The following is a 56581-nucleotide window of genomic DNA, read 5'->3' as shown; positions in this document are numbered from 1 at the left end:
TCCACGGAAACTGCTCGATCTCGTCGACATGCGCGACCACCGACGCGGTGCCAGGCGGCTTCTCACTTTGCATCGCGCAAGGGTCGGCCTTCAACGGCAATGGATGACCGTCGCGCGAGAGCAACTCGTATTTGTAGCGCGTGCCCGGCCCGACTCGCGGCACGAACAATTCCCACACGCCCGCCTGATGACGCAAGCGCATCGGATGACGACGGCCGTCCCAAGCGTTGAAGTCGCCGACTACCGAGACGCGGCGCGCATTCGGCGCCCAGACCGCGAAGCGCACGCCGGGCACGCCGTCCACTTCCATCGGACGCGAGCCGAGACATTCGAGCACTGCATACGGATCGCCGCGCGCGAGACGGCCGAGCGGTTCATCGCCGAGAACGGGGCCGAACGAATACGTGTCCTCGATTTCCTGCACGGCGCCATGCCAGTCGATACGCAGACGATACGGCGCCGCCAAAGTCACGCGGCCCGCGAACAGGCCTGGACGCAACTGCTGAAGCTCACCGAGCAAGGAGCCGTCGGCACGCGAAATCACGCTGACGCGCGCGGCATTCGGCAGTAGCGCACGTACCACGGGACCGCCATCCGTGTGATGCAGTCCGAGCTGCGAGAAAGCATCGGGGTGGCGCGCTTCCACAAGCGCGTCAATGTCGAGCGGCTGGAGGCCTGCGGCCGGATCATGTTCACTCATAGTCGCCCTCGGCCGGATGAGGCGGTGTGGCGGCGTCTGGCGCCGGGGTTGACGAATCGTGCGGCGCACCGGTATCGCCCAGCAAACGGCTTGTGAGCGCGGCGAGGCCGCGCACGGGCAAGCTAAGCCATGTCGGACGGTTGGCCGCTTCATAGCGGATTTCATACGCGGCCTTCTCGATCAGGAACAGATCGAGCAGCGCCTGCTCGGCCTCGGGCGCGACGAGCGGCGTCGGCGCTTCGGCGGTGGCCGCGCGGTATTCCTTCAGGAACGCGTCGGTGGCTTGCGCGCGGAAGCGGTCGAACAAGGCGCGCTTGCGATCCGCGGTCTGCTGCGGCGCGGCTTCCGTCGTGGACTGCGCCGCTGCGCTGGCATAGGACAGCGAACGCATCAGGCCGGCCACGTCACGCAGCGGGCTCGATTTCTGGCGGCGCTCCTCGAGCGAGCGCGCCGGCTCGCCTTCGAAGTCGATCAGATACGCGTCGCCCTGCGCGACGAGAACCTGGCCCAGATGGAAGTCGCCATGAATGCGAATGCGCAGCGCCTGGGTATCGGCGGAAACCAGTTTGTCGACGGCTTCGACGAGCGCGGCGCGGCGGTCGATCAAACTTTGCGCGAGCGCCTTCGTCTCCGGATCGAGCATCTGTTCAATGCGCGGCGCGAGCAGATCGAGCGCGCTCGCGAGCATCGACTGCGTGCCGTCGACCCACGCCTTCACCTGGTCGGCGCTCGCGGGTTCGGGTGCGAACGCGAGGTCGTCGGTGGGCGAAGCAAGGGCCACGTGCAATTCGCCAAGCCGTCTGCCGATGATGCCGGCCAACGACGCGTAGCCTTCCAGCAGAAGCGCTTCGTTGTCGCGGTCGGGCGCCGATGACGCGTCCGTATCGACGGCGATCGCGAGTTCGTCCACGGAGCGGCGCAGATGGTCGAGCGACCAGTTCCATGCATCGCCCTGGTTGTCGACGAAGCCTTGCAGAATCGCGAGCGTATGCGGCACGCCCTCGGGATCGACGCGCACCACTTCGCCGAATAGCGGCGCCGTGTTCGCATAGCCAAGCTGCGTCAGATAGCGGCTGATTTCCGCTTCCGGATGAATGCCGCTCACGAGACGCCGCACCAGCTTGAGCACCGCGGCGTCCGCGACGATCAGAGAACTGTTGCTCTGCTCGGCCGCGAGCCAGCGCACTTCCGGCCGTTCGCCGAGATTGTCGAGTTCCGCGAAACGCTCGGTCGGAATGAACTTGATCTCGCTCTTCTGCACGGTCGGCACGACAGCGCGTTCGCGCAATTTGCGCAGCACGCCGTGCGCGAAGATCGGCAGCGCGAATGCGTCGGTCAGATGCCCGACATTGCGGCCGCGGCGCACGCGCGCCAACGCAAGCTGGAGAAAGAGGGGCGTCGTGGTCTCGCCGCCCCACGTGATCGCGATAGGCACCACGTAACGCTCGGTGTGATTGCCGACATCGGCTTCGATTTCGGTGAAGGCGAAGCCTCCGTTCGGAATCGTGGTCAACGCGGCGAGCCGCACGGCATGCATCTTCTGATCCTTCGATGCAAACCAGCGGCGACGGCTCAACCACGAAGGCAGCACTTCCGATTCGAGCAGCCGCACGTTTTCCGGCGTCGGCCCAACCTGGCCTTCGCGTATCACGATGGTGACGAATTCCGGCAGCGGCTCGGGATGCGCCTGCGACCATGTCGGACGCTGACCGCCCGGACACAGCATGAACCACAGGAAGCCATACGGCGGGAAGGTCAGCAGATAAGTCAATTGACCGATGGCGGGGAACACGGAATCGGCGGTCATTTCGATCGGCACCGAGCCGTTGAATTCCGACAGATCGAGCTCCACCGCTTGCGGCGCACGCGACAGATTCGCCACGCAAAGAATCGGCGGCTCGTCGGGCATCTCACGCAGATACGCGAGAATCTTGCGGTTTTCCGGCTTCAGGAAGCGAATCGTGCCGCGCCCAAAGGTCTGTTTCGCGCGACGCGTGGCGAGCATGCGCCGCGTCCAGTTCAGCAGCGAATGCGGATCGCGGCTTTGCGCTTCGACGTTGACCGCGTCGAAGCCGTAGAGCGCGCCCATTACGGGCGGCAGCACCAGCTGTTCAGGATCGGCGCGCGAGAAGCCGCCGTTCCGATCCGACGACCACTGCATCGGCGTACGCACGCCGTCGCGGTCGCCGAGGTGGATGTTGTCGCCCATGCCGAGCTCATCGCCGTAGTAGATCACGGGCGTGCCGGGCATCGACAGCAGCAGCGAATTGATCAGCTCGATGCGGCGGCGGTCGCGCTCCATCAGCGGCGCGAGCCGGCGGCGAATGCCGAGATTCAGACGCGCGCGGCGATCGCTCGCGTAGGTATTCCACAAGTAGTCGCGCTCGGAATCAGTGACCATTTCAAGCGTGAGCTCATCGTGATTGCGCAGAAAAATCGCCCACTGATTCGACTCGGCGAGATCCGGCGTTTGCCGCATGATGTCGGTGATCGGAAAGCGGTCCTCGCTCGCAATCGACATGTAGATGCGCGGCATTAGCGGGAAGTGGAATGCCATATGGCATTCGTCTTCTTCGCCGAAGTATTCCTTCACGTCTTCCGGCCACTGGTTCGCTTCGGCGAGTAGCATCCGGTTCGGATATTCCGCGTCGATAGTGGCGCGAATCTTCTTCAACACCGCGTGCGTTTCCGGCAGGTTCTCGTTGTTGGTGCCTTCACGTTCGACGAGATACGGCACCGCGTCGAGCCGCAGCCCGTCGATGCCCATGTCGAGCCAGAAGCGCATGACCTGCAACACCTCCCGCAGCACGGCCGGATTGTCGAAATTCAGATCGGGCTGATGCGAATAAAAGCGATGCCAGAAATAAGCGCCCGCGACCGGATCGTGCGTCCAGTTCGACGGTTCTGAATCGATAAAGATGATCCGCGTTTCAGCGTACTTCTGATCAGTGTCGGACCACACATAGAAGTTGCGATGATTCGAACCCGGCTTCGCGCGGCGCGCGCGCTGGAACCATGGGTGCTGATCCGACGTGTGGTTGATCACCAGCTCCGTGATCACGCGGATGCCGCGCGCGTGCGCTTCCTGAATGAAGCGTTTGACATCGGAGAGCTGGCCGTAATCGGGATGCACGTTGCGATAATCGGCGATGTCATAACCGTCGTCGCGGCGCGGCGACGGATAGAACGGCAGCAGCCAGATCGCGTTCACACCCAGTTCGGCGATGTAGTCGAGCTTGGCGATGAGGCCTGGAAAATCGCCGACGCCGTCGTTATTCGCATCGAAGAACGACTTGATGTGCACCTGATAAATGATCGCGTCTTTGTACCAGAGCGGGTCGTCGCTCAATGCCGCCGGCTTGCCGCGGCGGCGTGTGCGCGCTTTGGTTGCGCTGGCGGTTGCCGTGCTTGCATGCGCCTGCGACGTGGTCTGGGAGGGATCGTCACGCTTCATATCGCACCTTCCGTCGGGGTAGGGTTGCCAGCGTTTGCGTGAAGGGCGCTGGTCGAGTCGCTGTCGGCTTCGTCGGGGCGCTCGGCGGGCAGCCCGCCAAGCGGCGCAATGCGCCAGATCGAAAAAGGCTGGCCCGGTCCGAGCCGCACATGCTGCCAGCGGCCGTGCCATTCGAAACGCGCGCCGGTCATCTGATCGGTCACTTCGAGTCCGCCGTGGTCATGCAGATTCCATTTCTGGAATGTCTCCCACGACAGCTCGATATCCGCGCCCTGTTCGTTGAACGGATCGAGATTGATCGCGACGACGATCACGTTGTCGCGCACTTCCGTTGCCTTCTCGAAGAACAGAATGTTGTCGTTGTGCGCGGGCAGAAACGTGAGACCGAGATGCGTTTGCAACGCGGGATTCGCACGCCGAATCCGGTTTAGCGCGGTGATTTCTGCTGTGATGTTGCCGGGCCGGTGCCAGTCCCACGCACGCAACTGATACTTCTCGGAGTCGAGATATTCCTCGCTGTTCGGCAACGCGGCCGCCTCGCACAGTTCAAAGCCGCTATACACGCCCCACAAACCGGCGAGCGTCGAAGCGAGCGCCGCGCGAATCAGAAATCCCGTGCGTCCCTGCGATTGCAGATGACGCGGATTGATGTCCGGCGTATTCACGAAGAAATTCGGCCGGTAGAAGTCACGCGCGTTGGTTTGCGTAAGCTCGGTCAGGTACTCGATAAAGTCACGCTTCGACTCGCGCCACGTGAAATACGTGTACGACTGCGAGAAGCCGATCTTGCCGAGGCGGCTCATCATGCGTGGCCGTGTGAATGCTTCGGCGAGGAAGATCGCGTCCGGATAGCGCGAGCGCACGTCGTTGATCATCCATTCCCAGAACGGCAAGGGCTTGGTGTGCGGATTGTCGACGCGGAAAATGCGCACGCCCGCTTCGATCCAGAACAGGATCACGTCGCGCAGCGCGAGCCACAAGTCGGGCTTGGCGTCGTGCGCATAGAAGTCGGGATTGACGATGTCCTGATACTTCTTCGGCGGATTCTCCGCGTAACGCAGCGTGCCGTCGGGGCGCCATGCGAACCACGTCGGATGTTCCTTCAGCCACGGATGATCCGGCGAACACTGGATCGCGAAATCGAGTGCGATTTCGAGGCCATGCGCATGCGCGGCGGCGAGCATCTTTTTGAAGTCATCGAGCGTGCCGAGTTGCGGATGCACGGCCGTATGCCCGCCTTCGGCCGCGCCGATCGCATACGGACTGCCCACGTCGCCGGGCTGTGCGTTCAGCGTGTTGTTACGGCCCTTGCGATTCGACACGCCGATCGGATGAATCGGCGGGAAGTACAGCACGTCGAAGCCCATGTCGCGAATGCGCGGCAGCTTCGTGGTGACGTCGGCGAAGGTGCCGTGGCGCGATTCGTCGTCGCTCATCGAACGCGGGAAGATCTCGTACCAGCTCGCGAAGCGCGCGGCGGTGCGTTCAGCGTCGATCTTGTACGTCACCGGATCGCGGCTCAGGAAAGGGCGATGCCGCGCGGCGATCATCGCCTTGGCGGTGGCCGGATCGAGCAGCAGCTTGAGCTTCGCTTCGTCGTCGGCCTTGGCGAATTGCTCGACGATATGTTTAAGCGGCTCAGTGACCGCGCCTTCGGTTGTTTCGACTTCGGCCAGCACAAGCGCGAAGAGATGAGCGGCTTCATCGAGTTCGATCTCGACCGTTTGACCCGCCTTCAACTTCTTCTCGACATGTTCGACGAGCGAAGCAAAGTCGTCGCGCCAGGCGATCACCGTGAACTCGTGACGGCCCATGCGTTCGAGCGGAATGCGCGCCTTCCAGATGTCGAGGCCCGCCGGTTGCGCCGGAGCCATCAGCACTTCGTGCCAGGTGTTTTCGTCGGCGGCGCGCCACAGCACGGCGGCAGCGATCTTGTCGTGACCTTCGGCGAAGATCGCAGCGCTGATTTCAGCGCGTTCGCCGACGCTGCGCTTGGCGGCGAAGCGGCCATTGTCGACGGAAGGCATCACGCTTTCGATCGCCACGCGCGGCGCGTTGATCGCTTCGAGCACAGTCTTGCGGCCGCTGCGCTTGCTGTTCGCTTTGTCTATCGGCGGCGCGAGACAGATCGGCTTTTCTGTCACCGCCTGGAAGAGACGCACGGCGCCGGGTGCCAGGGTGAACGGGCTTAAGGTAGTGGGCAGGGCGGAGTTGGCGCGGCCTGGTTCATCGAGAGGAACGAAGCGCGTGAAATTGCCGGGAACGCCGGCGAGGAAACGCGCCGGATCGACGCGCACCGGCGCACCGAGTTCGGGATTGATTGCGATCAGCACCGCCTCGTGGGCATCGCGCAGGTCGGGCTCGTCGGCGCGCAGCAATACCGCTGCGGGTGAGCCGGGCCCGCTCAACGGGCGCAATTCCCCGTTCGCATGCAGCGCTTTCGCATTGCGCGCGAGTTCGTTCGCATGCGTGACCGGTTGCGAGAGGTCGAATTTTTTGGCCTGGCAAGCGAGCGCGAATTGCGACGCGTCGCCGCGCGTTTGCGACATCGGTTCGCTCACGCCGTATTCGAAACCCATCGGCATCATCCAGCCGGTGCCGACCGCGGATGCCGTGAATAGCGCGCGCCGATAAGCCCGTTCGACGATGCTCGAATCGTGCGGATCGCTCAACTCGGCGGCAAGCCGCGCGCCGTAAGGCGCTTCGGGAAAAGCGATCGGCCCGCCGATGCGCGCGAGCACGGCATGCTCTTCGGCCATCCAGCTCGCCCGGTAGTCCCACCAGCGCACGGACGAGAACACGCTGTCGAAGCCCGCGCCTTCTAGGCTTGGCAGGTCGCTGCGGGCCAAGCCGGGCGTCGCGGCGAGAAAGCGTACCTCGGGATGCGCGGCGCGCACGGCGTCGCGCAACTGCCGCCAGACCTCGCCCGGTACGCGATGCGGCGAATCGAACCTGAATCCGCCGATGCCCGCCTCGGCCAGCGCAAGCAATTGTTGCGTCCACCAGTCGGCAAGCGCAACACGCGTGCCGGCGTCGCTGAGGTTTGCATACGCGACGTTGTCCTCGCGATGCACATGGCGTGGATCGAGGCGCGCCTCTTCGGACTCCAGCGGATGAAACCAGTCCGCATGCTCGGCATAGAGGGCGCCGTCGGCGGCCATCCGGTCGATCACCAGATCGGCCAGCAAGCTCAGGCCATGCTGACGGGCTTCGCCTGCCAGCGCGCGAATGGCGTCGGCGGCGGGCTGCCTGGCTTCGAAGACTGGATGCAGCCGCGCGTGGTTGCCCACCACCTGCCCATGACTCGCCTGACCCGGCTCGAACAGGCTACCGACCAGCGCGTGATCGAAGCCCAGCGCGGCCGCATGCGCGAATTGCGCAGGCCATGCGTCAAGAGGTCCAACGAGGAGTGAATGAAAAAAATAGATCCGCGGCGCGTACCCGTTTGGAGGTTCCATCGGTCGTTTCCAGATTTGTCCTGCTGCGGTGTGGATGCAATTGGCATGCGATCACAGCGCTCATTGGGCTTCCAGAGCCGGATGTCGCGCGATCGTGGACTGAGGGCGCGTACTGGTCAATGTAGTGCAAAGATCGTCACGCCGCTGGCCAGTTAACGGGTGCCTGGACGCCAGGTGCCGAGGCATAAGCCGGCCAGAACTGTCTGCGGAAGTCAGCAAAGGCTGTGCCAGTGCGGTCGGGCGGACCCTAATCGAAGGGGACCGTGGGTCTTTATGGCGAGGCTTGCGGTTAAGGGCTGTGCGAGGGCCGGCCCGGTGGCATGCGCGCGTGTAAAACGGGCGGGCCCGGTCCGCGTTTTACATGGGGCTTACCGGGAGGCAGCAGCAGGAGTTACCGCGTGAATTCGAGCCATGGCGAGGAGGCGGCTAGCCTCGCGTGAGGTGACCTCACGCGACGTGGCAGATCCGCCGAAGTCACGAACCGAGCAGGCCAGCCGCGATGTTCACGCACAAGCCGAGCACGGCGACGTTGAAGTAGAACGACAAAACCGATTGGGCGAGCGCGGCGCGACGAATCGTACGTGAGCGCAGAACAACATCGGACGTCTGCGAGGCAACGGCGATCGTGAAAGAGAAGTACAGAAAGTCCCAATAGTCCGGCATCAGCGACTGATCGGGGAACAAAAGCGGCGTCTCCTGCGCGCCGGTATCGTAGTAAAGCCGCGCGTAGTGCAGCGTGAAGATGGTGGGAATCATGAACCACGCGCCCATCAGCGTGAGCCCGGTCAGCGCGTAGTGCCATACCGTCGACGCACCCGCTGTGCCCTTCGCGGAGGCAAGTTCGAGCACGATTGCGGCAATGCTCGCGACGGTGGCCACGCAGATCACGATCAGCACGACACCTGCGTTCTCGTCGTCGCGGCGGGCGGAGTCGCGCACGCGGCTTTCGCCGGCGGCGGCCATGTGCGCCCAGATCAGCAACAGGTAACTCCACACCGTGCTGTCCCAGCCGGCCAGTACGCGGACCATGGGGCGCGGGTGTTCCGGCATTAGCGCTGCGACGACGATGCCGATCGCCAAAGCGATCCACAGGCGCGGACGATTACGAAGCGTTTTCGGATAGTGCTTGATGAACATGGATAGAGAGCTGAGCGCTTGGGTGTCGCGGATTCTACTCGTGCATTGCGCATCATTTGGCGAATCAGCGACACGCACGCTATAGTCTTTCGCAACCGACTGCGTGCCCTTTCAGTTGAAAGCCGATTGACAGTACAACGCAATGCAGTACCAGGTGCTTGCGCTTTCTCGCGCGATTCCATCACGAGACCGCTTCAGCGGCGCCAGACCGGGTTTGGGGTAGAAAGACCGACGCGCCGCGCGGCATCGCATCGTCGCGGTGTCGCGTCGGACAATGACTCATGATCGACCCATCATCTGGAGCCCCCCATGACAGATGTTCCTGAGAACAACAATGTGTGCCGCGAGCCTTCGCATCCGTCCGCATTGTCTTCGTCAGATTCGTCCCGGTTCTCACAGGCAGCTTCGTTTTCCGCTTCGTCTTCTTTGTCTTCTTCGCGCAGGGCACGGGTGCCCGACGCATGCGCTATCGGATCGCGGCCTTGTCGCTGAAACTTGCTGGCAAGCTCAAGCGTGAAATCTGAGCACGAACGGATAGCCACCATGACGAAGAACATCGCTCGCGCGCGGTCGCTTCATGCGCCCGTCGACAGAAGCGACGCGCGTCGACGCGTCCGGTTCGCGACGCTTGCGGCGCTCTTTTCGCTGTTCGCGTTGTATGTCGCGTGGTACGAGTCGCACCGACCCAAGGTGCAGCGTAACGACGAGCTGCCGATCGCCCAGGCCCATGCCGACGACGCATCTCAATCCGCCGATGCGACAGCCTCGCCAGCCGCAAGCGATCTCGTCAAGCGCGGTGAATATCTCGCGCGCGTCGGCGATTGCGCGGCTTGTCACACGGCGGACAAGACGCGTCCTTTCGCGGGCGGGCTCGCAATCGATACGCGGTTCGGCACGATCGTGACGCCGAACATCACGCCCGATCCGGACACCGGCATCGGCCAATGGACCGACGAAGATTTCTTGCGCGCGATGCATGAAGGCATCGGCAAAAGCGGCGAGCGCCTTTACCCGACGTTTCCCTACGTTGAGTACACCAAGGTCGCGGAGCATGACGTGCTGGCGATTCGCGCTTATCTGAACACGCTGGCTCCGATTCACTACACACCGCGTCCCAACAGCCTGAAGTTCCCTTTCAACCAGCGCTGGCTGATGGTGTTCTGGAACATGTTCAATTTCACCGAAGAGCGCTTCGTTCCCGATCCCAGGCAAAGCGCCGAGTGGAACCGCGGCGCATATCTCGTCGAAGGGCTTGCGCATTGCGAGGAATGTCATACGCCGCGCAATTTCACGCGGGGCCTGAAGTCGGATTCACGTTTGTCGGGCGCCGTGCAGGCCGGCTGGCATGCGTACAACATCACGCCGGACAAGAAGAGCGGCGTGGGCACCTGGAGCGACGACGAACTGCAGACCTATCTGTCGACGGGCGCCGTGCCCGGCCGCGCCAAGGCCGCCGGTCCAATGGCGGCGGTGGTTGCCAGTAGCACGCGATATCTGACGCGTGAAGACCTTCGCTCGATCGTGCAGTATTTGCGGTCGGTGCCGCCGGTCAGCGGCGGCGAAACGCGTGCGCGCCACCAGCGTGGGCTGGCCGCCCAACCGGTCGCCGCCGTCACGAACCACGTGACGAGATCGTTCGGCAAGCCGCAGTCGACCGTGTCTGCGGACCAGCTTGCCAGACTGCGAACCCAGCAATAGCGCACCGAAAACAGCCTGTTTCCCAGTAAGCTTTGCCGCGAATACGCCGTTTTCGCGTGGTTTCGTGTCAATTTTTCGCTCGCGACTGCCACGATACGAGAGGCAGCGCGCATACGCCTCGGTGATTGCGCATTATCATGAGCGTATGGCTTCCGTACTCGACACCTCTGTTCAGCACCATTCGGCCAACCGGAGCGGCCGCGACTTCGTGGTCGGCGATTTGCACGGTTGTGTCGATGCATTGCGCTATCTGCTGCGCCTCGTTTCGTTCGACCCCGCGCGCGACCGGCTGTTTTCGGTCGGCGATCTGGTGGATCGCGGCGAGCATTCGGAGCAGGCTTTGGCGCTGCTCGACAAGCCGTGGTTCTTCGCCGTACTCGGCAATCATGAAGACGCACTGTGCGCGGTCGCCGATGGCCGGTTGCGGCGTCAATGGTGGTATGGCATTGGCGGAGCGTGGGCCGCCAATCTGCCCGACGAGAGTTTGCGGCGCTACGCAGAACGGCTACGCACGCTGCCGCTTGCGCGCGTGGTCGGCAGCGGCCAGGAGCGTTTCAATGTTCTGCACGCCGAATTCTTCGGCACCGACGCCGAGCTCGACGCAGGCAACTTTTCCGCCGAAATGCGCCAGCAATTGCTGTGGGGACGCGAACTCGCGGTGGGCAACGGCGACCCGCAACGGCAGCGCGGTCTGTCGCTCACTTACTGCGGTCATACGCCGATGCGCGACATCAAGCAGATCGGCTCGCAGGTGTTCATCGACACAGGCGCGTTCGGGCCTGGCGGCAGGCTGACTATCGTCGAACCGATGGCGTTGCGGCGCTGGTCCATTTCAGTGGAAGAAGCGCGCGCTGAAGGCGCGGCGGCGCTGGCGCTGCCCTGATTCCGCGGCTGTCGAAACACTCTCAGCCGACCTGGCTGAGTTCGAACACCATATCGACGCTCGTGCCGTTCCAGTTGTATTCCAGATACGCCGCGTGACGACAGTCGCGCAGCAGCGTTGTCTTGAACGCGGCGAGACACTCGCCTTCGGCGTCCCGCACCGACGGATATACGGTGCCCGGCGCGCCGGCCTCGCGCACCGAGCGCCCGAGCGACTGGCCGGCGAGATAGTCGTCCGGCGAGAGCACCGCGAGATCGAGCGTCGGGTCGCCACGAAGGTCGACCACCTCGCCTTGCGCCAGGACGGTGTAGAGACGCATCTGCTGACGCATCGGCGGCTCGGCGGTGGCTTCCAGAAATTTGCCAGTGTGATAACGCGTTTCGGCGATGGCCGTGGCGCGCGAGCGGCCGCAGTAGAACACGCCATAAGTGCCGTCGGAAAAACGGCTGCCTAGCGGATTCAGATGGGTGAGCGCGGCCATGATCGGTCCATAGCCCGGCCCGAAGCGGCGTTCTTCGCGCGGCACGAGATCGAGATCGCCGACTTCGGTGCGCAGGCGGTCGTTGGTCATTGCTTCGAGCGCATACAGCGCGTCGAAATCTTCCGGCGATGCCACCCGGTCGAACAGATTGACGGCCGGAAAGCGCGTGGGAATCACGCGATATGCGGGCGACCAATCCAGTGGCGCGCTGCGCCAGCGGTCCTGCCAATGCGGTTCTGTCACGCCCAGCCGCCTCGCATTGCGTCGAGATACTGGCGCACGGCCACGAGGTCGCTGATATTTCCGGCCAGCATGCGATCCAGCGCGCGGCGGCCGCCGAACGGCGGCGCGCTGTTGGGGCGCTTGATCCAGGTGTCGGCGGCACTGGCTTGCGGCAGCAGAATTTGCAGCGCCTTGTAGATGCCCAGCAGCAGCGACAGGCGTTCGAGCGTGTCGCGGCCGAGGCGGGCCGTTTCGGGCGCCGCTTTCCATTTGAAGTAAGTGGAACGGCCTGGCGCGCCCAGGAGGACGATCTGCTCATCGGCGCTTAGGTCCCAGTCTCGTGCGATGTTGAAGAATGCGCGCAAGCCCGCTGCGGACATTTCCGTAAACGAGGGTTCTGAAATTGCCCGACGGATCGGCGCTTCAGGATGGGTGGCGCGGGCGGCGTGTGCCATGAGCGGGAAAGTCCTTATATGTACTTATCGATAATGTTAGTCCAATTCGGGATTTTTGCAAGGGAATATAATGCCGGCTCGTCATGAGAGTCGAAGATTGAGGAGAAGCGGGAGATGGGGTTTCGAGCGTTAGCAACGGCGATTGCGGTGTGGTGCGTGTCCGGCGCGGCAATGGCTGGCGGTTACACCGAGGTGTGGAATCCGCCTGAGATTAGCGGGCATGCTGCGAAACACGGAGTGGCCAAGGCGCCGTCCGGCAGTGGGTCGAAAGGCGTTTCGAAGACCGTTAGTAAGCACGCGACGCCGCCGATTGCGTCGGCGTCGGATCGCAGCGACAAGTCAGGTACGCGCGGCGGCGCGAAGCAGGTGGCGAGCAAGAGCGCTCATCAAGCCCCGGACGCGGGGGGCGCGAAGCCGAGGCCAAAGGCAGCGATCGTCGCGCAGAGCAAGAAGCCCCATGCCCAACTTATCCACACGAAGCCCGGTCAGGCGAAGCCCATGCATGCCAACTTCATGCAAGGTAAGGCAACGCACGCTGGGCCGATCAAGGCCGCCGTGGCCGCGAAAGGGAGAAGTGAAGGCGCAAAGCCGGCGGTAGTCGAGACGAAGGCGCCGGCTCCGTTCGCGAATGCTGCCGTTGAGCATACGGAAGCAACGGCGAACCCGGCGATGGCCCGCAGCGGCTCACTTCCGCCTATCCTGCACTGACCGCGAAAGCCGAAAGCCGAAAGCCGAAAGCCCAAAGCCCAAAGCCCAAAGCCCAAAGCCCAAAGCCCAAAGCCGGAAGCCGGAAGCCGGAAGCCGGACAGCCCAACAGGTGCACAGTCGCACAGTCGCACAGTCGCACATGCAGTGTTTTGCGGACCACCGCCGCTCGAAGCAGTTCAACCGCTCGCCAACCCGTTCGTCACCAGCCGCAACGTTTCCTTCGAGCGCTCGTCCCTTACGCGGGAGTGCAACGTCACGCGCGACTCCGGCAGCGGCGGCAAACCGAGCCGTGCGCCGACATCGATCAAACCGCGCGGCGCTACCCTGCGCGCCAACGGCGACACCGCCAGCCCCGCCGCGACCGCCGCGCCGACAGCCGCAACGCCGCCGCCGACGAACACCTCCTGCCATGCCACCGCCGCGTCCGTCAGCGTACGAAGCGCCACGTCGCGCACGTTGCACGGCGGGCTCAACAGCGCGAGCGCCAACGGCTCGCCGACCCGCGGCAGCCACGCTGGCGTCGCCAGCCAGCCGAGCGGTTCGCTGAACAGCACCTGAGCGTCGTCGCGCGGCGGTTCGTCGGCGCCATAGCGGACGATCACCGCGTCGAGACGCCGCTCGGCGAATTGCGCGAGCAAAGCGGCGGATGTGCCCAGGTGGAGTTCGACCACCAGCCCCGGATCGTGCGCGTTGAGCCGCGCCAGCAATTGCGGCAAATCCGGTCCCGCAACATGCTCGCTGAGCCCCAGCGAAAGCCGCCGACGTTCCACCGAGAGCGACCCCAGCGCCCGTTCATGCGCGTTCAACAGGTCACGCGCGGCGCTGAGAAACGCCTTGCCGTCGACGGAAAGGCGCACCACGCGCGGCGTGCGCTCCAGCAACTGCTTGCCGAGATGCGCTTCCAGCCGCTTCAGCTTGAGACTGACGGCGGATTGCGTGGTGTCGAGCGCGTCGGCGGCGCGCGTGAAGCTGCACAGATCGGCGACCAGCACGAACGCTCTGACGGCATCCAGATCGAGGACTTTCATTTCAATCCAACATAGATGAAATAGCGGGTGATGTCTGTTTATTATGACTGCGGCGGCCTAAGCTGGGTTCACGTATCCACCACATCGAAGGAGTTCGTCATGCCTTTTACCCGAATCGCTTTGCGCGGCGGCAAGCCCGCCGAATATCGGAAGGCGCTCACCGACAGCATCCAGCGCTCGCTGGTTGCAACCTTCAACGTGCCGAAGGACGACATCTTCATGTTGATCACCGAGCACGACGCCAGCAATTTTGTGTATGACAACCAGTACCTGAACGTCCAGCGAACCGACGACCTCGTGATGATCCAGATCACAGTTAGCAACACACGCACGCTCGAACAGAAAAAGGCGCTCTACAAGCGCATGGTCGATGAGCTTGCGGAGTCGCCGGGGTTGCGTCGAGAGGACGTGCTGATCAATCTCGTCGAAGTGCTGAAGGAGAACTGGTCGTTTGGCAACGGGATTGCGCAGTACGCGGTTTGAGCCGAGTCGGTACGGTACGGCCAGGCAAAGCGGCTATACCCGCTTAGCCGTTGCAGCCCGTGGCCGCAGCGCCGGTCGCTATAATGATTTGCTGTCCTTCATCATTTATCGACCGCCCTCGCCATGGCCTCCGACCGCAACGATCCGTCCCACGAACCGCTGGAACTCGGCGGTTCCGTCTGGTTCCAGGCGGGTGCCAACACGCTCGGCGGCGCGTCGCGAATCGCGCTGCTCGCGGCGATCGGCGAAACCGGCTCGATCACCAGCGCCGCGAAGGCCGTCGGCATCAGCTACAAGGGCGCGTGGGACGCCGTCGACGCCATGAACAACCTCGCCGGCGAGCCGCTCGTCGTGCGCTTGACCGGCGGCAAGGGCGGCGGCGGCACCACGCTGACGCCGCGCGCGCTGAAGCTCATCGAGACGTTTCGGGCAGTGGAGCGCGAGCACCGGCGCTTTCTGGAGCGCGCGGGTGCGGCGATCGAAGGTTTCGCGACAGACTGGGATCTGATCGGCCGGATCGCCGTAAAGACGAGCGCGCGCAATCAGCTGTACGGCACGGTATCGCACATCACGCGCGGCACGATCAACGACGAAGTCTCGCTGACGCTGCCCGGTGGCCATACGATCGTCGCCGTCCTCACGCACGAGAGCACCGAAGCGCTCGGTCTGGCCGTCGGATCGGCGGCGTTCGCGCTCATCAAGGCGTCGTGGGTCGTACTGTTGGTCGAAGACGAAAGCGGCGCGCCGCTGAAACTGTCCGCCCGCAATCAGTTGCGCGGCACGGTGCAGAGCGTGAAGCTTGGAGCGGTCAATGCGGAGGTGTCGCTGGTCCTCGGAGGCGGCGCGGTCATCACCGCAGTGGTCACCAACCAGAGCGCTGAAGCGCTCCGTCTCGCGGAAGGCGCGAGCGCCGTCGCGGCGTTCAAGGCATCGAGCGTGATACTTGGCGTGAAAGACTAGGGGGCGAAGGGGGCGGAGGGCGAAAGCGGCGATCGCGCCGCGCTTCAAGCGCTCAGTATCACGGTGTTGCGTGCCGATGATTGCAACCAACTCCGCGAAAGCGGCAGCGGCGGTTTGCTTGCAGCGTTTCTAGCCAGTGTGCAGGCGCCGTATCGTTGCCTCGAACCTTACCGAGACCCGGTCTCGCTGCGCGCATAGCGGCTGAATGCCTGATTCTCGCGAACGCGACCGTCGCTGATCTGCACGACCTGATCGCCGAAGGCGGCGACGTCGTCGGGATCGTGCGTGATCAACACCATCGGAATATCCAGCCGCGTTTGCAGTTCCGACAGTTCGAGCCGCATACGCTGACGCAATGCGCTGTCCAACGCCGAAAACGGCTCGTCCAGTAACAGCAGTTGAGGTTGCGCGACCAGCGCGCGCGCGAGCGCCACCCGCTGTTTCTGTCCGCCCGAAAGCTGCGCCGGATAACTGCCCGCGACACTGCGCAAGTCCAGCGCATCGAGCCAGTAGTCGACCTGCGCAAGCACGCTGCGCGCGCGCGGATTGAGCCAGCCCTGCTGCAAGCCAAACCCGATGTTTTGCCGCGCGTTCAGATGCGGAAACAGCGCGTAGTCCTGAAAGAGATACGCGACCTTGCGCGCCTGCGGCTTCTGATCGACGCCGCGCGCGCTGTCGAAGAGCGCCTTGCCGTGCAGTGTGATCGCGCCTTCGTCGGGGCGCAGCAGACCGGCGATCGCCTGCAGCGTCAGACTCTTGCCCGCCCCGGACGGGCCGAACAGCACGACGCGCTGCGTGGTCGCGGCAAAGGCGACGTCGAGCGTGAAGCGGCGCTCAGCGCTCGCGAAAGTCTTGCGGATGTCGACGGTAAGCGGCATGTCAGCGGGAAGCCAGAAGCGTGTGCTGCGGCACCAGACGGCCAGCGAGCAGCAGAATGACGACGCAAGCTGCCGACGTCACGAGCACCAGAAAATTCGCGGTGACGTCGTCGCCGGCTTGCACGGCTGAATAGACCGCAACGGAAAGCGTCTGCGTGCGGCCCGGTAAGTTCCCCGCGATCATCAGCGTAGCGCCGAATTCGCCGAGCGCCCGCGCGAACGCCAGCAAACCGCCGGCGAGAATGCCGCGCGCGGCAAGCGGCAGGCTCACCCGAAAGAAGACCGCCGTCTCGCTGACGCCGAGCGTGCGCGCGGCGCGCTCGAGTTGTGGATCCACGGCTTCGAAGGCGGCGCGCGCGGACTTCAGCACGAGCGGGAAAGCGACCACCGTCGACGCGATCACCGCGCCTTGCCAGGTGAACACCAGTTGAATGTCGAAGCGGTCGAGCCAGGCGCCGATCACGCCGCGTCGTCCGAGCAAGACGAGCAGGTAGTAACCGAGCACCGTGGGCGGCATGACGAGCGGCAGCATCAGCAATGAATCGACGACGTCACGCGCGCCCGAGCGCCAGCGCGATAAAGCGAAACCCGTCGCGACGCCGAATATCAGATTGAGCGCAGTCGCCCAGCCCGCCACTTTGAGCGACAGCATTAGCGGAATCCAGGCCTGTTGCATGATCGTGCGCGGTCCGTGTCGGCGTGATTGCTTAGTGGATTAGCGGGATTAACGAGCTTGGTGGGCGGGCTTGAAGCCGTACTTCGCGAGCACCGCCTGACCGGCCGGCGACAGCACGAAGTTCACGAAGGCTTGGGCGTTCGCCGCATGACGGCTGCCTTCGACTTGCGCGATGGGGTAGGTGATCGGCGTTTGCGTCGGCACGGTCAGCGCGACCTTGACTTTGCCGGGGATGATCGCGGCGTCGGTGCCGAACACGAATCCGGCGTCGACTTCCCCACGCGACACATAGTCGAGGCTTTGACGCACGTTCGCCGCGAGCACGGCCTTCGCGCTCACGGCGTCCCAGACGCCGGCGGCCTGCAGCGCGCCCTGCGTGTATCGGCCCACCGGCACGGAAGCCGGATCGCCATACGCGACCCGTTTCACATTCGACGATGTCAGCTCGTTCACGCCGGCCGGCGCAAAACGGCTGTCCGCCGGCACGATGAGCACCAGCGAATTGGCGGCGAAGTTCTTGCGCGTAGCCGGCACGATGACTTTTTCGGCTGCAGCCTTGTCCATCGCCTTCTGATCCGCGGATGCGAACACGTCGGCGGGCGCGCCTTTGGCAATTTGCTGCATCAATACGTCCGACGCGCCGAAGTTCAACAGCACTTTCGTGCCGGCGTGCTGCTGTTCGAACGCCTCGCTCACCGCTTTGAACGCATTGGTCAGGCTGGCGGCGGCCGAGACAATGAGTTCGTCGGCGCGCGCGTTCGCGCTAAAGGCAACGGAGATGGCGCTGGCAATTAACAGCGCTCGTTTCAGCAGGCGGCGGGACAGTGTCATGAAAGTTTGAAGGCCCGGCGTGTGCCGGCGCGGTGGTTAAAACGCACATCGTAATATACATGAGGTTATAGCGCTGGCATGAAGAGCATTCAACTGCTTACATGAAGTGGTCCGCAAACGAGGAGGGGAATTCAGACGTTCAACGAGCGTGGCGGCGCGAGCGTGTTGAGGGTCTGCGAGAGGGGCGCCACGGCAGAGCGGACATTGCGCACGGCCTTCCATTTGGCGCGGATGAACGGCCGGTCGTGGCCGGACACCTTCAGCGCGATGTGGGTCACCCAGCGCTGGGTCGGCACATGAACGCCATGCATCAGCACCGCGAGCACCATCAGACTCGCGGCGACGGGAAGCGCGGAAAGCCGCTCCGGTTCGGCGTTCCAGGCCATGCGCACAAACAGCAGGGCGGCTAGCGCGCCGACGAGACATCCGGTAATCGCTTCGGAAGGCGAGTGGGCGCTCAATACGACGCGCGACAAACCCACGGCCATTCCCGCGGCAAGCCCAACGAGTACGCCCAGCACGCGAATGGACGGCCGCGTGCGCAAAAGCATCAGAAACAGGCTGACTGGATAAACGGCCGTGGACAGCATCGCGTGGCCGCTGACACCCGTGAAATCCAGTTCGCGCACCCCGACGCCCCAGCCGAGGAACGCGAGTTTTGTCGCCGTGACCACGCCGATCGCCGCGCCGAGCAACAACAGCCAGCCGGCCGCCATGCGCCACGTGTAGCCGACCGCCAGCCACAGCGCGATGGCGAGCGCCAGCGGCAGCGTCATGCCGGCGGCGCCAAGGCTGGTGATCGAGTACCACAGATGGGCTGATAGGTCGGGCATCGAAAAAAGGCGATCAGAGCCGCATAGAATCGGGGGAAACAACAATGCAACGCGCGAGCGGCACCAATCGCCGACGCGTCGGGTAACCGCCAGTATAGACAGCGGCCGCCAGGCATATTCTCTGCGCAAGAAAGCTTTTTGCTTCCGGACGTTCGGTGCGTAACAAGCGTCGAAAGTGCTTTGATGCCGGTCACGCTGCAAGGTTCATCGCGGCGAACTGCCGGTGCAGGATTCGTTTCATGTCCTCTGCATGGCATGAGGATTGATGTTATTGTGCATTGCACAAGAAAGGCATTTGCACTGAATAATCCTGCCCCTTTTTGCGAGGTTTTGCGCCGATGGCAAAAAGTCTATCGAAGATCTGGCTCCGCGGGCTGAAGCGCCTGCTCGCGATCCAGACCGAGCACGCACACAAGACGGCCAAGCGTGCCGCGACGCGCCCGGCGCGTCCGGCGGCCAGTAAGCCGTCGACCAAAGTTCGCCCGCTGAAGACCACCGCAGTTCGCGCGCCGGCCAAACGCGAGGCGCCGCTTGCGACCGCGCGCGAATCGCGTGTGCGCCCGCGCGCAGCGGCTTGGGCGGGCGGCTCGTGGACACGTTCGTTCCATTCGGCGCCCGCCTCGCCTGGCCGGCTGGTCAATCATCTCCAGTATGGCTTGTATGTGCCGCCCGGCCACGCTCTTGAGGCGATGCCCGTGGTGGTCATGCTGCACGGCTGTACCCAATCGATCGACGAATTCGCGCAAGGCACGCGGATGAATGTGCTGGCGGACCGCTTCGGCTTCGCTGTCGTCTATCCGGAACAGTCGAAGCATGCGCATTCGCACCGCTGCTGGCATTGGTACGACGCGGGCGACAGCGCTGGCGGCGCGGAGGCCCGCGCGGTGGTGTCGCTCGTCGATGCGCTGGTCGCGCAGCATGGTTTTGACAGCGAGCGCGTGTATGTCGCCGGAATTTCGGCGGGAGCGGGGTTGACGGCGCTGCTGGCGCTGCATCATCCCGAGCGGTTCGCCGCGGTGGCGCTGCATTCCGGGCCGGCTTTCGGCGAGGCGCGCTCCGGCATCACCGCGATGGACGTCATGCGGCGCGGCGCGCGGCGCGAACCGGTGGAACTCGTCGACGAGGTCGCCGATGTCGCCCATTATCCGGGCATGCCGGCGATCATCATCCACGGCGACGCCGATCATGTGGTCGCGCCGGTCAATGCCGACCAGCTTGCGACGCAGTTTCTCCGTCTGAACCGCATGATCGACCCGAAGGGCGCACGTAAATCCGGCGAACTGCGCGAAGAGCGTAAAGGCGGCGTGACGATGCGCGATTATTTCCGCAGCGGCCGGCGGGTCGTGCGCGTGTGTCGCGTGCAGGGACTCGCCCATGCCTGGAGCGGCGGAGATGACGCCGTGCCATTCCATTCCGCGAAGGGTCCAGACGCTAGCGCCATCGTATGGGAATTTTTCAAGCATCAGCGGCGCGTGGGCGCTGGTTTGATCGAAAGCGCCGCTGCAGAGGCCTCTGCCCACGCCCGGTGACGCTTGAGCAACACTTCGAAATGAATGTTGGCATAGTCCTAGGGTTCTCCCTATAATACGGGTTATCCCCTAGGCGCTAACGCCTAACTCATTGCCGAGGTTCACCATGTATCTGCTTACCCGCCTGTTCCTGTTTCTGACGAAGTCGCCCGAACAACTCGCGAAAGAACGCGCTGACGCATTCCTCGCCGAAGCGACCGACCTTTACGACCTTGAATTCCGCATGCGCAAGCTGGATCGCGAAGCGAACTTCCGTCAGCCGTCGTGGATGAGCCAGCACTAAGCTGCGCGTCAGTTGAAGCATCGGCGGGTCGTGATGACGCCGGTGCGGGGCGAAGCGCCTAAGCTCGCGTCCCCGAATAGTAGTCAAGCCACAAACAGCCGTCCCCTGGCTGCGTCATGAAACCAATGTGAGCGTATGCTCACTTGCCAAAACGGGCCAGCGTCCGCGCCCGGGCTTGCGCATGGTCGACGATCGGCGCCGGGTAGTCTCGACCCAGCACCACGCCGAATTCCGCTAGCCGTTCCACGCCTGCCAACCACGGCGCGTGAATCCATCTGACCGGCAGCTTCGCGAGCTGCGGCAGATAGCGTTTGATGAATCGCCCCTCGGCATCGAATTTTTCCGACTGCGTGACCGGATTGAAGATCCGGAAATACGGCTGCGCATCGCATCCCGTCGACGCCGCCCACTGCCAGCCGCCGTTATTCGCCGCAAAGTCGAAGTCGTTGAGCTGATTCGCGAAATAGCGCTCGCCGAGTCGCCAGTCGACGCCGAGATCCTTCACGAGAAAACTCGCTGTCACCATCCGCAGACGGTTATGCATGTAGCCGGTGCGGTTAAGCTGCAACATCGCGGCGTCGATCAGCGGATAGCCCGTGCGGCCTTCGCACCATGCGGCGAACGCCTCGTCCGCTTCGGGGCCTTGCTCCCAGCGCAATTGGTCGTACTCCTCCTTGAACGACGCGCCGCTCGCCAGCCTCGGGTGATGCGAGAGGATCATGAAGTAGAAATCTCGCCAGATGAGTTCCGATAGCCACGTGGCCGACCCACTTCCGTCCGGTTGTAGCGACATCTCATGGGCGAACCGTGCCAGCGTGCGAATCGAGATGGTGCCGAAGCGCAGATGCACCGACAGATAGCTCGGGCCTTTGGCCGCCGGAAAATCGCGCCGCTCGGCGTAGCGGTCAATGCGCGTCACGAAGTCGTCGAGCAGATGTTGCGCGCCGCTCATACCCGTGGGCAAGTCCAGTTCCGCAAGATTGCCGGGCGCGAAGCCGAGTTGATGAACCGTCGGCAACTGCCGGTCGAGCTTTGGCGGCAGCGCGGCCAAATGGCTCATGTAACTTTCGACTGAATACGGTTCGAGATCGAAGCTCGTCAATTGCTTGAGCCACGCGTTCTTGTACGGCGTGAACACCGTGAATGGCTTGTTCTGGCCAGTCAACAGTTCCGCGCGCTCGAAAATCACCTGATCCTTGAACGTCAGCCACTGGCGTCCCGCTTCGGCGAGACGCTCGCGCACCGTCTCGTCGCGTTCCATAGCGGCGGGCTCGTAGTCATGATTCGCAAATACCACATCCACTCGAAGCTCGTTGGCGAGCTTCGGTACGAGAGCCGCCGGATCGCCGTACAGCACAATGAGGCCGCCACCGTGAGCGCGCAGCGCGTCATCGAGTTCGCGCAACGACGCAAGAATGAACTCGATGCGGCGATCTTGCGCTTGCGTGCCCGGATGGCGCACCTGCCACTTGTCGATCAGCGGCTGCAGGATCGTCGTGTCGAACACGAACACGCACCAGACGCGCTCACAATGTTTGAGCGCGTAGTACAGCGCGGCGTTGTCGGTGCTGCGCAGGTCGCGGCGGAGCCAGACCAGACCGGTATCGAAGGTGTCGTTCAGTCGTCGGGCGCGTGTCATCGGAATGTGGTGCGGCAAATGGCTGCGCGCCCGCCCTCGGCTTCGAGGGGCGGGCGCGGATCAGGCGGAGCGCAAGTGTCGCGCCGCTTCGACGGGAGCTGTTGAGCGGCTCGCCGACGTCGCAGCTTACGCGACTTGCAAACGAACCGCGACGTTGTTGCGCGTGGCGTTCGAGTACGGACAAACCTGGTGAGCCGCGTCGACCAGTTGCTTGGCCGCATCCGCATCGAGGCCCGGCAACGAGATGCGCAGATCGATGTCCAATGCGAAACCGCCGTTGTCGTTCGGGCCGATGCCGACTTCAGCGGTGACTTGCGTATCGGCGGGCAATGTCTGCTTGCTCTGGCCGGCGACGAACTTCATCGCGCTTAGAAAACACGCCGAATAGCCGGCGGCGAACAACTGCTCCGGGTTCGTGCCGGCTGCGCCGTTGCCGCCGAGTTCGCGCGGCGCCGCGAGCTTAACGTCCAACGCATTATCCGACGACACTGCACGGCCGTCGCGGCCACCGGTGCTCGTTGCGCTCGCTTTGTAAAGGATGTTCATTGTGCTGCTCCTTGATCCGGTTTATGAAGGTCTGCATGTTTGCCGCTTTCGCTTGCCCGCCGTTCCGACACAGTGTTCTCGAAGCGGCATGCGATAAAGATAGTACACAAATCATTTGTGTGCAAATGAAATTTTGCATCGCGCCGATAGCGGGCGTTTTACCGCTAGCGCTGCCTAATGGTCCATGTAGTCGTTGAGCGTGGTACGCAGACGCGTCAGATCGTCGCGCAAACGCAGCAGGAATTCTGGCGTCTGTTGCGTCGCGCAGAAGATCTCAGCGGGCACTTCGCGCGCCTGGCGCTTGAGCGCGGCACCAGCCTTCGTGAGCCGAATGTAGACGAGACGCTCGTCCTCGACTCCGCGTATCCGCTCGACGAGACCCTGCGTCTCGAGTCGCTTGAGCAACGGCGTGACCGTCGCGGAATCCAGGTTGAGGCGTGTGGCCATGTCCTTGACTGTGACGTCGTCGCTCTCCCACAGCACAAGCATCGCCAGATACTGCGGATACGTGAGACCAAGTTTGTCGAGAAGCGGCTTGTACGCCTTGGTCATCGCCAGTGAAGTCGAGTAGAGGGCGAAGCACAGTTGCTCGTCGAGCGTGAAGGGCAAAGTGGGGCGCTGAGTCATCGTGCATCTCGTATCAAAAGGAGTGCGCGCAAATGGATCGCACGCAAACCATTGTGCCGCAAATCGGCGGACGTTGACGAGTGCGGGGAGTAAGAGGATTCGCGAGGCGGGCGCCGCAACGAAGGCGGCGTGCGCGCGGGCGACAGAAAAGCGCCCGCGCCTCTGTACGGCTGTTTAAGGCGCGGTCGTCAGGCCGCCGGTGTGGTCGGCAGGTCCGGCGTCTCGGGCGTTTGCACGCCGTAACAGCCGCGATACGTCGCGTAGAACGAGCAATAGAGCATGGTTGTGACGATCATCGTAGCGGGCATCAGGACGGCGAATGCGAACTCTCCGGCGCCGAGCGCCTGCATCAACGCGGACAAGCCGAGCGACACCGTCATTGCCACGGCAAACCACAGCGCGCCGAACACGATGAACGCCCCGCGATTGCGCCAGCAACTCACCAGGCTGAAGAACATCGCCTTGATCGGCGGCACGTCATGCCACGCCGCGAGAATGGGCGAGAACCAGAAAAGCATCGCCACCGGAATATAGAACGCGAACGCCGTCACCACGGCCAGCGGCATATTGCTGTTGGCCACTGCCTCGGGATCCATGGCCGCGCCCGCGCCGAGCATCACCTTCAGCAACATGCCGCCGTCAGCGAGCGCCGAACCGGCCAGCACCACAGCCATTGCGATGACGTAGAACACGCCGAGCACGATCAGTCGCCTGGCAACCACCGGCCCATAGGAACGAAACCCATCCACGAGGATGGTGGGAAACACCGGCTTTCCGGCAATCGTATTGCGGCATGCGGCCATGAAGCCGACGGCGACGCCCGGAATGAACGCCAGCGGCAACACACTGCCGACTAGCGGGATTTGCGCCACCAGCGTCATCACCAACAGATAGGTGAAGAACAGCGTCAGGAATGCGAGCGGATTCTTGCGGAACAGCCAGATACCTTGCCGGAACCATACATAGCCGGTTTTCGCGGGGACTTCGATCAGTTGCATGAGGTATGAATGCCTGGAAGTGCGACGCCGGACAGGCGTTCGCGCAGAATGCGCTCGAAATGGCCGGGGTCGTGCGGTTTGAGCAGTTCGGCCGCGCGCGGCAGATGAAAATCATACAGGCGCGAGACCCAGAAACGGTATGCGCCGGCGCGCAGCATGTCGCCCCAATGGCGATTTTCTTCGACGGTGAACGGGCGCACGGTCTGATACGCGCGCAGCATGGCCTCGGTGCGCGCCGGATCGAGCTTGCCGGTGGCGAGGTCGACGCACCAGTCGTTGACGGTCACCGCGACGTCGAACAGCCACTTGTCGCAGCCGGCAAAATAAAAGTCGAAGAAGCCGCCGAGGCGCACTTCGTGGCCCGTCTCGGGCGCGGCGTGCGCAAACATGGCGTTGTCGCGAAACAGATCGGCGTGGCACGGACCCTCGGGCAGCGCGGCGTAGTCCGCCGACGCAAAAAACGCCTCCTGATGCGCGAGTTCCGACGACAGCAGTTCGCGTTGCTCGCCTTCGAGAAACGGCAGGATGGTCGGCACCGTTTCCTTCCACCACGGCAAGCTGCGCAGGTTCGGTTGATAGCCGGTGTAATCGCGTCCCGCCAGATGCATGCGCGCCAGCATCTGCCCGACTTCGATGCAGTGTTCGACGCCAGGCGCCAACTCCGGCTTCCCTTCGAGTTTCGTGACGATGGCCGCGGGTTTGCCGTGCAGCATGCCGAATAGCGCGCCGTCCTCGCGCGGCATCGGGTCCGGCACCGGCACACGGTGCGCCGCAAGATGCCGCATCAGATCGAGATAGAAAGGCAGTTGTCGAGCGGTCAGCTTTTCGAAAATCGTGAGGACGTATTCGCCGCGCGTCGTCGTCAGAAAAAAGTTGCTGTTTTCGATGCCGGACGTAATGCCGCGAAACTCGACGACTTCGCCGAGATCGTAATGGCGCATCCAGTCTGCTAGTTGGGATTCAGTGACAGCGGTGAAGACAGCCATGCGGGAAACGTCAGGTCAGGTTGGTCGGGCTGGCGCGATGCGGCCAGCGGGATACGTGCGGTGGTGAAAGCAGTGTGGAACGCGCGTTCAGGCAGGCCCGAAAGAGCCGCGGGATTCAGGGCAACACCGGCGGGATTCACGTCAACAGCAACGGCGACGCACGTCGGCGCAGGTGCGTTGATGGGGCGGCGCCGGCGCCCCGTTGCGCATCAATAACTGAGATTCACCGACGGCAAACGCGTGCTCGCGCGGCCGTTGTCGCGCACCGTAGGCGATGTGTCGAGCGGCGCACTCATGTGGTAGCGCGTGCCCAGGTTCGAATGCACGTTGATTTCAACAGGCTTGCCTTTGTCGCGGTATTCGGTGATTTCGGTGCCGTTGGCGCTGCGTTCGTAAAAACTCGGCGTGCGCGGGACGTTGATTTCGACCTTCGAGCTGACCTGGGCAGCCGGCCGATTGATCTTCTCCAGGTCGGGCAGGCCGGCGCGTTCGTTGGCGGACTGCGGTGCGCCAGCGGGCGGAGTGTCGTCGACAGGTTGGGCAGCCATCGCGGCGTTGCCAAAGGCAAGGGCCAGTGCAACGGCGACGGGAAGGAGCGGCTTCATGGTGATTCTCCGAAATGGTGCCCCGATTCTAGCAAATCCGGCTTGTGCCACGGGCGCGATCGCCTTATTTTGCGCCGCTTTCGCGCGACGCGCCCGCAATCTTGCGAGCGCTGTGGGGGCAGGTAGGGCGCGCGCCGCGAGGTCATTTGGCGATCACCGGTTCCGTGGTAATGTCGTCTCATCAATCGAGGCGAATGAAGATGAACAACGATACCAATCAACGCGCGGTGCAGACTCCCGCCAACAGCTTCCCGACCGAATCCTTCGACGATGCTGCCGAGGCCGTCACGCGCCTCTCGGCGATTTACGAAGCGAACACCTCGTTCCTGCGCGACGCCTTCGCGCGCTATCGCCGCAACGAACTGTTTGAGCGCCGCGTGCGCGCCTGCTATCCGTTCGTGCGCGTCTGCACGGAAGTCAATACACATATCGACTCGCGCCGTTCCTACGGTTTCGTCGCCGGGCCTGGCGTGTTCGAGACGACCGTGACGCGGCCTGATCTGTTCGGCAACTACTATCGCGAGCAATTGCGTCTGCTGGCGAAGAACCATCATGTGAAGATCGAAGTCGGGGTATCGAATCAGCCGATTCCAATTCATTTTGCGTTTGCCGAGGGCATTCATCTTGAAGGCGATCTGGACCGCGAGCGCCTGTTCCTGATGCGCGATGTGTTCGACACGCCTGATCTTGCATTGCTCGACGACCGCATCGTCAACGGCACATACGAGCCGCTGCCGGGCGAGCCGTATCCGCTCGCGCTTTTTACGGCGGCGCGGGTCGATTTTTCGCTGCATCGGCTGAAGCATTACACGGCAACGTCGCCCACGCATTGCCAGAACTACGTGCTGTACACGAACTACCAGTTCTATATCGACGAGTTCGTCAAACTCGGCCGCACGATGATGGCCCATACCGACGACGAGGAACTGCGCGCGTATCGCACAGAATACACGTCGTTCGTTGAACCGGGCGACGTGGTTACGTACAACGAGAATCTCGGCGAGCAGGCGCAGGAAGGCACCGCGCCGCCGCGTCTGCCGCAGATGCCCGCGTATCACTTGAAGCGCGCGGACGGCAGCGGCATCACGATGATCAACATTGGCGTCGGGCCTTCGAACGCGAAGACCATCACCGATCACATCGCCGTGCTGCGTCCGCATGCATGGATCATGCTGGGCCACTGCGCGGGGCTGCGCAATACGCAGCGCCTCGGCGACTACGTGCTCGCGCACGGCTATGTGCGCGAGGACCACGTGCTGGACGCTGACTTGCCGTTGTGGGTGCCGATTCCGGCGCTCGCCGAAGTGCAGGTCGCGCTGGAGCGCGCGGTCGCGCAAGTCACGCAACTGGACGGCGTCGAATTGAAGCGCGTGATGCGCACGGGCACCGTCGCGAGCGTGGACAACCGCAACTGGGAATTGCGCGATCATCGCGAGCCGGTGCAGCGGCTGTCGCAAAGCCGTGCGATCGCGCTCGACATGGAAAGCGCGACCATCGCCGCGAACGGTTTCCGTTTCCGCGTGCCTTACGGCACGTTGCTGTGCGTATCCGATAAACCGTTGCACGGCGAACTGAAGCTGCCTGGCATGGCCGACCAGTTCTATCGCGCGCAGGTCGACCAGCATCTGCAGATCGGCGTGAAAGCCATGGAACTGTTGCGCATGAACGGGCTGCATCGTTTGCACAGCCGCAAACTGCGCAGTTTCGCGGAAGTCGCGTTTCAGTAAGCGGGGCGTTTTGGCGCGCGGTTTTTGCGGCGCTCGCGCGAGCCAGGCGCGTTCAAATGTAAGGCCGCGGCTATTGCCCGAAGCCGGTCAGCCCGATCAGGCTGCCGGCGGCCAGCAGCCATAGCGGATGAATGCGCGTCTTGAGTGCAAGCGCCGCGGTGAAGGCGGTGATCGCCCACGCAATCGCCGTAGAGTCCGACGCTTCTGCAATCAGCGCCGCGCTCGCCGCGACGATGCCGGCCGTCACCGGCACCAGTCCCAATTGCGCGTAACGCCGCCACGGACGGTCCTTGAACCGATCCCACGCGTGCAGCGCGAGTATCGTCACGATCGACGACGGCCCGAACTTCGCGATCGAGCTTACCAACATGCCCGGCCAACCGGCCACATGCCATCCGACCAACGTCACGATCATCAGATTCGGTCCCGGCGCGGCCTGTGCGAGCGCGAACAACGCGCTGAATTCGCTGGCCGGCATCCAGTGATGCACCTCGACCACCTGACGCTGCATCTCCGGAAGGATGGTGTTGCCGCCGCCGAATGCGAGCAACGAAAGCTGACTGAAAATGATGGCGAGAGAAACGAGCGTGTCGTTCATTGTGCGTTCCTCGATGCGATGTAAATGCTGAGCGGCGTCAGCACGAGCATGGTGGGTAACAGCGGCAGCCGCATGATCGCGATGGCAACGAAGCCGAGCGCGGCGATGAGCGCGGCCAACGGTTTATTGCGCAATGGCAGCAGGATTTTCACGGCCATCGAGACCAATAGACCCGCCGCGGCCGCAGCAAGACCGGCAAACAGATGGCGCACATGCGGGTCGTCCTGCGTGTGCTCATACAACACGCCAAGACCGATCACCACGAGCGACGGCCCGGCAATCAGTCCAAGCAATCCGGCGAGAGCGCCCGGAATGCCGCGAAAACGCATGCCGACGGCCACCGACAAATTGATCACATTGCCGCCTGGCAAGAATTGGCACAGCCCCAGCAGATCGGTGAAATCTTCGGCGCTCAGCCAGCGGCGCTGGTCGACCAAAGCGCGGCGCGCGAGTGGCAAGGCGCCGCCGAATGAGATGAGGCCGAGGCCGAGAAAACCGCCGAAGATTTCCCGCAACGTGGGCCTGGGCCCGCTGGCGGAGTCGAACGAGGTGAGATCGTGGTCCATGTCTTTTGGCTTCCAGTTCAAGCTCAGGAGGTTAGCGCCGAACCATCGCGGGGCAAAACGATTTTTACGCGCGCCTTTGTGACTTACAATCACAAGCATGGCTCGTAATCTCCCTCCCTTTCCCGCGCTGCGCGCCTTTGAAGCAGCGGCGCGGCACGAAAGCTTCACCGCGGCGGCAAACGAACTCCATGTGACGCACGGTGCAATCAGCCGGCAAGTCGCGGCGTTCGAATCGTGGCTCGGCGTGCAGGTGTTCCAGCGTCACGGCAAGCGGGTGCGTCTCACGGTCGACGGCCGCCGCTATTTGTCCACCGTGCAAGCCGCGTTCGACAGCATCGCGCACGCCACCGATCAACTGCGCGATACCGGCGTCGTGCATGTTCTGCGCGTGAATGCGCTGCCCACGTTCGCGATGAAGTGGCTGCTACCGCGCCTGCATCAATTCCAGCGCAAGGTGCCGAACGTCGAGTTGCGGCTCGCGACGTCGAACGCGCCAGTCGAAACATTGGATAGCTTCGACGTGGCAGTGCGACGCGGTCCCGCGCATTGGTCGAACTGCGTAAGTGGCCAGTTTCTTGGCGAGAGCGAGATTCCAGTATGCAGTCCCGCATTGCTGCAGCGCTCGCCGATCAAGGCCGCCGACGACCTCGCGCGGCACGTGCTGCTGCACTCAGACACGCGGCCTGACGCGTGGGGCAACTGGTTATCGGCCGCGGGCGTGACGGCGAAGTGCCGGAAGAAGCAATCGTTCGATCACTTCTATCTGGCCTTGCAGGCCGCGGTGGATGGACTCGGCGTGGCGCTCGGTCCATTGCCGCTACTAGCCGATGAACTCGCGTCCGGCCGGCTCGTGATGCCGCTGGCGGGGCCGCGCATCGACGCGCGCGGGTATTGGTGGGTTGCGAGGCGGGAGGTTGCGCATGCGCCGCTCGTGGCGCAGTTCTGCGAATGGTTGCAAGCGCAAGGTGATCAAACGGATGAGGCGAAAACGCAAGCGGGCAGCACTGAGGCTGCCCGCTTGAGTGGATGAGTGAGTGATTTCGCGCGCGAGCGCGAGGCTCACGCGTTACAGATAGAACATTCGGTCTTCTTCGGCCTTGGTGGGCTGCGGCTCTGCGCCTTCGCGATCTTCGTAGAACTTCAGCACCGCTTCGAGCACCTGGTCCGGGTCGTCGATCACCTGCATCAGGTCGATGTCGGTCGGATTGATGAGGCCCATGGGCGTCAGCGAGTTCTTGAACCACGCAAGCAGGCCTTCCCAGAACTCCGCGCCCACCAGAATGATCGGCACGTGGCGCGACTTCTTGGTCTGAATAAGCGTGAGCACTTCCGCGAGTTCGTCAAGCGTGCCGAAGCCGCCGGGCATCACGATCACCGCATCCGAATTCTTCACGAACGTGACCTTGCGCGTGAAGAAGTGACGAAAGCGCAGCGAGATATCTTGCCACTGATTACCCGATTGCTCATGCGGCAGCTCGATGTTCAACCCGACTGAAGGCGCCTTGCCTGCATGAGCGCCTTTGTTCGCGGCTTCCATGATGCCTGGGCCGCCGCCGGAGATCACGGCGAAGCCTGCGTCCGAGAGCTTTCGCGCAATTTGCGTGGCCAGTTTGTAGTACGGCGAATTGGGTTTCAGGCGCGCTGAACCATAGATGCTGACAGCCGGACGAATCTCCGAGAGGTACTCGGTCGCCTCGATAAACTCTGCCATAATCGTGAACATCTGCCACGATGCGCGGGCCTTTTTTGCCGTTGCGCGCTCTTGATCTGCGAGTGATCGCAGACTCGGAATCACTTTTCTCTTAGTCATAATGCCTGAAGAACGAAGCCTTGAAGGTAAGACCCTGCTATTGGTCGACGGTTCGAGTTATCTGTACCGGGCCTACCATGCGATGCCTGATCTGCGCGGGCCCGATGGTGGCCCCACGGGTGCGCTCTACGGGATGATCAACATGCTGCGGCGCATGCGCAAGGAAGTCACAGCAGAGTATAGCGCGTGCGTGTTCGACGCCAAGGGCAAAACGTTTCGCGACGACTGGTATCCCGACTATAAGGCGAATCGTCCATCCATGCCGGACGATCTCTCGCGGCAGATCGAGCCGATTCATGTGGCCGTGCGTGCGCTCGGCTGGCCGCTTCTGATGATCGACGGCGTGGAAGCCGACGACGTAATCGGCACGCTCAGCACCGAAGCGGAAAAGCGCGGCATGAACGTGATCGTGTCGACTGGGGACAAGGATCTGGCGCAGCTCGTGTCGGATCATGTCACCCTCATCAATACGATGACCAACGAGAAACTCGACCGCGCCGGCGTGCTTGCGAAGTTCGGCGTGCCGCCGGAGCGCATCGTCGACTACCTGTCGTTGATCGGCGATACCGTGGACAACGTGCCTGGCGTCGAGAAATGCGGGCCGAAAACCGCGCTCAAATGGCTCGCGCAATATGAGTCGCTGGATGGCATCGTTGCACATGCAGAGGAAATTAAAGGTGCGGTAGGAGACAATCTGCGACGTGCGCTCGATTTCCTGCCGATGGCGCGCAAGCTCGTCACGGTCGAACGCAATTGCGATTTGACCGAGCACATCGCGTCGATCGAGGACAACCTGCAGAGCCGGCAGGAATCGCGCGAGGAACTGCGCGACGTGTTCACGCGCCACGGCTTCAAGACCTGGCTGCGCGAAGTCGAAATTGCCGATGCGGTGGAAGGCCCGGAAACCGACGTGCCGCCGGCGCTCACCATCGATCACGAACGTCACTATGAAACCGTGCAGACGTGGGAGCAACTCGACGCGTGGCTGCAAAAAATCAACGCGGCAGAGCTGACTTCGTTCGACACCGAAACCACGTCGCTCGATCCCATGACCGCGCAGATCGTGGGTCTGTCGTTGTCGGTCGAGGCGGCCCATGCCGCTTATGTCCCGGTTGCGCATCGCGGCCCGGACTCGCCCGCGCAATTGCCGCGCGACGAAGTGCTGGCCAGGCTCAAGCCGTGGCTCGAAAGCGCGGAGCACAAGAAAGTCGGTCAGCATCTGAAGTACGACGAGCAGGTGCTGGCTAATTACGGCATCGACATGCGCGGCGTCGAACATGACACGCTGCTGCAATCGTACGTGCTCGAATCGCATCGTCCGCACGACATGGACAACCTCGCGTTGCGCCATCTGGGCATCAGGACGATCAAGTATGAAGACGTTGCGGGCAAGGGCGCGCAACAAATCGGTTTCGACGAAGTCGCGCTGGACAAAGCCGCCGAATACGCGGCGGAAGACGCCGACATCACGTTGCGTCTGCATCGGGCGCTGTATCCGCAACTTGCCGCGGAGAAGACGCTCGATCATGTCTATCGCGACATTGAAGTGCCCACGTCGCGCGTATTGCGCAAGATGGAGCGTTCGGGCGTATTGATCGACGCGGAAAAACTGCGTCAGCAAAGCAGCGAAATCGCCGCGCGCCTAATCGAGTTGGAGAGTCAGGCATACGTGCTCGCTGGCGGCGAATTCAATCTCGGCTCGCCGAAGCAGATCGGTCAGATCTTCTTTGAGAGACTGGAGCTGCCGGTCGTCAAGAAGACGCCGAGCGGCGCGCCTTCCACCGACGAAGAAGTGCTGCAAAAGCTTGCCGAAGATTATCCGCTGCCGAAAATCCTGCTGGAACACCGCGGTTTGTCGAAGCTGAAATCGACATATACCGACAAGCTGCCGCGCATGGTCAACGCCACGACGGGCCGCGTGCACACGAATTACGCGCAGGCCGTCGCGGTCACGGGGCGACTTGCGTCGAACGATCCGAACTTGCAGAACATTCCCGTGCGCACCGGCGAAGGCCGTCGCATTCGCGAGGCATTCATTGCGCCGCCGGGGCACAAGCTCGTCTCCGCGGATTACTCGCAGATCGAGTTGCGCATCATGGCGCACATTTCCGGCGACGAATCGCTGCTGCGCGCGTTCTCGCAAGGCGAAGACATTCACCGTGCGACCGCCGCGGAAATTTTTAGCGTGACGCCGCTCGAAGTGTCGAACGATCAGCGGCGCGTGGCCAAGGTCATTAACTTCGGCCTGATCTATGGCATGAGCTCGTTCGGCCTCGCATCCAATCTGGGCATTACGCGCGATGCCGCGAAGCTGTATATAGACCGCTATTTCGCACGTTATCCGGGCGTCGCTCGCTATATGGACGAAACGCGTTTGAGCGCGAAGGCCAAGGGTTATGTGGAAACCGTGTTCGGCCGCCGCCTGTGGCTGCCCGAGATCAACGGCGGCAACGGTCCGCGCCGCCAGGCCGCCGAGCGCGCGGCAATCAATGCGCCAATGCAAGGCACGGCTGCCGACCTGATCAAGCTGTCGATGATCGCCGTGCAGAAGTGGATTGAACAATCCAGGATCGGCACGCGCATGATCATGCAGGTGCACGACGAACTGATTCTCGAAGTGCCGGACGAAGAACTGTCCGACGTGCGCAAGCGCCTGCCCGAGTTGATGTGCGGTGTCGCCGCGCTGAAAGTCCCGCTGGTCGCCGAAGTGGGCGCCGGGCTCAACTGGGAAGAAGCGCATTGACGAGCGTGTGACGGCGCGCGATATCGTCGTGTGCATGTCACACATGCGTATTGGCGGCTTGTGACAACCCGTGCCGCTCACGGACAATCGGTAAGACGCGTGCCCCTGGCGCGCGATCACGACGCACAACCCATCGGCAAACACGGAGAGTTCAATGCATCGTTTTATCGTCGTTGGCGGAGGCGCGGGGGGGCTGGAGCTGGCAACTCGCTTGGGCGATCGCTACGCGGCCCACAAGAATAAAGGCGGTGCGCGGGCGCAAGTGACGCTCGTCGACCGCAATCCGACGCATATCTGGAAGCCGCTGCTGCATGAAGTGGCGGCCGGCAGTATGGACCCTTTCACGCAGGAACTCGAGTACGCAGCGCAAGCGCGCTGGCATGGCTTCGAGTTTCAGCAGGGCGAGCTGACCGGTCTCGACCGCGCGAACAAGCGTCTGACATTGGGTACCGTTCTCGACGACGACGGCGCCGAACTGCTGCCCGAGCGCCAGCTCGAATACGACACGCTGATCATTGCGATCGGCAGCACGACGGCATTCTTCGGCGTGAAAGGCGCGTCGGAATTTTCCCTCGCACTCGACACGGTCAGCCAGGCCGAGCGCTTTCGCAAGCGGCTTATCGCGGCTTGCATGCGGGCCGAGCATCAGGTGCATGAGCCGGTCGAATCGGGACTGGGCACGTCGCCTTCTTCAGAGCCGCGGATTCAGGTGGCGATTGTCGGCGGCGGCGCGACCGGCGTCGAACTCTCGGCCGAGTTGCGCAATACGGCGCAGGTGTTGTCCGCGTATGGCTTGCACAAGCTCGACCCGCGGCACGACGTGGGCATCGTGCTGATCGAAGCGGGGCCGCGCATCTTGCCGGCTTTACAGGAGCGCGTGTCGACGGCCACCGCTGAGTTGCTTACCAAGCTCGGCGTCAAGCTGATGACGAGCGAAACCGTGGCCGAAGTCGCACCGGGCATCATCCGCACGGCGAGCGGTAAAACAGTGCGCGCGGATCTGACCGTGTGGGCTGCGGGCATCAAGGCGCCCGCCATTTTGAGCCAGCTCGACGGCCTGCCGGTCAACCGGCTCGGTCAGCTCAACGTGCGCCGCACGCTGCAAACCGAAATCGACAACGACATCTTTGCGCTCGGCGATTGTGCTGCTTGCCCGTGGCCAGGCAACGAGAGGAACGTGCCGCCGCGTGCACAAGCCGCGCATCAGCAGGCGAGTTTTCTGCTGAAGGCGCTGGCGGCGCGGCTCGAGAACAGGCCGCTGCCAGAGTTCACGTATCGCGACTTTGGCTCTCTGGTGTCGCTTGGGCACTTCAGCGCGGTCGGCAATCTGATGGGCGGCGTGATCGGCGGCAATATGCTGATCGAAGGCCTGTTTGCGCGCTTCATGTACATGTCGCTGTACCGGCTGCATATCGCCGCGCTACACGGCTATGCGCGGATGGTGCTCGATACCTTCGCGCACTGGCTGCGGCGCACCACCTTGCCGCGCGTCAAGCTGCACTGAGGGCAGGGCGCGCTAGAGGTCGCACGCTGCATCTGCAACAGGACACGCGCGAGGCGTATCCTGTTGCCTCCAACGTTCACCGAGGAGCGCCGCATGCTGAACCCCGATGTCGACAGTCTGGTCCCGCACGTTCCCTTCAATCGACGCACGTTCATCAAGGCCGCGCTCGGCACCGGTTTTGCGGCTGCCGTGTTGCCGGTGTCGGCACAAACCATCCATACCGATAGCGAGGGCCTCGAAGCCGGTGAGATTGCCGTGCGCTCGGGCGGCACGCTCGTGCCGGCGTACCGCGCGCAGCCGAAGGGCAAGACGCATTTGCCGGTGATCATCGTGATTCATGAGGCGTTCGGCGTGCATGAGCATATCGCCGATGTTTGCCGGCGCTTTGCGAAGCTCGGCTATCTGGCCATCGCGCCGGATCTGTTTGTCCGCGAAGGCGATCCGATGGCGCTCCCGACCATCCAGCAAATCAGCCAGCAGATTCTGAGCAAGGTGCCGGACGACCAGGCGCTGGGCGATCTCGACGCCGCCGTTGCGTGGGCCGGTGAGCATGGCGGCGATCTGAACCGGCTCGGCGTGACCGGTTTCTGTTGGGGCGGCCGCATCGCGTGGCTGTATGACGAACACAATCCGCGGCTGAAGGCGGCGGTCGCGTGGTATGGGCGCGTTGCCGGCGACCGCACGGCGACGACGCCCGCGAATCCGCTCGACCGCGTCGGCGATCTTCATGCGCCGGTGCTCGGCCTCTATGGCTTGCAGGATCAAAGCATTCCGCAGGACTCGCTCGAGCAGATGAAGCGGGCGATCGCGCAAGGGCCGCAAGTGGCGCGCGGTTCGCAATTCGTCGTGTATGACGATGCGGGCCATGCGTTTTTTGCGGACTACCGGCCGAGCTACAAGAAGGCCGATGCCGAAGACGGCTGGCGTCGGGCGCTAGCCTGGTTCAGGCAGCATGGGGTGGCTTGAGGTTTTGAGCTTGTGGTTTGACGCCCTTCCGACTAGCGTCGCTCGCTGCACGAAAACATGAAAAAGGCCGTTGCCGCTTATGCGCGGCAACGGCCTTTTGCTTTGCTATCCGCGCGTTGTACCGAGGATCTAAGGATTCGGCCCGGTCGCGACCGGCCGCTTCGGATCCGAACTCCACTCGCTCCACGATCCCGCGTAGAGCGCCGCGCCGTGCAAACCGGCGACTTCCATCGCCAGTGCATTGACGCATGCCGTCACACCCGAGCCGCATTGCAGGACGACATGTTCCGGCGGCGTACCGCCCAGCAGCGCATGGAACTCGTCGCGCAGCGTGTGGGCCGACTTGAAGCGGCCGTCGGCGGTGAGATTGTCCTTGAAGAAGCGATTGAGCGCGCCGGGAATATGACCGCCCACGGCATCCAGCGTCTCGTTCTCGCCGCGATACCGATCGGCCGCGCGCGCGTCGACCACCACGCGCTCCTTCGAGCCGAGATTGCGCTCGAGCATCTGCGCGTCGACGGTGACGGAAAGCGGCGCCCCTGCTTTGAAGTCGCCCGTGTTCTGCGGTGGCGCGTCTTGCGTCAACGGCTGGCCGGCGGCTTCCCACGCCTGCAGTCCGCCGTCGAGCAGCGCGACCGCGTCGTGACCGAGCCAGCGCAGCAGCCACCAGGCGCGCGCGGCGTACATGCCGCCTTGCGCGTCATAAGCGACAACTTGCTGACCTTGCTTCAGCCCGCGCGATTCCAGCGTTTCAACCAGACGCGCGCGATCCGGCAACGGATGACGCCCGTTGGCGCCGTTCTTCGGCCCAGAGAGATCGCGCTCGAGATGCAGATAATGCGCACCGGGCAGATGTCCGGCGAGATAGGCTTTTTCGCCGGCTTCGGGGTCGGCCAGATCAAAGCGGCAGTCGATGACAAACACGCTGCCCGGCGCATCGGCGAGCCGTTCCGCGAGATTCGTCGCGGAGATCAAAGTGGTGTAGTGAGTGTGGGGCATGACGTTTCCTCGATGCGGGCAATGACGGTTCCCTGCCGGCGGCCTCGTGACGCGACCGGATGGCCGGGCTACATTGCTAGTCTAAACAAAAAAGACGGGCCGAAGCCCGTCTTTCCACGCATTGATGCTGCTCGCGCAAGAACCGGATAAAGCGCCGTTAGGCGTGAGAGACCGTCAAGTCAGATCGTGCCCAGCTCACGTCGCAGAAACTCGTGGAAGTGCTGCATGCCGTCTTCCATCGGGCTTTGATACGGACCGACCTGCGACTCACCGCGTTCCATCAGCGCGCGGCGGCCGGCGTCCATGCGCTCGGCAATCTCGTCGTCTTCGCGGGCCGTTTCCATATAGGCGGCGCGCTCGGCTTCGACGAACTCGCGCTCGAACAACGCGATTTCCTCAGGGTAATAGAACTCCACGACATTGGTGGTTTTCTGCGGACCGCGCGGAATGAGCCAGGACACGACCAGCACGTGCGGATACCACTCGATCATGATGCCCGGGTAGTACACCATCCAGATCGCGCCGAATTCCGGGGGATTACCGCCGCGAAAACGCAGCACTTCGTCGTGCCATTTGCGGTACGTCGGGCTACCCGGCTGCTCAAGATCCTTGTGCACGCCGACCGTTTGCACGCTATACCACTCGCCGAATTCCCACGTGAGATCGTCGCAATTGACAAAGCTGCCGAGGCCCGGATGGAACGGCGCGACGTGGTAGTCCTCCAGATAGACCTCGATGAAGGTCTTCCAGTTGTAGTTGCACTCGTGCACTTCGACGTGATCGAACATGAAGCCCGAGAAGTCGAAGTGTTGGCGGGTACCGAGGCTAGCCAGATCGCGCGCGACGTTGCGGCCTTGTGCTTCGAACAGCAGCCCTTGCCAGTTTTGCAGCGGCGTTGCACCGAGATTCAGGCAGGGGTTGTCCGCGAAATGCGGAGCGCCGAGAAGCTGGCCGTTCAGATCGTACGTCCAGCGATGCAGCGGACAGACGATATTCTCCGCGTGGCCGCGGCCGTTGAGCATGATGGCCTGCCGGTGACGGCACACGTTCGACAGCAGTTCGACTTGCGACTGCTGGTTACGAACGAGCACGCGCCCCTCGCTTTCGCTGGGCAAGGCAAAATAATTCCCCACCTCGGGCACCATGAGATCGTGCCCGACGTAACGGGGACCTTTCCTGAAAAGGGTTTCGATTTCGCGCGTTAGAAGCGCTTCGTCAAAGTAAGCCGTGACTGGCAGTTGGCTGTGAACAGACCGCAACTGCAATGCATTGCTCAGATTGGACATTCCCACTCCCGATGAAGACGTGAAAGCAGTGAACAACCCAACCATCGAAGATTCGATTTAGGGAGCCCGAGATTATACCTGTTTCCCCCTCCTTGGGACAGTTAAGTCACTGATTTGGGTCAAAAATGTTGGGAAAGTTCGGTGTTTTCGACGCAGACCAATAGATTTTTTTCTGCGAGACTGGCAGGGCGGCTAGTGGCAGACGGGCGGCCTGAAGGTGGGCTGGCAAATCGGATTTGTCGCTTTTGCCGTAGAATGTCCGACTTGTTTTAATTTTGCGACTATTCATGGCAAAGACCGCGTCGAACGATACCGCTGCGGCGCCGGCCGAAGGCGTCGACACCACGCCGCTGCCCGAGAATTACGAGGCGGCACAGGCTGAGCTGGAAGGGCTGGTTGCGCGCATGGAAAGCGGCAATCTCAGCCTCGAAGAGTCGCTTTCCGCCTATCGGCGCGGCGCGGCTCTGGTGGCGTTTTGCCAGCAGCAGCTCGAGAAGGTGGAGCAGCAGGTGCGCGTGCTCGACGGTGAGACGCTCAAGCCGTTGCCCGTGAATACAGCAGGAACAGCCGCTACTGAAAGCGGGGACGACCTATGACATTCGAACAATGGATGCGCTCGGTGCTCGAGCGCGTCGAAGCGGCACTCGAACATTATCTGCCGACGGAAACGACTGAGCCCGCGAAGCTGCATGAGGCGATGCGCTATGCGGTGCTGGGCGGCGGCAAGCGGGTTCGCCCGCTGCTGTGCCATGCGGCCGGCGAATTGACCGGGGCGCGCCCTGAGTGCCTCGATGCGGCAGCGGCGGCGCTCGAGATGATCCACGTGTATTCGCTCGTCCATGACGACATGCCGTGCATGGACGACGACGCGCTGCGTCGCGGCAAGCCCACCGTCCACGTCAAGTATGACGAAGCCACGGCGCTGCTGGTTGGCGACGCGTTGCAATCGCAGGCGTTCGTCGCGTTGACCTCAGAGATTCTGGCACCCGTGCAGCAAGCCGCGCTGGTCCGTGAACTGGCTTTCGCGAGCGGTTCGCTCGGCATGTGCGGCGGTCAGGCGATCGACTTGGCGAGCGTCGGTCATACGCTCACGCGCGTGCAGCTCGAAACCATGCACCGCATGAAGACCGGTGCGCTGCTGCGCGCCGCGGTGCGCATGGGCGCGCTGGCGGGCGTTGCGCCGGACGCGGATGCAATGCGTTCGCTCGACGCCTATGCGGCCGCCGTCGGCCTCGCGTTTCAGGTCGTCGACGATATCCTCGACGTCACGACCGATTCCGCGACGCTCGGCAAGACAGCAGGCAAAGACGCGAAGGACGGCAAGCCGACCTACGTGTCGATTATTGGGCTCGACGCGTCGCGTTCGCTCGCAGCGCAGTTGCGTAGCGACGCGCACGCCGCGCTGGCGCCGTTCGGCGCGCGCGCGCAGCGTCTTGCCGAATTGGCCGATCTGGTGGTGAACCGGGTCAGCTGAACGCGAAAGCCCGCCGCCGCGCACCTTTGTCCCCGGGTGCTTGTATGAAGTGCGGGCGCGTAAGTTTTCCTACAATGGAACGACGATGTACGACTTGCTGAAAACCATCGACGACCCGGCAGCTCTGCGCCGCCTTGATCGCCGCCAATTGCAACCGCTTGCCGACGAGTTGCGCGCTTTCGTGCTCGACAGCGTATCGCAGACGGGCGGCCATCTTTCGTCCAACCTCGGCACGGTCGAGTTGACCATTGCTCTGCATTATGTGTTCGACACACCGCATGACCGGATCGTCTGGGATGTCGGCCATCAGACGTATCCGCACAAGATCCTGACGGGCCGCCGCGACAAGATGCACACGCTGCGCCAGTTGGGCGGCATCTCAGGCTTCCCGAAACGCGACGAGTCGGAATACGACACCTTCGGCACCGCGCACTCGAGCACCTCGATTTCGGCCGCGCTCGGCATGGCGGTCGCGAGCAAGCTGCAGGGCGACAACCGCATGGGCATCGCCGTGATCGGCGACGGCGCGATGACGGCGGGCATGGCCTTCGAGGCAATGAACAACGCCGGCGTGGAAGACGACGTGCCGCTGCTCGTCATCCTCAACGACAACGACATGTCGATTTCGCCGCCGGTCGGCGCGCTGAATCGCCATCTTGCGCGCCTGATGTCCGGCCGCTTCTACGCCGCCGCACGCGCGGGCGTCGAACGCGTGCTGCGGGTCGCGCCGCCGATGCTCGATCTCGCCCGCAAGCTCGAAGAACACGCGAAGGGCATGATCGTGCCGGCTACGCTGTTCGAGGAATTCGGTTTCAACTATATCGGCCCGATCGATGGTCACGACCTGGACTCGCTGATCCCCACGCTGCAAAACATCAAGGAGCTGCGCGGTCCGCAATTCCTGCACGTGGTGACGAAGAAAGGTCAGGGCTACAAGCTCGCCGAAGCGGACCCGGTGCTGTATCACGGCCCGGGCAAGTTCAATCCGGCTGAAGGCATCAAGCCGGCCGCAACGCCGTCGAAGAAAACCTACACGCAGGTATTCGGCGAGTGGCTGTGCGACGCCGCGGAACTTGACGCGCGCGTGATCGGCATTACGCCGGCCATGCGCGAAGGCTCGGGTATGGTCGAGTTCGAAAAGCGTTTCCCGGACCGTTATTTCGACGTGGGTATCGCCGAGCAACACGCGGTCACGTTCGCCGGCGGCCTCGCAACGGGGGGCCTGAAGCCGGTCGTCGCGATCTACTCGACGTTCCTGCAACGCGCTTACGATCAACTGATCCACGACGTCGCGCTGCAGAATTTGCCGGTGGTGTTCGCCATCGACCGCGCAGGTCTGGTCGGCGCGGACGGTGCGACGCACGCTGGCGCTTACGACCTCGCGTTCATGCGCTGCATCCCGAACATGATGGTGATGGCCGCGTCGGACGAAAACGAATGCCGCCAGATGCTGTACACGGCGTTGCAGCAGTCGTGCCCGACGGCCGTGCGTTATCCGCGCGGCGCCGGCACGGGTGTCGCGACCGTCAAGCAGATGGCTGCGCTCCCGGTCGGCAAGGGTGAAGTGCGTCGCGAAACGTCGCAGCCGGCTGGCAAGCGCATCGCGATCCTGGCCTTCGGCACGATGGTCGCGCCGTCTCTCGCGGCGGCCGAACAGCTCGACGCCACCGTGGCGAACATGCGCTTCGTGAAGCCGCTCGACGCCGACCTCGTGCGTCAACTGGCGGAAACGCACGACGCCATCGTCACGGTCGAAGAAGGCTGCGTGATGGGCGGCGCTGGCTCAGCATGCGTCGAAGCCCTGCTCGAGAGTGGGGTTATGCGGCCCGTACTACAATTGGGCCTCCCTGACCGCTTCATCGATCACGGAGATCCGGCCAAGCTGCTCTCCGCATGCGGCCTGGACGCCGTGGGCATCGCGAAGTCGATTCGCGAGCGCTTTTTGTCGAGCGGCGCGGTTGGCGGGCAGTCGTCGGTCAAGCGCGTCGCGTAAGTACGTCGATAAGCACGCCGACAAGCAGCTCGACAAGCAGCTCGACAAGCAGCTCGACAAGCAGCTCGACAAGCGAGACGCCAGGCGTCAGGCCACCGGATGCTATGGTGGCCATAGGAATCTCCAACTTGTATCGATGGGCCCCCTAGGCCCATCATCCAACGCCGGCAGGGGCCGGCGTTTGCCGTTGCAGGCCCCGATCTGCACGGCCGCTGAGGACTCCCAAACCTGTCGCTTTGCGACAGTCCCTGAGAGGGGCAGGAAAATTTGGGGCGGGCCAGCGTCTTCTTGAAAGGACAAGAACATGAACCAGATGAACCCCGCCTTTGTGATGCCAGACGTGCAAAGCACGCCCGATACGCGCCAGATTCCGATTCAGCGCGTTGGTGTCAAGGCGGTGCGCCATCCGCTGACGGTGCGCACACAAAGCGGTGACGCGCAGCCGACAATCGGCACATGGAATCTCGACGTGCATTTGCCGGCCGACCAGAAGGGCACGCACATGTCTCGCTTCGTCGCGTTGCTCGAAGAGAACAAGGCGCCGCTCGAACCGGCCACGTTCCGCACGATGCTCGCCGCGATGCTGGACAAGCTCGAGGCCGAAGCTGGCCGCATCGAAGTGTCGTTCCCTTACTTTGTGAACAAGACAGCGCCGGTGTCGGGCGTGCAAAGCCTGCTCGATTACGAGGTCACGCTGACCGGCGAGACGCGCAACGGGGCGGCGCGTCTGTTCGTCAAAGTGCTCGTGCCGGTCACGAGCCTGTGCCCGTGTTCGAAGAAGATCTCGCAGTACGGCGCGCATAACCAGCGCTCGCACGTCACGATCAACGCCGAACTGGCGGGCGACGTCGCCGTGGAAGAGCTGATCTGTATCGCCGAAGAAGAAGCGTCGTGCGAACTGTGGGGTTTGCTCAAACGTCCGGACGAGAAGTTTGTGACCGAACGAGCCTACGAGAATCCGAAGTTTGTCGAAGACCTGGTGCGCGACGTCGCGCAGCGTCTGAATGCGGACGAGCGGATCGTCGCCTATCTGCTCGAAGCTGAAAACTTCGAGTCGATTCACAATCACAGCGCGTATGCGGTGATCGAGCGGGATAAGCGGGTGGTTTGAGACCGCGCGTCAGTTTGTTGGCTGCATGAAAAAGCCGCTTCGGGATGAAGCGGCTTTTGTCGGCGTCAAGAGACAAGAGACGTCCAGTTCAGCGCGCGAGCGACGTCAGGTCCCAGCGCGGCTTCACCGTGAACGCGTAGTCTTTGGCCGATTGATCGGGCCAGCGTTGCAGGCGCAGCGCGCCGGCCAGCGCGATCATCGCGCCGTTGTCCGTGCATAGCGACAAGTCCGGGTAGTGCACATAGAAATTGCGCTTCTGCGCCGCGGCCGAAAGCGCCTCGCGCAGCTGTCGGTTCGCGCCCACGCCGCCCGCCACGACGAGCCGGTTGAGCTTCGTGCGCTTCAGCGCGGCGAGCGACTTGGCTGCCAGCACGTCGACGGCTGCGTCGACGAAACCGCGTGCCAGATCCGCTTTCGCCTGCTCGCAAATGTTCGCGCCGCCGAGCTTCTTTGCGTGCGTGAGCACGGCCGTTTTCAGGCCGCTGAAGCTGAAATCGAGGTCGCCGGAGTGCAGCATGGGGCGCGGCAGCACCACTGCGCCCGGCGTGCCGAACTCCGCCATGCGCGAGACTTCCGGGCCACCGGGATAGCCGAGGCCGAGCAGTTTGGCGGTTTTGTCGAAGGCTTCGCCGGCGGCGTCGTCGAGCGTTTCGCCTAGCGTTTCGTAGACGCCTACGTCCGTTACGCGCATCAACTGCGTATGACCGCCCGATACGAGCAAGGCGACAAATGGAAACGGCGGCGGTTCGTCAACAAGCAGCGGCGACAGCAAGTGCCCCTCAAGATGATGAATGCCGATGGTCGGCTTGTCCCACGCCATAGCCAGCGAATTCGCCACGCTCGCGCCGACCAGCAGCGCGCCCGCGAGCCCAGGCCCTTGCGTATAGGCGATCGCGTCGATGTCGCCGCGAGCCGCGCCCGCGTGTTCCATCACCTCTTCGAGCAATGGCAGCGCGCGCCGGATATGGTCGCGCGACGCCAGCTCCGGCACCACGCCGCCGTACTCCCGATGCATCGCAATCTGCGAGTGCAGCGCGTGCGCGAGCAGGCCGCGTTCCGTGTCGTAGAGCGCGAGACCGGTTTCGTCGCAGGAGCTTTCGATGCCGAGAACGAGCATGATTGGTGGGCTGGAACGGGCCTTTCAATGTGCCCGAAACGCAAAAAGGTAAGCCTGAAAGTATAGCAGCGCGGGCAAGGCGACGCAGACGCGCAGGTACAATGCCGCCCCATGGAATCCTTCGATATCGCTGTGATCGGCGCGGGCGCGGCCGGCATGATGTGCGCAGCCGTGGCCGGCCAACTGGGCCGCCGCGTGGTGCTGATCGATCACTCGCAGCGCCTGGCGGAAAAGATCCGCATCTCCGGCGGCGGCCGCTGCAACTTCACGAATTTGTATGCGGGCCCGGCCAATTATCTGTCGGCGAATCCGCATTTTTGCCGCTCCGCGCTCGCGCGCTACACGCCGCGCGACTTCATGGCGCTCCTCAAGCGCCATCATGTGACGTGGCATGAGAAGCACAAGGGTCAACTTTTCTGCAACGAGTCGAGCGACGCCGTCATCAACGTACTAAAGAGCGAGTGCGACGCGGGACGGGTCGCATGGCGCACGCCGCTGTCGGTCGAACAGGTGAGGCAGGACGTGGAAAGCCGCTTCACGCTCGACACGAACGCCGGTCCGATTGCCGCGCGGGCGCTCGTCGTCGCGACCGGCGGCCTGTCCATTCCGAAGATCGGCGCGACGGATTTTGCGTACCGCCTCGCAAAGGAATTCGGCCACAAGCTAATCGACATGCGCCCCGCGCTGGTCCCGCTGACTTTTGCCGCCGCCGACTGGGAGCCGTTCTCGGCGCTATCCGGCGCGTCTCTGGAAGTGCGGATCGCGACCGGCAACAAGAAGTCCGGGGCGGAATTCGACGAAGACCTGCTACTGACGCACCGCGGTCTTTCCGGCCCCGGCGTGCTGCAAATCTCGAGCTATTGGCAGCCGGGCGAGCCGATCCACATCGATCTGCTGCCGAATCGGGACGCCACGACCGCGCTGCTCGAAGCGAAAACCGGAACGCGGCGCCAGATTGCCAATCTGTTGTCGGAATGGGTGCCGCAGCGGCTTGCTCACGTGTGGCTGGAGACGCACCAGATTCCGGCTGAAGCCCGCGTGGCCGACCTGCCGGATAAGATCCTCCGCCGGATCGGGGAAGCGCTGTCGCGCTGGACGCTCACGCCCAACGGCACCGAGGGCTACCGCAAGGCCGAAGTGACGCGCGGCGGCGTCGACACGCGCGACCTGTCGTCGTCGACGATGATGAGTGCGCGCGCGCCCGGTTTGTACTTCATCGGCGAGGCGGTCGATGTGACCGGCTGGCTCGGCGGCTACAATTTTCAGTGGGCCTGGGCTTCGGGCGTGGCGGCCGGCCAGGCGGCCGCGGAGTATGCCCGAGGGGCTTGACGGCGCAGTGGCTTTGTGACAAAGCTCTGCTATACTCCTGAACCTTTACAAAGTTCCGTTATTGAAAAATGACGACCATCCGCGTAAAAGACAACGAGCCGTTTGAAGTCGCCATGCGCCGTTTCAAGCGCACCATGGAGAAAAGCGGCTTGTTGACAGACCTTCGTGCGCGCGAGTTTTACGAAAAGCCTACGGCTGAACGCAAGCGCAAGAAGGCGGCTGCGGTGAAGCGTCATTTCAAGCGTCTGCGTAGCCAGATGCTGCCAAAGAAGTTCTACTGATTCTGGCGTTGCCGCGGTTCCGATCAAACGGAGCGGCGACATCCAACCGGTGACGGCACAACGGGTGCCGCCACGGAAAACACGGTCTTTTCGGACCAGCCGGCAGGGTCGCATCCACTACGCACATTGCGTCAACCCGCTTGAGGAAGCAGTCCCAAGCGGGTATTCGTGTTGATGCAGTCGGTGTTGACGCAGTCGACGCGGCCGGTTTCAATTTCCTACGCATTCAGGTGAATCATGAGTCTCAAGGACCGGATCAACGACGATATGAAAGCCGCCATGCGGGCACGTGAGACCGAGCGTCTCGGCACGATCCGCCTGCTGCTGGCCGCGATCAAGCAGCGTGAAGTCGACGAGCGCGTGATGCTCGACGACACCGCGGTCACCGCTGTCATCGACAAGATGATCAAGCAGCGCAAAGACTCGATTAGCCAGTTCGAGGCCGCCGGCCGCACGGATCTCGCCGACAAGGAAAAGGCCGAACTGGCCATTTTGTCGGCTTACATGCCCGAGCAGATGTCCGAGGCGGAAATTGTTGCCGAGGTGCAGGCCGCGGTTGCGCAAACGGGCGCAGCAGGCCCGCAGGACATGGGCAAAGTAATGGGTGTGCTGAAGCCGAAGCTGGCCGGCCGCGCCGACATGACCGCCGTTTCGGCTCAAGTCAAAGCCGCGCTCGCGAAGTAAATCGCGCATTGTGGTCCGCGTGCCCGCCCTCGGCGGCGCGCGGCCTCGAGTTTTCAGGTAGCGGCATTTATAGTGATCCCACCGTCATTCCTGCAGGATCTCCTCAACCGCGTCGATATCGTCGACGTGGTGGGCAGGTACGTGCAGTTAAAGAAGGGCGGCGCAAATTTCATGGGGCTTTGCCCGTTCCATAACGAGAAAAGCCCTTCATTTACGGTTAGTCCGACTAAGCAGTTTTATCACTGCTTCGGCTGCGGAGCGCACGGTACGGCAATCGGTTTTCTGATGGAGCACGTCGGCGCTTCGTTTCCGGAGGCGGTCAACGAACTGGCGCAATCCGTCGGCCTGACCGTGCCTAACGAGCCTTCGCCCGGATACGGCGGCGGTTCCGGCGGTTATGCGCCGGCGGCATCCAAAGCGGTGACCACGGCGCTTTCCGATGTCATGCAGACAGCCTGCGACTACTACCGCAAGCAACTGCGTGGCGCGCCCGCGGCAATCCAGTATCTGAAGAAACGCGGCTTGACGGGCGAGGTCGCCGCCCGCTTTGGGCTCGGCTACGCGCCGGACGGCTGGCAGAACCTCGAAGCCGCGTTTCCGAACTATCGCGACGATGCCCTGGTTGAGTCGGGTCTCGTGATCGTCAGCGAAAAATCGGACGCGCAGGGACAGAGCCGCCGCTACGACCGCTTTCGCGAGCGGATCATGTTCCCGATACGCAATGTGAAGGGGCAGGTGATCGGCTTCGGCGGCCGGGTTCTGGACGGCGGCGAGCCAAAGTATTTGAATTCGCCGGAAACGCCTCTATTTAACAAGGGCAGCGAGTTGTACGGCCTTTTCGAGGCGCGTCTCGCGATTCGGGAACAGCACTACGTGCTGGTCGTCGAAGGTTATATGGACGTCGTCGCGCTGGCCCAATTGGGGTTCCAGAACGCGGTCGCCACACTAGGCACAGCCTGTACGCCGATTCATGTGCAGAAACTGATGCGCCAGACCGACACGGTCATCTTCAGTTTCGACGGCGATTCAGCGGGCCGGCGCGCCGCGCGGCGCGCGCTGGACGCCTGTTTGCCGCACGCGGCGGACAACCGGACCATCCGCTTCCTGTTCCTGCCCACCGAGCACGATCCGGACAGCTACGTGCGCGAGTTTGGGACCGACGCGTTCGCCGAACAGGTGGAACGCGCCATGCCGCTCTCGCAGTTCATGCTGAACGAGGTGCTGACCGGCAAGGAACTGGATCAGCCGGAAGGCCGTGCGCGTGCGCTGTTCGACGCGAAGCCGCTGCTGCAGGCGCTGCCGGCCAATGCGCTGCGCGCGCAGATCATGCATATGTTCGCCGACCGGCTGGATGTGCCGTTCGACGAGGTGGCCTCGCTCTGCGAGGTCGACTCGCGCATTGCGGCGGCGGCCCGGTCGGCGCCCGCTCGCAAGGATCGACGCAGCGTAACCGGCATCGAAGAAAAGACGCTGCGCAATCTTGTGATGTATCCGCGCACGGTCGCAGTGCTCGATGAGGAAGCCGAACAGGCGCTTCTGAGCGTCACGCGGCACGGCGAATTGTTCGAAGAAGTGACGACGCATGCGCGCGCGCTTGGCGATTCGGCGGAGTTTCAGTTGCTCTCCGACCTATTGCGAAACGGGGCAAACGCCCCAACTTTCGAGGAAATCTTTCGCAAAATTCTGGACTATGATGAAAATGTCCGGGATTTGTTGCTGAAGGACCCGGAAGATGCGACCGTCATCGAGGAGCGGCGCGAGCAGGAACGAATCGTGGGAGAGGAGTTGAAAGCGGCGATTCTGAAGATGCGATACGACGCTTATTGCGATCGTCTCGAGCAGCTTTCGCGGCAATCCCGGCATACTCCGGAGGAGTTTGCGGAGCTCGCGGAACTCAATCGGAAACGGGCTGACATGAAGCGCCAGCTCGGCTTGTAGGCGGAAGCGCAGAAACCTGAGTGGTATAATTAAAGGTTTCCAGCGGTTTGTTTTTTAAAGGGTTTTCCTAGCAAAGGCGAAAAGGCGATGCGATGGCAAAGACTACAGGTGGAAAGAACACACCCGGCCCACGTTCCAGGGAGCAGACCACCAAGGTCACTTCGGCCAGGTTAGATTCTTCCGCCAGGAAAGCGTCTGCCGTCAGCGTTACACCGGCTGCCGGGAAGAAGTCCTCGACCACTTCGGCCGTGCGAGCGGAGCCGGCGGAGGTGGCAAAGACGGTGGCGAAGGCGGCGAAAGCCGTACCACCTCCGGCTGAGAGACGGCCGGGTGTCAGAAGCGCAAGGGAAGCGGCTGTCGCGCAGGACGATGCGGCAGTGCGCGAGACTCCAGTATCCACGGTTCAACCGGCTGTTGTCCACCAGCCGCGAGTCGAGACTACAGCCGGTACGGCGAACTCCATGACGAAAAAGCTGAATGAAGTACCCGTCGATGACGACGCAACCCAGAGCGAAGAAACTCCTGTGGCCGCTTCCGGCAAAGTGGAAAAGGCCAAGGCTCGCGATCGTCGCGCGAAAGAAAAGGCGCTGCTGAAAGACGCATTTTCGTCGTCGCAGCCCGGCACGGTCGAGGAACTGGAGGAGCGCCGCTCGAAACTGCGCGCGCTGATCAAGCTCGGCAAGGAGCGCGGCTTCCTCACGTACGCTGAAATCAACGATCATCTGCCGGACAACTTCACCGAGACCGAGGCGATCGAAGGCATTATCAGTACGTTCAACGACATGGGCGTGGCTGTGTACGAGCAGGCGCCCGATGCCGAAACGCTGCTGCTGAACGACAACGCGCCCGCCGCTTCGTCCGACGACGAAGTGGAAGAGGAAGCCGAAGTCGCGCTCTCCACTGTCGACTCGGAATTTGGCCGCACGACCGACCCCGTCCGCATGTACATGCGTGAAATGGGCACGGTCGAGCTGCTCACGCGCGAGGGCGAAATCGAAATCGCCAAGCGGATCGAAGACGGCCTGAAGCATATGGTGATGGCCATCTCCGCATGCCCGACCACGATCGCCGACATTCTGGCCATGGCCGAGCGCGTCGCGAATGAGGAAATCCGCATCGACGAACTGGTTGACGGCCTGATTGACGCTGATGCGGAAGACGCGGACGGCTTCTCGGTGCAAGAGGCGGAAGCGATCGAGAGCGAAGACGAGGAAGAAGAGGAAGAGGAAGAAGCGGACGAGGAAGAAGACGACGGCACGGCGCAGGCCACGGCCAACGCAGCGCAGATGGAAGCGCTAAAGCGTGCATCGCTCGAAAAATTCGCGATGATCAGCGAATGGTTCGACAAGATGCGTCGCGCGTTCGAGAAGGAAGGCTACAAGTCGAAGTCGTATCTGAAGGCGCAGGAAACGATTCAGAACGAACTCATGACGATCCGCTTCACCGCGCGTACTGTCGAGCGTCTGTGCGACACGTTGCGTGCGCAAGTGGACGAAGTGCGTCAGGTCGAGCGTCAGATTCTGCATACGGTCGTCGACAAGTGCGGCATGCCGCGTGCGGAGTTCATCGCGCGTTTCCCGGGCAGCGAAACGGATCTCGAGTGGGCCGACAAGATCGTCGGTGAAGGTCATGCCTATAGCGCGATCCTCACGCGGAATATTCCGGCCATTCGCGAGCAGCAACAACGTCTGCTGGATTTGCAGGCGCGTGTGGTGCTGCCGCTGAAGGACCTGAAGGAAACCAACCGTCAGATGGCGGCCGGCGAACTGAAGGCGCGCCAGGCGAAGCGCGAAATGACCGAGGCTAACTTGCGTCTCGTGATCTCGATTGCGAAGAAGTACACGAACCGTGGTCTGCAGTTCCTCGACCTGATCCAGGAAGGCAACATCGGCTTGATGAAGGCGGTGGACAAGTTCGAATATCGTCGTGGCTACAAGTTCTCCACGTATGCAACGTGGTGGATCCGCCAGGCCATTACGCGTTCAATTGCGGACCAGGCCCGTACCATCCGTATTCCGGTTCACATGATCGAAACGATCAACAAGATGAACCGCATCTCGCGTCAGATTCTGCAGGAAACCGGCCTTGAGCCGGATCCGGCAACGCTGGCCGAGAAGATGGAAATGCCGGAAGACAAGATCCGCAAGATCATGAAGATCGCGAAAGAGCCGATCTCCATGGAAACGCCGATCGGTGACGACGACGATTCGCATCTGGGCGACTTCATCGAAGACACGAACACCGTGGCGCCCGCAGACGCCGCGTTGCACGCGAGCATGCGCGATGTCGTGAAGGACGTGCTCGACTCGTTGACGCCGCGCGAAGCGAAGGTGCTGCGCATGCGTTTCGGTATCGAGATGAGCACGGACCACACGCTCGAAGAAGTCGGCAAGCAATTCGACGTGACGCGCGAGCGGATCCGTCAGATCGAGGCGAAGGCGCTGCGCAAGCTGCGTCATCCGAGCCGCTCTGACAAGCTGAAGTCCTTCCTTGAAGGGAATTGATCGACGCGCTTAGCCGAGGCGTTGTTCGTCGCAAACGATGTAGCAGTTTGAAGGGGTTTCCCAGTCGTTTCGCAGAAGCGAAGCGGTTGCGGAGACCCCTTTTTCGTGTAGTATGTCGGCCAATCAACGAATAGGTCCGGTGCTCAACACCGCATCTTTCTCTCCAGGGCCGGACGCCGTGCTGGTTGCAGGCAGCGGACTCATAATCCGCCTCCGAAAGGACACCGTCGGTTCGACTCCGACCCGGCCCACCAAATTCAAAGAGTCACGTGGCTATCCCGCGTTGAAGTCACCCCGGCGGTCGGCGGTCGAGATACGGCGCACGTCGTACGGACCTGAGCAAAGACCGTCAGGCGCTCTTTTGCGCACCGGCCGGGAACGGCAAGCTGTGAAGCCATTTGCCTGTGGCCGCGAAAATTGCATTCGCGACCGCTGGTCCCACTGGCGCGACACCCGGCTCGCCCACGCCGGTCGGCGCTTCGCCAGACTGCACGATATGCACCTCGACCTTCGGCATTTCGGCGATTCGCAGCACCTGGTAAGTGTCGAAGTTGTTCTGCTCGACCTTGCCATCCTTTAACGTGATCGCGCTGTGCAATGCCGCGCCGAGACCAAAACCGATCCCACCTTCCATCTGGGCAGCGATGATGTCGGGATTGATCGGCGTGCCGCAATCCACCGCACACACAACGCGCTCCACTTTCACGTTACCGTCCTTGTCGACGGAAACTTCCGCGACCTGCGCGACGAACGTCTTGAACGCTTCGGCGACCGCGATGCCGCGTCCGCGGCCTTTCGGCAACGGGTTGACCGGGTCCCAGCCTGCTTTCTGCGCCGCAAGTTCAAGCACGGCCCGCATGCGCGGTTCGTGCGTGAGCAGATCGCGGCGGAAAACGAATGGGTCCTTGCCCGCGGCGTGCGCGGCTTCGTCGATGAACGCCTCGACCGCGAATGCGGTATGCGAGCTTCCGACCACCCGCCACCAGAGTACCGGCACACCGGTCTGCGTGGTCGTCAATTCCACCGAGATGTTCGGAATCGCATAGGCCACGTTCGCGGCGCCCTCGACCGAGGTCGCGTCAATGCCGTTCTTCACCATGACGCTCGCGAACGGTGTGCCGGCGAGGATCGACTGGCCGACAATCCGGTGCCGCCAGCCGACGAGCTTGCCGTCCGCAGTCAGACCCGCGTCGAGCTTGTGAAAGTACATCGGCCGGTAAAGGCCGCCGTGGATGTCGTCCTCGCGGGTCCATTGCAGCTTGACCGGCGTGCCGTTTGCGCCCAGCGCGCGGGCGATCGACACAGCCTCGACGATATAGTCCGAGCGCGTGTTCGCACGCCGCCCGAAGCTGCCACCCGCATACAGCGTGTGAATCTTCACCTGCTGAGGATCGAGCCCCGCCGTGCGCGCGGCGTTGGCCTGGTCGACCGTCTGGAACTGGTCGCCTGCCCAGATCTCGCAACTATCGGCAGTGAGCTTGACGACCGCGTCGAGCGGCTCCATCGGCGCGTGAGCGAGATACGGGAACGCGTAGGTGGCGGAGATCTTTTTCGCGGCGCCTGCGAGCGCCTGCTCAGCATTGCCGTCCTTGCGGGCGGATGCGCCGGGCTGCTCGGCGAGCTGCCGGTATTCGGCCATGATCGCGTCCGAGCTGCGCTTTTCGGCCTTCGAATCGTCCCATTCAATCTTCAGCGCATCGCGGCCCTGTTTCGCCGCCCAGAAGCCTTTTGCGACAACCGCGACACCACCCGGCACCTGCACGACCGAGACGACGCCCGGCACCGCTTTCGCAGCCGATGCATCGAACGACTTGACCGTCGCACCGAAGAGCGGCGGACGTTGCAGCAGCGCGACGAGCATACCGGGCAACGTGACGTCGAGCGTGAACTGCGCGGTGCCGTCGGTTTTCGCGGGAACGTCGACGCGGGGCAGCTGATGGCCGATCAAACGGAAGTCCTTCGGCGACTTGAGCGCGACTTTCTCCGGCACCGGTAAGCGGGCCGCGGCCGACGCGAGCGAGCCATAAGTCGCGCTGCGGCTCGTGGCCGCATGGTGCACGCTGCCGTCGCGCGTCACCAGGTCGGTTACGGGCACCTGCCACTGCGCGGCGGCGGCGGAGACCAGCATCACACGCGCTTTCGCGCCGGCTTCACGCAGTTGCATCCACGAGTTGGCCATTGCCGAACTGCCGCCCGTGCCCTGCATCGTGCCGAACGCGAGGTTCGCATAGCGCTTCGCGTCGGCGGGCGCGCTTTCGACGCGCACGTCCTGCCAGTTCGCGTCCAGCTCTTCGGCGACGATCGTCGCGATACCGGTGTATGCGCCCTGGCCCATCTCGACGTGCTTCGCGATGATCGTCACGCTGTTGTCCGGCGCAACGCGCAGAAAGGCGTTGGGTGCAAACGTCGTGTCCGGCATCGTGTCGGCGAGCGCGCGGCGGCCCATGCCCGCCCACTCGAAGCCGATGGTGAGGCCGATGTTGACGCCGACTGCCGCGACAGCGCCGGCTGCTTTCAGGAAGGTCCGGCGCGACGGGCGTACCGCGTCCGTGAAATCAGATTCAGTCGTCATGGTCAGGCCTTCAGGGTGGCAGCGGCTTCGTGGATGGCCGCGCGTATGCGGGTGTAGGTTGCGCAGCGGCACAGATTGCCGTTCATCGCGGCGTCGATATCCGCGTCGGTGGGCGTTGCGTTCTGTTCGAGCAAGGCTGTCGCGGACATGATCTGTCCAGACTGACAGTATCCGCACTGCGGCACCTGCAGCTTGACCCATGCGGCCTGAATGGCTTTCGCGGGCCGGCTTGCAATACCTTCGATCGTCGTGATGTGTTTGCCCGCGACGGCGGCGAGCGGCAACATGCACGAACGTGTGGCCTGGCCTTCCAGATGAACGGTGCAGGCGCCACATTGCGCCATCCCGCAGCCAAACTTTGTGCCGTGCAGGCCCGCGTCCTCGCGGATTGCCCAGAGAAGCGGCGTAGCAGGATCGGCATTGAGCGTAACGTTTTTGCCGTTGAGAAAAAACGATGTAGACATGGAACCTCTCCGTTGGGAAAGCCCGAACTTGGCGCCGGGTGTACGCGGCAGTGTGACCGACCGCCTGCCGTTGCGCTTACACGATCCTGCAAAAATATTGAACAATGCTGCAAATCGAGCAGATCTGCCATGGCTGGCTGGTAGCCGTTCGGTATGCTCGATCCGTCAACGGAGTCCAATGCACATGAAACAAAGTTCTGCCGGGATCGATCCCTCGGCGTCGCGCGAAGCGGCACGCCGCGAACTTGCCGCGCTCGTCAGCCGCTTCGCGCCCGTGGACGGTGCGCATCAGACGGCGATTCCCTCGCTGGCCTTCTACCGGTATTCGGCGCCCGCCGATCTTGGCTGCGGCGTGACGAACTCCGCGTTCGTGTTCGCAGCGCAGGGCGCCAAGCGGGTCGTGGTCGCGGGACAGGCTTACGACTACGATCATCTGCATTGCCTCGTGACGTCCGTCGATTTGCCGATGACGTCGCACGTGACGCGAGCGTCGGCCGACGCGCCTTATCTGTGCGTGAAGCTCACACTGGATCCGCAGTGCATTGCAGAGCTGGCGACGCAACTGCGTCTACCGGAACCGGGTGCCGTGTCGGCGGGCGAGGGCATCGTCGTGGGCTCGCTGTCGGCGCCGGTTTTCGACGCAGCGCTGCGGCTGGTGCGATTGCTCGATACTCCGGGTGATATCCCAGTTCTCGCGCCGCTTATCGAAAAGGAATTGCTCTATCGGCTGATGACGAGCGAGCAGGGCAAGCGGCTGCGGCACATCGCCGTGAACGGGAGCCAGACGTACCGGATCGCGCGGGCGATCAAGTGGATCCAGAATCACTACTCCGAGCTTTTGCGGGTGGAGGTGCTGGCGCAGGAGGTGAACATGAGCGTGTCGTCGTTCCATCATCACTTCAAGAACGTCACGACGCTCAGTCCACTGCAGTATCAGAAGCAACTGCGGCTTCACGAGGCTCGAAAACTGTTACTTGGACAGAATGGCGATGTCGGGTCGGTGGCAATCAGGGTTGGGTATGACAGCCCATCGCAGTTCAGTCGCGAATACAGCCGGCTGTTTGGGGCGCCTCCACTTCGGGATGTGGTGGAGTTAAGGCGTCGCAACGGGGTGGGGTATGGAGAGTAGGGCGACGCTTTGATTATCAGTTTGAACGTTGATTAACGGATTCAGCTGCCCTGTCATTTGAATGATCGGGTGAGCAGAAGAAGCGATCACACGAGAAGGGTGACGCCTGCCCACGCAATCAGGACGACGCCCAGCGCGCGGCCGGCACGTTCACCCCAGGGCACGATTTTCTCGACAAAAACGATCAGCGACAGCGCGGCGATCCAGATGAGATTCATGATCCCGCCGACGAACAACAGCGCCATGAGTAGCCAACAGCAGCCCACGCAGTAAATCCCATGACGCATCCCGAGCAGGAAGCTGCCGGCGAGGCCAGGACGCCAGTGCGCAGTGAGGAATTGGACAGGTGAGCGGCATTGCTTGAGGCAAGCGCGCTTGAGCGGCGAGAACTGATAGAGGCCGGCCACCGCGAGCAAGCATGCGGAAAGGGGCGCGCTCTTCGACCACAGCATCATTTCGGAAATGAGACCGGTGGGCTGCAACATTTTTTGCAACGTTGCCGCGCAGATCGAGAAGGCCAACCATGCCGTCAGATAACCGGCCAGAAGAAACAGTGAGGGAATCGACGAGCGGGCTTCGTCCGTGTTGTGCTGCCGCAGCACACGTCGATACAGCAGGATGAGCGGCGCCGCGCTGGGCGTCATCATCGCGATCATCATGGTCCACCACATCAAAATCACGGCGGGCAGCGACGGATCCATACCACCCGCGCCGTCCGCCAGTCGATGCGGAAAAAGCGTGATCGCCGTCATATCACGTGCGGACATGCCGGTTCCCGCGCCCGTCCAGAGATACAGCCATGACCACGCGACGACAACAGTAATGCCGAGCGCGGTGACGACGCGCTCATGTCCGATGATCTTTTCGAGGCTGACCATGCGGCTCAAGCGGCTCAAGCGGCTCAAGCGGCAACGCGATGGCGGATCAGTCCTTTGTTATTCATGTGCAGCCGCGCGAACTGCGCATAGGTCCCTTCGAGGTCCAGTGCGATGTTGCCCTGCGAGCGGCTCGTACCGGAGCCGACCTCGGCGAGTTCGTATTCGAAGCCGTGCGGCAAGTCGATTCGCACCCGGTGCTCTTCGCCCGTTACCGCGTTGCGGATCGGTTCGCCGACCACGTCGAAAACGCCATCGACATGAATACGGCCGCGTCTGGCATCGACATCCGCGTCGAAGTCGATCGTCGTAAAGATTGGATCGAATGCATGCTCAACCGTGGAAGCGAATACGGCGAACATGGTGGCGAACGGTTCGGTGTCCTGCCCCGTCATGATTTTCAGAATGCCTTCGCGTTGTTCCGGACTAGCCCGTTCGTCGACGATCGGCTGGCACTTGCCCTTGCCTTCGTGGATCGGTCCCGGCCATTGAAACACCACGGCGATGTTGAGGCCGTCGAGCCGCACATCGCCGTAGTAACCGTTGTTGATAGAGATGGCACCCATCGCTTCGCAGGAGCCTTTGGTCGGCGGTGCGCTGAACTGACAAGGGCAACCGTATGAGCAATTGCAGGTGACCAGCTCTGTGCCTTGAATTTCCCAGGGAGTCATGGTTGTCCTCCTTGTGCCCCGCGAGGAGTAAGTGGTTCGATCAAGTCTAGGCGAGGAGAAAGGGAAGTCAATTTTGGGGCTGAGTCGAGGGCGCGGCGGAACACAACGCGGCCGATTACCGGGACCCGCCTCCGCCTCCACC

The 56581-nt window shown here is 62.8% G+C and carries 51 protein-coding genes and 1 tRNA gene (1 of these 52 cut by a window edge); 23 read left to right on the top strand and 29 right to left on the bottom strand.

All coding sequences use genetic code 11. The annotated features are described in order from the left end of the window. The 5 genes from glgB to C0Z16_RS37515 form a co-directional block, all read right to left on the bottom strand. A protein-coding gene (gene glgB, locus C0Z16_RS26995; protein ID WP_102635121.1) for a 1,4-alpha-glucan branching protein GlgB crosses the window boundary here: on the bottom strand, positions 1-700 show its start. It extends 1511 nt beyond the left edge of the window; only the first 700 of its 2211 coding nucleotides appear in the window; its start codon is at positions 698-700; its stop codon lies off the left edge, out of view. Continuing rightward, on the bottom strand, positions 693-4154 hold the full coding sequence (gene treS / locus C0Z16_RS26990) for a maltose alpha-D-glucosyltransferase (protein WP_102635120.1): 3462 nt from the start codon (positions 4152-4154) through the stop codon (positions 693-695). Before treS ends, glgB begins: the two co-directional genes overlap by 8 nt. Next, positions 4151-7612 (bottom strand): maltotransferase domain-containing protein, encoded by a 3462-nt coding sequence (locus tag C0Z16_RS26985; protein ID WP_102635119.1) that lies wholly within the window; start codon positions 7610-7612, stop codon positions 4151-4153. Before C0Z16_RS26985 ends, treS begins: the two co-directional genes overlap by 4 nt. A 474-nt stretch (positions 7613-8086) precedes the next feature. Continuing rightward, complete coding sequence (locus C0Z16_RS26980; protein WP_102635118.1) at positions 8087-8749, bottom strand: DUF1345 domain-containing protein; 663 nt, start codon at positions 8747-8749, stop codon at positions 8087-8089. Between the two features lie 293 nt (positions 8750-9042). Continuing rightward, a complete protein-coding gene (locus C0Z16_RS37515) occupies positions 9043-9306 on the bottom strand; it encodes a hypothetical protein (RefSeq protein WP_146014357.1) in 264 nt (87 codons plus the stop codon). On the opposite strand from C0Z16_RS37515, the gene C0Z16_RS26970 reads away from it, so the two are divergent. Together C0Z16_RS26970 and C0Z16_RS26965 are read left to right on the top strand one after the other, a co-directional pair. Further along, on the top strand, positions 9293-10447 hold the full coding sequence (locus tag C0Z16_RS26970; RefSeq protein WP_102635116.1) for a c-type cytochrome: 1155 nt from the start codon (positions 9293-9295) through the stop codon (positions 10445-10447). The genes C0Z16_RS37515 and C0Z16_RS26970 overlap by 14 nt on opposite strands. 145 nt (positions 10448-10592) lie before the next feature. Continuing rightward, positions 10593-11330 (top strand): metallophosphoesterase, encoded by a 738-nt coding sequence (locus tag C0Z16_RS26965; RefSeq protein ID WP_102635115.1) that lies wholly within the window; start codon positions 10593-10595, stop codon positions 11328-11330. A gap of 22 nt (positions 11331-11352) precedes the next feature. Here the strand turns inward: C0Z16_RS26965 and C0Z16_RS26960 are convergent, their stop codons facing one another. Together C0Z16_RS26960 and C0Z16_RS26955 are read right to left on the bottom strand one after the other, a co-directional pair. After that, positions 11353-12054 (bottom strand): RES family NAD+ phosphorylase, encoded by a 702-nt coding sequence (locus C0Z16_RS26960; RefSeq protein ID WP_102635114.1) that lies wholly within the window; start codon positions 12052-12054, stop codon positions 11353-11355. Next, a complete protein-coding gene (locus C0Z16_RS26955) occupies positions 12051-12488 on the bottom strand; it encodes an MbcA/ParS/Xre antitoxin family protein (RefSeq protein WP_102635113.1) in 438 nt (145 codons plus the stop codon). Before C0Z16_RS26955 ends, C0Z16_RS26960 begins: the two co-directional genes overlap by 4 nt. A 114-nt stretch (positions 12489-12602) precedes the next feature. On the opposite strand from C0Z16_RS26955, the gene C0Z16_RS26950 reads away from it, so the two are divergent. After that, complete coding sequence (locus C0Z16_RS26950; RefSeq protein WP_102635112.1) at positions 12603-13196, top strand: hypothetical protein; 594 nt, start codon at positions 12603-12605, stop codon at positions 13194-13196. A 176-nt stretch (positions 13197-13372) separates the two neighbouring features. Here C0Z16_RS26950 and C0Z16_RS26945 read toward each other — a convergent pair whose 3' ends face one another. Continuing rightward, a complete protein-coding gene (locus tag C0Z16_RS26945; RefSeq protein ID WP_102635111.1) occupies positions 13373-14224 on the bottom strand; it encodes a LysR family transcriptional regulator in 852 nt (283 codons plus the stop codon). Between the two features lie 99 nt (positions 14225-14323). Here C0Z16_RS26945 and C0Z16_RS26940 point away from each other — a divergent pair, with 99 nt between their 5' ends. Continuing rightward, on the top strand, positions 14324-14707 hold the full coding sequence (locus C0Z16_RS26940) for a tautomerase family protein (RefSeq protein ID WP_102635110.1): 384 nt from the start codon (positions 14324-14326) through the stop codon (positions 14705-14707). A 123-nt stretch (positions 14708-14830) separates the two neighbouring features. Next, positions 14831-15667, top strand: a complete 837-nt coding sequence (locus C0Z16_RS26935; RefSeq protein ID WP_102635109.1) for a TOBE domain-containing protein — start codon at positions 14831-14833, stop codon at positions 15665-15667. Positions 15668-15834: 167 nt separating this feature from the next. On the opposite strand, the gene C0Z16_RS26930 is transcribed toward C0Z16_RS26935, so the two are convergent. The 4 genes from C0Z16_RS26930 to C0Z16_RS26915 all read right to left on the bottom strand — a co-directional run bounded on the left by C0Z16_RS26930 (position 15835) and on the right by C0Z16_RS26915 (position 18885). Continuing rightward, positions 15835-16545, bottom strand: a complete 711-nt coding sequence (locus tag C0Z16_RS26930; protein WP_102635108.1) for a sulfate/molybdate ABC transporter ATP-binding protein — start codon at positions 16543-16545, stop codon at positions 15835-15837. A 1-nt stretch (position 16546) separates the two neighbouring features. Next, positions 16547-17221, bottom strand: coding sequence for a molybdate ABC transporter permease subunit (modB, locus tag C0Z16_RS26925; protein WP_102635107.1), 675 nt, complete (start codon positions 17219-17221; stop codon positions 16547-16549). Positions 17222-17269: 48 nt separating this feature from the next. After that, the gene (modA, locus tag C0Z16_RS26920) at positions 17270-18052 is read right to left on the bottom strand and encodes a molybdate ABC transporter substrate-binding protein (RefSeq protein WP_102635106.1); all 783 of its coding nucleotides are present in this window, start codon (positions 18050-18052) and stop codon (positions 17270-17272) included. A gap of 131 nt (positions 18053-18183) precedes the next feature. After that, positions 18184-18885, bottom strand: a complete 702-nt coding sequence (locus C0Z16_RS26915) for a phosphatase PAP2 family protein (protein ID WP_102635105.1) — start codon at positions 18883-18885, stop codon at positions 18184-18186. Between the two features lie 338 nt (positions 18886-19223). On the opposite strand from C0Z16_RS26915, the gene C0Z16_RS26910 reads away from it, so the two are divergent. Together C0Z16_RS26910 and C0Z16_RS26905 are read left to right on the top strand one after the other, a co-directional pair. Then, on the top strand, positions 19224-20414 hold the full coding sequence (locus C0Z16_RS26910; protein ID WP_102635104.1) for an extracellular catalytic domain type 1 short-chain-length polyhydroxyalkanoate depolymerase: 1191 nt from the start codon (positions 19224-19226) through the stop codon (positions 20412-20414). Between the two features lie 106 nt (positions 20415-20520). Further along, positions 20521-20697 (top strand): DUF3563 family protein, encoded by a 177-nt coding sequence (locus C0Z16_RS26905; RefSeq protein WP_013342022.1) that lies wholly within the window; start codon positions 20521-20523, stop codon positions 20695-20697. A 139-nt stretch (positions 20698-20836) separates the two neighbouring features. Here C0Z16_RS26905 and C0Z16_RS26900 read toward each other — a convergent pair whose 3' ends face one another. The 6 genes from C0Z16_RS26900 to C0Z16_RS26875 form a co-directional block, all read right to left on the bottom strand. Next, complete coding sequence (locus C0Z16_RS26900) at positions 20837-22336, bottom strand: cryptochrome/photolyase family protein (protein ID WP_102635103.1); 1500 nt, start codon at positions 22334-22336, stop codon at positions 20837-20839. Positions 22337-22462: 126 nt separating this feature from the next. Then, positions 22463-22882 carry an organic hydroperoxide resistance protein gene (locus C0Z16_RS26895; protein ID WP_102635102.1) on the bottom strand — a complete coding sequence of 140 codons (420 nt, stop codon included), beginning with the start codon at positions 22880-22882 and terminating at the stop codon, positions 22463-22465. Between the two features lie 174 nt (positions 22883-23056). Beyond that, positions 23057-23509, bottom strand: a complete 453-nt coding sequence (locus tag C0Z16_RS26890; RefSeq protein ID WP_102635101.1) for a MarR family winged helix-turn-helix transcriptional regulator — start codon at positions 23507-23509, stop codon at positions 23057-23059. 188 nt (positions 23510-23697) lie between these two features. Further along, positions 23698-24507, bottom strand: coding sequence for a BPSS1780 family membrane protein (locus tag C0Z16_RS26885; protein ID WP_102635100.1), 810 nt, complete (start codon positions 24505-24507; stop codon positions 23698-23700). Continuing rightward, positions 24498-25493, bottom strand: coding sequence for a homoserine kinase (locus C0Z16_RS26880; protein ID WP_102635099.1), 996 nt, complete (start codon positions 25491-25493; stop codon positions 24498-24500). Before C0Z16_RS26880 ends, C0Z16_RS26885 begins: the two co-directional genes overlap by 10 nt. Before the next feature lie 209 nt (positions 25494-25702). Next, on the bottom strand, positions 25703-26098 hold the full coding sequence (locus tag C0Z16_RS26875) for a hypothetical protein (RefSeq protein WP_102635098.1): 396 nt from the start codon (positions 26096-26098) through the stop codon (positions 25703-25705). Positions 26099-26298: 200 nt separating this feature from the next. Here C0Z16_RS26875 and C0Z16_RS26870 point away from each other — a divergent pair, with 200 nt between their 5' ends. Then, positions 26299-27825 (top strand): AMP nucleosidase, encoded by a 1527-nt coding sequence (locus C0Z16_RS26870; protein ID WP_102635154.1) that lies wholly within the window; start codon positions 26299-26301, stop codon positions 27823-27825. Between the two features lie 70 nt (positions 27826-27895). Here the strand turns inward: C0Z16_RS26870 and C0Z16_RS26865 are convergent, their stop codons facing one another. Further along, positions 27896-28423, bottom strand: coding sequence for a chromate transporter (locus C0Z16_RS26865; RefSeq protein ID WP_102635097.1), 528 nt, complete (start codon positions 28421-28423; stop codon positions 27896-27898). Continuing rightward, positions 28420-28989, bottom strand: a complete 570-nt coding sequence (locus C0Z16_RS26860; protein WP_102635153.1) for a chromate transporter — start codon at positions 28987-28989, stop codon at positions 28420-28422. Before C0Z16_RS26860 ends, C0Z16_RS26865 begins: the two co-directional genes overlap by 4 nt. A 97-nt stretch (positions 28990-29086) precedes the next feature. On the opposite strand from C0Z16_RS26860, the gene C0Z16_RS26855 reads away from it, so the two are divergent. Further along, positions 29087-30019 carry a transcriptional regulator GcvA gene (locus C0Z16_RS26855; protein WP_102635096.1) on the top strand — a complete coding sequence of 311 codons (933 nt, stop codon included), beginning with the start codon at positions 29087-29089 and terminating at the stop codon, positions 30017-30019. Between the two features lie 36 nt (positions 30020-30055). On the opposite strand, the gene C0Z16_RS26850 is transcribed toward C0Z16_RS26855, so the two are convergent. Further along, positions 30056-30799, bottom strand: a complete 744-nt coding sequence (locus C0Z16_RS26850) for an LOG family protein (protein ID WP_102635095.1) — start codon at positions 30797-30799, stop codon at positions 30056-30058. A 1-nt stretch (position 30800) separates the two neighbouring features. On the opposite strand from C0Z16_RS26850, the gene polA reads away from it, so the two are divergent. The 3 genes from polA (at position 30801) to C0Z16_RS26835 (ending at position 36012) form a co-directional block, all read left to right on the top strand. Continuing rightward, a complete protein-coding gene (polA, locus tag C0Z16_RS26845; RefSeq protein ID WP_102635094.1) occupies positions 30801-33542 on the top strand; it encodes a DNA polymerase I in 2742 nt (913 codons plus the stop codon). Between the two features lie 154 nt (positions 33543-33696). Further along, positions 33697-35046 carry an NAD(P)/FAD-dependent oxidoreductase gene (locus C0Z16_RS26840; protein ID WP_102635093.1) on the top strand — a complete coding sequence of 450 codons (1350 nt, stop codon included), beginning with the start codon at positions 33697-33699 and terminating at the stop codon, positions 35044-35046. Positions 35047-35139: 93 nt separating this feature from the next. Next, the gene (locus C0Z16_RS26835; protein WP_102635092.1) at positions 35140-36012 is read left to right on the top strand and encodes a dienelactone hydrolase family protein; all 873 of its coding nucleotides are present in this window, start codon (positions 35140-35142) and stop codon (positions 36010-36012) included. Between the two features lie 129 nt (positions 36013-36141). Here C0Z16_RS26835 and C0Z16_RS26830 read toward each other — a convergent pair whose 3' ends face one another. Further along, on the bottom strand, positions 36142-37011 hold the full coding sequence (locus C0Z16_RS26830) for a sulfurtransferase (protein WP_102635091.1): 870 nt from the start codon (positions 37009-37011) through the stop codon (positions 36142-36144). Between the two features lie 179 nt (positions 37012-37190). Next, a complete protein-coding gene (locus C0Z16_RS26825) occupies positions 37191-38297 on the bottom strand; it encodes an aromatic ring-hydroxylating oxygenase subunit alpha (RefSeq protein ID WP_102635090.1) in 1107 nt (368 codons plus the stop codon). 287 nt (positions 38298-38584) lie between these two features. On the opposite strand from C0Z16_RS26825, the gene C0Z16_RS26820 reads away from it, so the two are divergent. The 3 genes from C0Z16_RS26820 (at position 38585) to dxs (ending at position 41764) form a co-directional block, all read left to right on the top strand. Further along, positions 38585-38893, top strand: coding sequence for an exodeoxyribonuclease VII small subunit (locus C0Z16_RS26820; protein ID WP_102635089.1), 309 nt, complete (start codon positions 38585-38587; stop codon positions 38891-38893). Beyond that, positions 38890-39771, top strand: coding sequence for a polyprenyl synthetase family protein (locus C0Z16_RS26815; protein ID WP_102635088.1), 882 nt, complete (start codon positions 38890-38892; stop codon positions 39769-39771). The genes C0Z16_RS26820 and C0Z16_RS26815 overlap by 4 nt, the downstream gene beginning before the upstream one ends. Before the next feature lie 85 nt (positions 39772-39856). Beyond that, a complete protein-coding gene (dxs, locus tag C0Z16_RS26810) occupies positions 39857-41764 on the top strand; it encodes a 1-deoxy-D-xylulose-5-phosphate synthase (protein ID WP_102635087.1) in 1908 nt (635 codons plus the stop codon). On the opposite strand, the gene C0Z16_RS39385 is transcribed toward dxs, so the two are convergent. Beyond that, entirely contained in the window at positions 41748-41879 is a 132-nt protein-coding gene (locus C0Z16_RS39385) for a hypothetical protein (protein ID WP_279635081.1), read from the bottom strand. The two genes, dxs and C0Z16_RS39385, sit on opposite strands and share 17 nt — an antisense overlap. A gap of 189 nt (positions 41880-42068) precedes the next feature. Here C0Z16_RS39385 and folE2 point away from each other — a divergent pair, with 189 nt between their 5' ends. After that, on the top strand, positions 42069-42875 hold the full coding sequence (folE2, locus tag C0Z16_RS26800; RefSeq protein ID WP_102635085.1) for a GTP cyclohydrolase FolE2: 807 nt from the start codon (positions 42069-42071) through the stop codon (positions 42873-42875). Between the two features lie 88 nt (positions 42876-42963). On the opposite strand, the gene tsaD is transcribed toward folE2, so the two are convergent. Then, entirely contained in the window at positions 42964-43992 is a 1029-nt protein-coding gene (gene tsaD, locus C0Z16_RS26795; protein WP_102635084.1) for a tRNA (adenosine(37)-N6)-threonylcarbamoyltransferase complex transferase subunit TsaD, read from the bottom strand. Between the two features lie 111 nt (positions 43993-44103). Here tsaD and C0Z16_RS26790 point away from each other — a divergent pair, with 111 nt between their 5' ends. The 6 genes from C0Z16_RS26790 to C0Z16_RS26765 all read left to right on the top strand — a co-directional run bounded on the left by C0Z16_RS26790 (position 44104) and on the right by C0Z16_RS26765 (position 50982). Then, the gene (locus C0Z16_RS26790; protein ID WP_102635083.1) at positions 44104-45321 is read left to right on the top strand and encodes a BaiN/RdsA family NAD(P)/FAD-dependent oxidoreductase; all 1218 of its coding nucleotides are present in this window, start codon (positions 44104-44106) and stop codon (positions 45319-45321) included. 68 nt (positions 45322-45389) lie between these two features. Further along, positions 45390-45602 (top strand): 30S ribosomal protein S21, encoded by a 213-nt coding sequence (rpsU, locus tag C0Z16_RS26785; protein WP_027802973.1) that lies wholly within the window; start codon positions 45390-45392, stop codon positions 45600-45602. A gap of 237 nt (positions 45603-45839) precedes the next feature. After that, positions 45840-46286, top strand: a complete 447-nt coding sequence (locus C0Z16_RS26780) for a GatB/YqeY domain-containing protein (RefSeq protein WP_102635082.1) — start codon at positions 45840-45842, stop codon at positions 46284-46286. A 72-nt stretch (positions 46287-46358) separates the two neighbouring features. After that, positions 46359-48224 (top strand): DNA primase, encoded by a 1866-nt coding sequence (dnaG, locus tag C0Z16_RS26775; RefSeq protein WP_102635081.1) that lies wholly within the window; start codon positions 46359-46361, stop codon positions 48222-48224. Positions 48225-48316: 92 nt separating this feature from the next. Next, positions 48317-50728 carry an RNA polymerase sigma factor RpoD gene (gene rpoD, locus C0Z16_RS26770; protein WP_102635080.1) on the top strand — a complete coding sequence of 804 codons (2412 nt, stop codon included), beginning with the start codon at positions 48317-48319 and terminating at the stop codon, positions 50726-50728. Positions 50729-50894: 166 nt separating this feature from the next. Beyond that, positions 50895-50982, top strand: a tRNA-Ile gene (locus tag C0Z16_RS26765). Positions 50983-51077: 95 nt separating this feature from the next. On the opposite strand, the gene C0Z16_RS26760 is transcribed toward C0Z16_RS26765, so the two are convergent. Together C0Z16_RS26760 and C0Z16_RS26755 are read right to left on the bottom strand one after the other, a co-directional pair. Then, positions 51078-53300 carry a xanthine dehydrogenase family protein molybdopterin-binding subunit gene (locus tag C0Z16_RS26760; RefSeq protein WP_102635079.1) on the bottom strand — a complete coding sequence of 741 codons (2223 nt, stop codon included), beginning with the start codon at positions 53298-53300 and terminating at the stop codon, positions 51078-51080. A 2-nt stretch (positions 53301-53302) separates the two neighbouring features. Next, complete coding sequence (locus C0Z16_RS26755) at positions 53303-53764, bottom strand: (2Fe-2S)-binding protein (protein WP_102635078.1); 462 nt, start codon at positions 53762-53764, stop codon at positions 53303-53305. A gap of 184 nt (positions 53765-53948) precedes the next feature. Between C0Z16_RS26755 and C0Z16_RS26750 the strand changes: the two genes are divergently transcribed. Further along, positions 53949-54893, top strand: a complete 945-nt coding sequence (locus tag C0Z16_RS26750; RefSeq protein WP_102635152.1) for an AraC family transcriptional regulator — start codon at positions 53949-53951, stop codon at positions 54891-54893. An 86-nt stretch (positions 54894-54979) separates the two neighbouring features. Here C0Z16_RS26750 and C0Z16_RS26745 read toward each other — a convergent pair whose 3' ends face one another. Both C0Z16_RS26745 and C0Z16_RS26740 read right to left on the bottom strand, forming a co-directional pair. After that, complete coding sequence (locus C0Z16_RS26745; RefSeq protein WP_102635077.1) at positions 54980-55771, bottom strand: DUF2182 domain-containing protein; 792 nt, start codon at positions 55769-55771, stop codon at positions 54980-54982. A gap of 23 nt (positions 55772-55794) precedes the next feature. Next, positions 55795-56439, bottom strand: a complete 645-nt coding sequence (locus C0Z16_RS26740; RefSeq protein WP_102635076.1) for a DUF1326 domain-containing protein — start codon at positions 56437-56439, stop codon at positions 55795-55797. Between the last annotated feature and the right edge of the window lie 142 nt (positions 56440-56581).

The sequence above is a fragment of the Paraburkholderia rhynchosiae genome (assembly GCF_002879865.1).
In the GTDB taxonomy this organism is placed as follows: Bacteria; Pseudomonadota; Gammaproteobacteria; order Burkholderiales; family Burkholderiaceae; genus Paraburkholderia; species Paraburkholderia rhynchosiae.
Note: the sequence above shows the minus strand (reverse complement) of the source record. Positions and strands in the feature narration are given on the sequence as shown.

Excerpts from the sequence above, each read along its gene's own strand:
- C0Z16_RS37515 (WP_146014357.1), bottom strand. The coding sequence starts at position 9,306 with ATGTTCTTCGTCATGGTGGCTATCCGTTCGTGCTCAGATTTCACGCTT.
- folE2 (WP_102635085.1), top strand. The coding sequence starts at position 42,069 with ATGAACCAGATGAACCCCGCCTTTGTGATGCCAGACGTGCAAAGCACG.
- polA (WP_102635094.1), top strand. The coding sequence starts at position 30,801 with ATGCCTGAAGAACGAAGCCTTGAAGGTAAGACCCTGCTATTGGTCGAC.
- C0Z16_RS26950 (WP_102635112.1), top strand. The coding sequence starts at position 12,603 with ATGGGGTTTCGAGCGTTAGCAACGGCGATTGCGGTGTGGTGCGTGTCC.
- C0Z16_RS26865 (WP_102635097.1), bottom strand. The coding sequence starts at position 28,423 with ATGAACGACACGCTCGTTTCTCTCGCCATCATTTTCAGTCAGCTTTCG.
- C0Z16_RS26940 (WP_102635110.1), top strand. The coding sequence starts at position 14,324 with ATGCCTTTTACCCGAATCGCTTTGCGCGGCGGCAAGCCCGCCGAATAT.
- C0Z16_RS26985 (WP_102635119.1), bottom strand. The coding sequence starts at position 7,612 with ATGGAACCTCCAAACGGGTACGCGCCGCGGATCTATTTTTTTCATTCA.
- C0Z16_RS26970 (WP_102635116.1), top strand. The coding sequence starts at position 9,293 with ATGACGAAGAACATCGCTCGCGCGCGGTCGCTTCATGCGCCCGTCGAC.
- C0Z16_RS26745 (WP_102635077.1), bottom strand. The coding sequence starts at position 55,771 with ATGGTCAGCCTCGAAAAGATCATCGGACATGAGCGCGTCGTCACCGCG.
- C0Z16_RS26980 (WP_102635118.1), bottom strand. The coding sequence starts at position 8,749 with ATGTTCATCAAGCACTATCCGAAAACGCTTCGTAATCGTCCGCGCCTG.
- treS (WP_102635120.1), bottom strand. The coding sequence starts at position 4,154 with ATGAAGCGTGACGATCCCTCCCAGACCACGTCGCAGGCGCATGCAAGC.
- C0Z16_RS26830 (WP_102635091.1), bottom strand. The coding sequence starts at position 37,011 with ATGCCCCACACTCACTACACCACTTTGATCTCCGCGACGAATCTCGCG.
- C0Z16_RS26935 (WP_102635109.1), top strand. The coding sequence starts at position 14,831 with ATGGCCTCCGACCGCAACGATCCGTCCCACGAACCGCTGGAACTCGGC.
- C0Z16_RS26840 (WP_102635093.1), top strand. The coding sequence starts at position 33,697 with ATGCATCGTTTTATCGTCGTTGGCGGAGGCGCGGGGGGGCTGGAGCTG.
- C0Z16_RS26890 (WP_102635101.1), bottom strand. The coding sequence starts at position 23,509 with ATGACTCAGCGCCCCACTTTGCCCTTCACGCTCGACGAGCAACTGTGC.
- C0Z16_RS26815 (WP_102635088.1), top strand. The coding sequence starts at position 38,890 with ATGACATTCGAACAATGGATGCGCTCGGTGCTCGAGCGCGTCGAAGCG.
- C0Z16_RS26835 (WP_102635092.1), top strand. The coding sequence starts at position 35,140 with ATGCTGAACCCCGATGTCGACAGTCTGGTCCCGCACGTTCCCTTCAAT.
- tsaD (WP_102635084.1), bottom strand. The coding sequence starts at position 43,992 with ATGCTCGTTCTCGGCATCGAAAGCTCCTGCGACGAAACCGGTCTCGCG.
- C0Z16_RS26850 (WP_102635095.1), bottom strand. The coding sequence starts at position 30,799 with ATGACTAAGAGAAAAGTGATTCCGAGTCTGCGATCACTCGCAGATCAA.
- modA (WP_102635106.1), bottom strand. The coding sequence starts at position 18,052 with ATGACACTGTCCCGCCGCCTGCTGAAACGAGCGCTGTTAATTGCCAGC.
- C0Z16_RS26895 (WP_102635102.1), bottom strand. The coding sequence starts at position 22,882 with ATGAACATCCTTTACAAAGCGAGCGCAACGAGCACCGGTGGCCGCGAC.
- dxs (WP_102635087.1), top strand. The coding sequence starts at position 39,857 with ATGTACGACTTGCTGAAAACCATCGACGACCCGGCAGCTCTGCGCCGC.
- C0Z16_RS26880 (WP_102635099.1), bottom strand. The coding sequence starts at position 25,493 with ATGGCTGTCTTCACCGCTGTCACTGAATCCCAACTAGCAGACTGGATG.
- C0Z16_RS26855 (WP_102635096.1), top strand. The coding sequence starts at position 29,087 with ATGGCTCGTAATCTCCCTCCCTTTCCCGCGCTGCGCGCCTTTGAAGCA.
- C0Z16_RS39385 (WP_279635081.1), bottom strand. The coding sequence starts at position 41,879 with ATGGCCACCATAGCATCCGGTGGCCTGACGCCTGGCGTCTCGCTTGTC.
- modB (WP_102635107.1), bottom strand. The coding sequence starts at position 17,221 with ATGCAACAGGCCTGGATTCCGCTAATGCTGTCGCTCAAAGTGGCGGGC.
- C0Z16_RS26790 (WP_102635083.1), top strand. The coding sequence starts at position 44,104 with ATGGAATCCTTCGATATCGCTGTGATCGGCGCGGGCGCGGCCGGCATG.
- C0Z16_RS26930 (WP_102635108.1), bottom strand. The coding sequence starts at position 16,545 with ATGCCGCTTACCGTCGACATCCGCAAGACTTTCGCGAGCGCTGAGCGC.
- C0Z16_RS26915 (WP_102635105.1), bottom strand. The coding sequence starts at position 18,885 with ATGCCCGACCTATCAGCCCATCTGTGGTACTCGATCACCAGCCTTGGC.
- C0Z16_RS26760 (WP_102635079.1), bottom strand. The coding sequence starts at position 53,300 with ATGACGACTGAATCTGATTTCACGGACGCGGTACGCCCGTCGCGCCGG.
- C0Z16_RS26945 (WP_102635111.1), bottom strand. The coding sequence starts at position 14,224 with ATGAAAGTCCTCGATCTGGATGCCGTCAGAGCGTTCGTGCTGGTCGCC.
- C0Z16_RS26875 (WP_102635098.1), bottom strand. The coding sequence starts at position 26,098 with ATGAAGCCGCTCCTTCCCGTCGCCGTTGCACTGGCCCTTGCCTTTGGC.
- C0Z16_RS26860 (WP_102635153.1), bottom strand. The coding sequence starts at position 28,989 with ATGGACCACGATCTCACCTCGTTCGACTCCGCCAGCGGGCCCAGGCCC.
- rpsU (WP_027802973.1), top strand. The coding sequence starts at position 45,390 with ATGACGACCATCCGCGTAAAAGACAACGAGCCGTTTGAAGTCGCCATG.
- C0Z16_RS26870 (WP_102635154.1), top strand. The coding sequence starts at position 26,299 with ATGAACAACGATACCAATCAACGCGCGGTGCAGACTCCCGCCAACAGC.
- C0Z16_RS26905 (WP_013342022.1), top strand. The coding sequence starts at position 20,521 with ATGTATCTGCTTACCCGCCTGTTCCTGTTTCTGACGAAGTCGCCCGAA.
- C0Z16_RS26820 (WP_102635089.1), top strand. The coding sequence starts at position 38,585 with ATGGCAAAGACCGCGTCGAACGATACCGCTGCGGCGCCGGCCGAAGGC.
- C0Z16_RS26780 (WP_102635082.1), top strand. The coding sequence starts at position 45,840 with ATGAGTCTCAAGGACCGGATCAACGACGATATGAAAGCCGCCATGCGG.
- C0Z16_RS26755 (WP_102635078.1), bottom strand. The coding sequence starts at position 53,764 with ATGTCTACATCGTTTTTTCTCAACGGCAAAAACGTTACGCTCAATGCC.
- C0Z16_RS26955 (WP_102635113.1), bottom strand. The coding sequence starts at position 12,488 with ATGGCACACGCCGCCCGCGCCACCCATCCTGAAGCGCCGATCCGTCGG.
- C0Z16_RS26740 (WP_102635076.1), bottom strand. The coding sequence starts at position 56,439 with ATGACTCCCTGGGAAATTCAAGGCACAGAGCTGGTCACCTGCAATTGC.
- C0Z16_RS26900 (WP_102635103.1), bottom strand. The coding sequence starts at position 22,336 with ATGACACGCGCCCGACGACTGAACGACACCTTCGATACCGGTCTGGTC.
- C0Z16_RS26750 (WP_102635152.1), top strand. The coding sequence starts at position 53,949 with ATGAAACAAAGTTCTGCCGGGATCGATCCCTCGGCGTCGCGCGAAGCG.
- C0Z16_RS26825 (WP_102635090.1), bottom strand. The coding sequence starts at position 38,297 with ATGTCCAATCTGAGCAATGCATTGCAGTTGCGGTCTGTTCACAGCCAA.
- C0Z16_RS26910 (WP_102635104.1), top strand. The coding sequence starts at position 19,224 with ATGGCAAAAAGTCTATCGAAGATCTGGCTCCGCGGGCTGAAGCGCCTG.
- rpoD (WP_102635080.1), top strand. The coding sequence starts at position 48,317 with ATGGCAAAGACTACAGGTGGAAAGAACACACCCGGCCCACGTTCCAGG.
- C0Z16_RS26965 (WP_102635115.1), top strand. The coding sequence starts at position 10,593 with ATGGCTTCCGTACTCGACACCTCTGTTCAGCACCATTCGGCCAACCGG.
- C0Z16_RS26885 (WP_102635100.1), bottom strand. The coding sequence starts at position 24,507 with ATGCAACTGATCGAAGTCCCCGCGAAAACCGGCTATGTATGGTTCCGG.